Genomic DNA, 57,671 nt, shown 5'->3' on the forward strand with positions numbered 1-57,671 from the left:
TTTCATCTTCATGATGTTTATCTTTTTCCTCACTCACTGGGTAATTTTCTGTGAAATTCGAGATGATTGGTGGTCCAATTTCTATTTCTTCTACTGGTTCAGCGATTTCTTCTTGCACATCATGACGTTCACTACGCGTACGTCTTGTCGTTTTTTTCTTTTCCGTTTGTTCAGCAGTTCGTTTCGCTCTCCAATCCTTGTAATCCCCTTGTATCACTTGAAATTGACTTCTGAGTATTCGTCCAACTGGGGCTAGCACTTCCCCAATATGCTTGTTTGTAATACAAAGTATCCCAAGAATAACTAGAATAATTCCAATAATGTAGGCCCCTACCTCATCAAACAAAAAATAAAATGTTGCAAACATAAGTGCCCCAAACATACCTCCACCTAAATGAACCGTCTCTGTGCCTTTCTTCATCTCAAGAAAGAACATATCTTTTGTGCTCACAATTACAGACGTATTTTCTACCGCTCCGTCTTTTGTAAGAAGGTTAAATAATGTAATATGACTAAACATCAATATCGCTAACACAATTAAATACACACCGATTAATCGTTTATTCAAAAGGTTTGGCCAACCACGTCTTATAACAAACGCAATCGATAAAGCTATTACACCTAATACACCAATTATGTACCATTCGCCAAAGAAAAAGCGGAAAAATAACACAAATGATTTACCTACAATACCTAGTTGTAAGATTGTAATAATTGAAAGCGCAAAAAGAGTCAACCCGACGATTTCGTAATACAAAGTTGGCTTGATCGTACGTCTTGCTTTTGATTTCGTCCCTCTTTGCTTTTGTTTTACCATTTCTTCACCCCAAGTCCAAAAATTAAATAAAACTTTCATTCATTGAAAGCATTTTTCATGTCATTCATCACATTTTCAAATCTGTTTATGTGGCATTTTANNTAAAATGCCACATAAACAGAAGAAAGCAGCCTAATCGTGGCTGCTCAAACGTCTTGTTTTTTATATTATACCATAGCTTATAAACAAAATCCTGCTTTTTACTAAAAGGTTATTTTCTGCCCTGGCTCGTACTGTAAGTAGTGCGATGGATTGGTACTTAGCACACGAACGACAGAATAATATTGACTATTCTCTTCAGATACAACCATCTCTACCCCATTCATATTCACTATTTTTTGCCGTTCGTACTGTGAATCATCTGTTTGATAGACAAGTTGTTCTGGCATAATCGTATATAAAATCATTGTAGTAATTTTCCTTCCTGATTTCCCTCTGTTCGCATGTCTATTAATTCATTCAATTTTCGAATCGCATCTCCAATGCCACCGACATCATCTATAAGACCATACTTCACTGCATCTATTCCGATCACGTTTGTTCCAATATCACGCGTTAAATTCCCTTTTGCAAACATAAGCTCTTTAAAACGATCTTCCGTCACTTTTGAATGTTTCGTTACAAATCGAATTACACGTTCTTGCATTTTATCCAAATACTCAAATGTTTGCGGTACACCAATCACAAGACCAGTCAGACGAACGGGGTGAATCGTCATCGTTGCCGTTTCAGCAATAAATGAATAATCTGTCGATACTGCAATTGGTACACCTATTGAATGTCCTCCACCTAAAACTAAAGATACCGTTGGCTTCGACAATGAAGCCACCATTTCAGAGATTGCCAAACCAGCCTCAACATCTCCCCCCACCGTATTTAACAATAAAAGTAACCCTTCAATTTTCGGATTCTGCTCAATTGCCACAATTTGTGGAATCACATGCTCGTACTTCGTCGTTTTATTTTGTGGTGGAAGCTGCATATGCCCTTCTACTTGTCCAACAATCGTTAAACAATGAATACGTGATTCGTTCATTTGCGGAACATTCGTTTGACCAAGTTGCTGAATTTTTTCTATTACTGACGCCTCTTTTACATCCTCTTTCGGCTCGACTTCTTTTTCCTCATTTGTTAAGCCATCACGTTCTGTCATGTCGCATCCCCTTTCACTCTTATACAACTATTATTTCTTAAGTTGTAGATTTCATGCGATAGAGATGAAAAAGAAAAAACCACCCGTTAAGGTGGTTTTCTTATACTTCCATGATAATTGGTAAAATCATCGGTTTTCTCTTCGTTTCCTCGTATAGGAACTGTCCTAACAATTCACGGATATTTTGTTTTAACATGGACCATTCAATAGAATATTCTTTAATAGATTGTTCAACAATTGTACGTACAATATCTGTCGATCTTTCGATTAGCGCCTCAGATTCACGAACATACACAAAACCACGTGAAATAATTTCTGGTCCAGAGATGATTTTCTTCTCATCTTTCCCAAGCGTCACAACAACGACTAAAATTCCATCTTGTGATAACATCTTACGATCACGTAAGACAATATTTCCAACATCACCTACGCCTAATCCATCAATAAGAACATTACCCGCTTGTACCTTTCCAGCTGACTTCGCTTCTTCTCCTTCAAAAGCAATTACATCGCCTTTTTCCACAATAAAAATATTCTCTTTCAAGACACCAACATCTTCCGCCAAATACGCATGTGCCTTTTGCATACGAAATTCACCATGTACGGGTATAAAATATTTCGGTTTCATTAAATTCAACATCAATTTCAACTCTTCTTGACTACCATGACCAGAAACATGAACTTTTCTTTCCCCATAATAGACAACTTCTGCACCAGCTCTAAATAATAAATCAATGATTTTCGATACCGATATTTCATTACCAGGAATTGGAGATGCCGCAATAATAACTGTATCTCCTTTACGAATCGAAATTTGTTTATGAGCTTGCTTCGCCATTCTGGAAAGAGCTGCCATCGGTTCACCTTGGCTACCAGTTGTTAAAATTGCTACCTTCTTCTCTGGGAAGTTATCTACTTCTTGCAATGAAATAACCATGCCATCTGGAACATCTAAATATCCAAGACGCCTTGCGATATCCACCACTTTCACCATACTACGTCCTACAACAGCTACTTTACGGCCTGTTTCAGCAGCTGCATCAAATACTTGTTGTATACGATGTACATTAGAAGCAAAAGAAGCAACGATGATGCGACCTTCTGCACCATAAAACACCTTTGAAATTTCTATTCCAACTTCTTTTTCAGAACCTGTATAACCAGGACGCTCAGCGTTCGTACTATCTGATAATAGACAAAGGACACCTTCATTTCCAATTTGCGCCATCTTTCCAAGGTCTGCTCCGCTATTGCCAATTGGTGTTTGGTCAAATTTAAAATCTCCTGTATATACGATAGCACCTTTTGATGTATGGAAACACACCCCAACAGAATCTGGAATACTATGAGTTGTGCCGAAGAATGAAACCGTTGTCGTATTGAATTCTACTTCTGAATTAGAATCAATTGTTTTTAAATCTACACGACCAAGCATTCCTGCTTCACCAAGTTTTTCTTGTATTAAACCTACCGTTAACTTAGTTGCATATACTGGGATTGAAAGTTTACGTAGTACATAAACAATTCCACCAATGTGATCTTCATGACCATGTGTAATAAATAAGCCTTTTACTCGCTCTTGATTTTCTACTAAATATGTAATGTCAGGGATAACAATATCAATTCCAAACATCTCGTCTCCTGGGAACATCAATCCAGCATCTACAATAAAAATCTCGGAATCAATTTCCACACAATACATATTCTTCCCGATTTCACCTACTCCACCGAGAGCAAATACTTTTACAGAATCATTCTCTTTTCTCTTCATGTTGTTGCCTGGTTTAAAAATCTTACAAACACTGATTTCACTAAAATTGTAGAGACACCAGGGAAACTCTACAACCACCATATATTCACCGTCCAAGACGAATGTCCTTACCGTTATGCGATATCATGTTCTCGTTCGTTTTTTAAACCAGGTTTCACCTCTCTTTCATTATATAAATCAAATATCTTATGCAATATGATATGAAAATTCCATTTAATCATAATTTTTTCCAATTTTGCTAAGCATACCCGTACTAAGCTACTTAGCCATATTATAACTGATACAAGAAATAGAAAACAAGTTAAATCGTGAGAAAGACGATCGAAGTATATAAATTTCAGGGGGAATTACCTGTAAAAAATAAAATGACCTAGTTTTTACACTAGGCCATTTTTATTAACGAGGAATTGATTGCATTACATCTTGTAACGTTACTCGTTCTTCTTCTGTTAATGGAATAAGAGGTAAGCGTACAGGTCCTACATCTAATCCAGTCATTTGTAATGCCGTTTTTACTGGCGTTGGGCTTGGTGCCATAAATAGCGCATTTGTCACTCTTACAAGTAACTGATGCAATTTCTGTGCTTTTTTGAAATCTCCTGCTTGGAATGCCGCAATCATTTCTTGCATTTCATTTCCAATCACATGAGAAGCAACAGAGACAATGCCCTTCGCTCCAACAACCATCGCAGGTAACGTTAAACCGTCATCACCGCTGTATACAGCAAAGTCGTCCGCTGTTTTTTCAACGATCTCTGTCATTGTTAATACATCGCCGCCAGCATCTTTAATTGCAACAATGTTCGGTATTTCTGATAAACGAACAACAGTATCAACAGAGATTTGAACAATAGATCGCCCTGGAACGTTATATAGCATAATCGGAAGTTCTGTACTTTCAGCAATTGCTTTAAAATGCTGATACATTCCTTCTTGACTTGGTTTATTATAATACGGTGCTACTAACATAATTGCATCAACACCGACTTCTGTCGCTTTTTTCGTCAATTCAATAGAAGCATGTGTATTATTGCTACCTGTTCCAGCGATTACGGGCACCCTTTTATCGACAACAGATACAACATGGCGGTATAACGCTACTTTTTCTTCAGATGACAATGTAGGAGACTCTCCAGTTGTCCCTCCTACCACGATTGCTGTCGTACCGTTATCAATTAAATAATTTACCAATTTCGTTGTCTTTGCAAAATCGATGTTTCCGTTTTTATCAAACGGCGTTACCATCGCTGTTGCAATTGTCCCAAAATCTACCATGGTCTCACTCCTTATTGTTCCAGTTGCTTTTCTTTTGAAAGTTCAAATGCACTATGCAATGCATTGACAGCTTCCACTAAATCTACTTCTTTTACAAGTACCCAAATTGTCGTATGACTATCAGCTGATTGTAAAATTTGAACACCTTTTTCTGCTAAAGCTGTGACAATTTTCGCAGTCACCCCTGGAATACCTGCCATTCCAGCTCCAACAATCGATACCTTCGCACAATGCTCCGTCACAATTGGATCATATCCAAGCTTCTGAAGTATTTCAACAGCACGACTGGATACATGATCACTTACTGTATAAGCCACACCTGTAGGCGAAATGTTAATTAAATCAACACTGATTCCTTCATTTGCCATTTCTTTAAATACATGCTGCTGCAGGTCATATGATCCATCTTTTGCAAGCACTTTGATTTGCGTTACATTTGATACATGCGCAATACCTGTAACTGGACGTTCCTCAACATCACGGCCTTTTGTTGCACCATCATACGCTGCAATAAGTGTACCTTCACTATCAGAATACGTAGAACGTACACGAAGCGGTACCTTCGCATGCATTGCAATCTCAACCGCGCGTGGATGAACAACCTTCGCACCTTGATAGGCCATGTTACAAATTTCATTATACGTTACATTTTGCAAATGACGCGCATCCTTTACAATACGTGGATCAGCAGTCATTACACCTTCTACATCAGTAAAAATATCGATATATTCAGCCTGAAGCGCAACGCCTAACGCTGAAGCAGACGTATCACTACCTCCGCGTCCAAGTGTTGTTGTGTCACCTTCTTTTGTTTGACCTTGGAATCCAGTAACAACAACAACATCTACGTTTTGTAACTCTTCTTGTATACGACCGCAATTCATTTCAACAATCTTCGCATTCGTAAAATCATCGTTTGTTACAAAACCAGCTTGTGCACCGTTTAACGCTGCCGCCTTTACTCCATTTTCATTTAACATGTTTGAGAAGACGATTGCTGAGATTAATTCTCCACATGATAATAATAAATCTTGCTCTCGTTTTGAAATACTAGATTCCTGTTGATTTACAAGACTTAATAATGTATCCGTTGCATATGGTTCACCTTTGCGGCCCATAGCAGATACAACTGTAACTACTTTATAACCAGCACCTAATGATTTTTTTATATGATGAAGTGCATGCTTACGCCCATTTTCATCACGTACAGATGTACCACCAAATTTTTGAACAATAATTTTCATTTTTTTGCACCTTCTCTTAGCCGTTTACACTAATTGTAATTTTACTAATCGTTCTGCAATTTGAACAGAGTTCCATGCAGCACCTTTTAATAAGTTATCAGATACGACCCAAAGATGGAATCCTTTTTCATTATTTAAATCTTTACGAATACGTCCAACGAACACTTCGTTTTTGCCTACTGCGGTAGATGGCATTGGATATAATTGTTCTGCCGGATCATCTTGCAGTACAATTCCTTCTGCATCCGCAAGCAAGTTTTTTAGTTCTGCTACAGTTACACCTTCTTTTTCCACTTCAATGTAAACTGACTCAGAATGACCTGATACAACTGGCAAGCGTACACATGTCGCTGCTACTTCTAACTCAGGCATATGCATTATTTTTTTCGTTTCATTAATCATTTTCATTTCTTCAAATGTAAATCCATTATCTTCAAACTTATCAATTTGTGGGATAGCATTAAAAGCGATTTGGAAATGTTTTTTGTCACCTGATACAGGTAAAACATTTGCTTTTACTTCTTCCCCATTTAAGATCGCTTGTGATTGTTCATGAAGCTCTTCAATTGCAGCAGCACCTGCACCGGATACAGCTTGATATGTGGAAACGATTACTCGTTTTAAACCATACTGCTGACGAATCGGCTCAAGAGCAACTACCATTTGAATTGTAGAACAGTTCGGATTTGCGATGATACCGTTATGTTCTTTTAAATCATTTTCATTTACTTCAGGTACAACAAGTGGCACATTTTCTGTCATACGGAATGCACTTGTATTATCAACAACAATTGCACCGCGTTTTGCTGCTTCTGGCGCTAATTGTTTTGATACAGACCCACCTGCACTAAACAGAGCAATATCAACTCCTTCAAAACTTTCAGGAGTTGCTTCTTGAACTGTAAATTCTTCTCCTTTAAATACAAGCTTTTTACCTGCAGAACGTTTAGATGAAAGTAACGTTAACTTCCCAATTGGAAATTCTCGTTTCTCTAAAGTATTTAACATTTGTTCACCAACTGCGCCGGTTGCTCCAACTACAGCGACATGAAAAGTTTTTTGCTTTTCCATCACTATGCCCCTTTCTAGATACCAATCCTTCTATACTTAGAATTAGAAGGAGTATAAAATACCCCTTCTAATCTTAATAACGTTAATTTTATCATATTCTGCGATAAGAATGATGGTTTCATAAAAAATTGTCTTGTTTTTTTGTTTTTTAATTCATATATCTGAATTTTTCTACAACAACTGGTTGTAATTGCTTTCCTTCCATCGCTTCTATAATTGTATCTTCAAGAAGTTCCATACGAGCAACCATTGAGTTTGGTTTTTTCTCTGGTGCATCTTGCCCAAATGGCACAAAATAAATGTGTTTGGTTGCCATTAATCGCATGAGGTTGACGCCGTTCAAACCAAGAGCATCATTTGTGGAAACAGCTAATACAACTGGTTTTCCATTTCGAAGAGTCGCTTTCGCTGCCATTAATACGGGAGAATCTGTCATTGCATTTGCAAATTTACTCATTGAATTTCCTGTTAAAGGAGCAATAACCATGCAATCGAGTGGAATCTTTGGGCCAAGTGGTTCTGCTCCAACGATTGAATTAATTACTTTATGCCCTGTTGCTTCTTCAATCTTTTTAATCCACTCTGCCCCTTCACCAAATCTAGTATTTGTCGATTGTACAGTATACGAAACAACCGGTCTTACTTCTGCTCCTTCAGCAACTAACTTTTCTAAATGTGGCATAACTTCTTCATACGTACAATGTGAGCCTGTAAACCCAAATCCAATTCGTTTCCCTTTTAAACTCATTTTCCATTCTCCTCCTTCGCAATCATATCTGCTGTTAATAGCTGAGAAAGAACATTTGCTAAAATTTGTCCTGCTGTTTTTGGTGCAACAATTCCTGGAAGACCAGGGGCTAACAAAGCTTTAATTCCCCGCTTCTCTGCATAACGAAAATCGGTGCCACCAGGCTTAGAGGCTAAATCAATGATTAGCGTATGAGCTGGCATCCTTGAAATTGCTTTTGCCGTTACAACAAGATGAGGGATTGTATTAATAACAATATCAACATCACTTACTTCCTTCTCAATATCCTGCATATAAAAAGGAGAAAACGTCATTTCCGAAATACGAGCAATATGTTCTGAACGTCGCGCTCCTACTTTGACATGAGCCCCTAATGATTGAAAAGCTCTTGCTACACTCATTCCTGTTCTACCAAATCCTAAAACCATTACATTCGAACCATGAATTGTATAATCTGTATGTTGAATAACCATCATTAATGTTCCTTCTACCGTCGGGATGGAATTGTAGATTGCTACATCATCACGATCGAATAATTTCACAAGTTTTCGATTTGTGGTGGATACAAGACTTTCTAAATACGGTGTACCAATCCCTGAATATATAGTAAAGTTTGCTGGTGTTTTTTCAACCTGTTCTTTCGTAAGCGCAACTTTTTCATTTGAAAAAATAGTATCTACTTCTCCTTTTGCATTTGTTCCTGCTACGGGCAAAATAATTGCATCTAAAGAAGTGAAATCTAGATTTTGCATACTCTCTTTTGTCGCTCCTGTAAAACCATGATCCAGTTGATCAAATCCTACTAATGAAAGTTTTGCATCAAGTTCAACCAGCTTACGAATCACCTCTAGCTGCCTTGCGTCTCCTCCTATGACAGCAATGTGCATCTCAGTCAACATTCCCTACTTCACCTTCTTTTTCTTTCATTTATAAGAAAAGTGCCTACTTTTTCTTTTTCCTCCACATCATATGTACCGTACGAGTTAGAGGTGATTGAAAAACAAAAAGCATCCAATATTTCTAAATATGTGAACTTCTATAGAGTAAAATTCAGTTGTGCTTTTCTTTTCTTCTTCATTAATTATTCTCACTCCTCCATCTGGCTTTTACAGGCCACTCTCTTCCCTTCTATCACTTTTTGCTCTCTTACTCTTAAGGTAGAGTATTTCAATCCTAAATAATGCCCTAAAATAAAAAAAGACAACCAAAGTGGTTATCTTTTACAATGAACCTGAACGATTTGCAAGATCAAAAATAATCATATCATGCCCGACCTTTTTAATCCGACTCCATTCCACCCTCACCTCTTGCTGTTCTCTTTTAAAACCACCCCATTTCCCTACTGGTATAATGAGAGCTTGAATCTTTCCATCTTTTTCATCAATTTCTAAATCAGCGTGACCTAAAACGCCCATTTTTTCCGCACGTTCTAAATCCACAATTTCTTTCCCACTTAATTCACTTAAACGCATATACCTCTCCCCCTTACAAACCTCTTTCATACAATACTCTAACATTCCAGCCTATACTAAGTACGTATTCTACATGTCTGAAAAAAATGTCAAGAAAATGAACAACTCTTCCTATCATTCTAAAATGAAACTTTAATCTGTCCTCACCTATCCTCCTCATTTTTTGAATTTTAAAGCAGATCTCTTACTACCCGTTAATATGAAATAAAGACAGAGCAAATGAAAAAACCGCATCCCCTCTTCAGAGATACGGTTTTTTCATTATTTCATTCCTTTTGGAAGCTCTCCATTCGGACTAATTAGAGATGCTGAAAATTCGTTTGTAAATATATTGCGAATCAATGTATCTACATCTGTTTTCGTCACTTGATTCACACTCTCAATAATTTCATCAAGAGAACGATGCTTTCTAAGAAGTAATTCATTTTTACCATTACGACTCATACGACTATTCGTACTCTCTAAACTTAACATTAAATTCCCTTTAAGTTGCTCTTTACTATTCACAAGCTCTTTCTCTGTAATGCCTGTGTTTTTCAATGTTTCCAACGTTTCTTGCATTGTATCATACAAAGTATCTAATTGTTGGCTTCCTGTTCCACCATACAGCGTTAACATTCCAGTATCTTCATAAGAAGAATGATAAGAAAAGACCGAATATGCTAAACCACGTTGTTCACGAACTTCTTGGAACAAACGACTACTCATACTGCCACCTAATACATTATTTAGTACGATTAAGTTATAAATATCTTCATGTCCCATTTGCAATCCTTTGAAACCTAAACATAAATGCGCCTGCTCTGTTTCTTTCTTACGAGAAACTTTATTGAAATGGAAAATTGGGCTATGTACTTGCTCACGATTTGTTGTTCCCTCATAGTTACCAAAATATTGTTCCACTGTTTGGACAAACGCTTCATCAATATTTCCAGCAATCGATACAACAACATTTTCAGGTGTATAATGATCTTTAATATATTGTCGTAATGTATCACCTGTAAATGTTTCAAGTGTTTCCTCTGTTCCTAAAATCGGATAGCCTAGTGGATGTGTCTCATATGTTGCTTTCGTTAACATATCATGCACAATATCGTCTGGTGTATCTTCATACATTTTGATTTCTTCAAATACAACATTTTTTTCTTTCTTCAATTCTTCTTCATCAAATGTTGAATTAAAGAACATATCCGCTAAAACATCTAGTGCATATTTAGCATGTTCATCAAGCACCTTTGCATAGTAGCATGTGTACTCTTTCGAAGTAAATGCATTCACTTGTCCGCCAATGCTATCAAATGACTCAGCAATCTCTCTCGCACTACGTGTCTCTGTCCCCTTAAAGAACATGTGTTCCAAAAAGTGTGAAACTCCATTATTTTTTTCATTTTCATTTCTTGAACCTGCATGAATCCATATACCAATTGCAACAGAACGAACAGTTGGTATATTCTCCATAACGATTCTTACACCATTTTTACAAGTATATTTTTTAATCAAAAACTTTCCTCCTAATGCCAGTTTCTCTAAATAATTGCTATTATTTAATGATAACAAGTTTGAACATGAATGTCATGCAAATGTATTTAATCGATACGTTTTTCATCTAATAATTCCGTGATATTCCCTACTTTATACCCTTGTTTTTTCAACTGTGAAATCATCGTATCTAATGCCTCAGCTGTTGGGGATGTTGGATGCATTAATACAATTGCACCCGGATGTACTTTCCGCATTACACGCTGAAGAATCATTTCAGGCTCTGGACGTTTCCAGTCAATTGTATCAACAGTCCACATAATAGTACCCATTTTTAAACCATCCGCTACTTCAACAACTTCATCACGAAAACTTCCACTTGGCGGTGCAAACCATCGTACTTTTTGATTTGTAGCTGCTTCAATCATTTGATTTGTCTTTTGTAATTGTTCATATATCTGATTTTTAGATAGCGTTTTCATATCAGGATGTGTATAAGAATGATTACCTACTTCCTGTTTTGCATCTACAATCATTTTAGCAGCACTTAAATTTTCTTTTACCCAGCGCCCTTCTAAAAAGAATGTTGCTTTTACATCATGTTTTCTCAATGTTTCTAATATACGCGGGAGATACTCATTTCCCCATGCCACATTTATTGTTAAACCTACCATTTTTTTGTGTGGATGCCCACGATAAATGGGAGCAGGTGATAAATCTTCTAAATGCGTCTTTGGTGAAACTTCACGATATACCAATTGCTTCTCATCAAACTCTCCGGTTTTCTTCATGTTATAATATGACGCTTCCACATCAACTTCTTTACCATTATAACCCGGCATCGCTTTCCATATTTTATCAATTATCGCATTTTGCGGTTCAATTGAATATCGCTTCGCTTGTTTCTGAATTTCTTCATAAAGATCATCATTCGCTAGCGCTGAATATGAGCCTATACCCATGCAAAAAAAGAATATAGACATGAATACAAATATACGAGTTCTCATATAAACCCTCCCATTAACTATACAAATAAGAAAAATCCCATTCTCTTCTTATCCTTGTTAATTTAAGCGTTATTATGAAAACTATACCTCTCTATCGATAAAAATCTATGCATCAAACATAATTTTATTTAACAAAAAAAGCCAGGAATCCCGGCTTTTTCACTTATTTCTGTTCTTGTATATTTTCTTGTTTTGAAGCTTCTTCTTTCGCAGCTTCTTTTTCTTGCTCTTCTTTTAGCAATACTTTTCTAGATAAGTTTACACGACCTTGTTTGTCGATTTCGATAACTTTTACTGAAATCTCGTCGCCAATTTTCACAACGTCTTCTACTTTACCTACGCGCTCAAGTGCAAGCTCAGAAATATGAACAAGTCCATCTTTACCACTGAACAATCCAACGAAAGCACCGAACTTCTCGATACGTTTTACTTTTCCTAAGTAAATCTCGCCTACTTGTACTTCGCGAACGATATCTTCGATAATTTTCTTCGCCTTTTCATTCATTTCTTGATCAACAGATGAAATAAAGACTGTACCATCTTGTTCAATATCAATTTTTACGCCAGTTTCTTCAATAATTTTGTTAATTTGTTTACCACTTGGCCCAATAACATCACGGATTTTATCCGGATTGATTGTCATTGTAATGATTTTCGGAGCATATGCAGATAGCTCTTTGCGAGGCTCAGCGATAGCAGTTAACATGTGATCTAGAATATGCATACGACCAATCTTAGCTTGTTGTAATGCTTCTTCTAAAATCTCACGAGATAACCCATCGATTTTAATATCCATTTGCAATGCAGTTACACCATTCGCAGTACCTGCCACTTTGAAGTCCATATCACCTAAGTGATCTTCCATACCTTGGATATCCGTTAAAATCGTGTAGTGCTCACCAGATTTAACTAGTCCCATAGCAATACCAGCAACCGGTGCTTTTAATGGTACACCAGCATCCATCATAGCTAAAGTGCTACCACAAATACTTGCTTGTGAAGTAGAACCATTTGATTCTAAAACTTCAGATACAAGACGAACTGTATATGGGAAATCTTGCTCAGATGGGATAACAGGTTCAAGAGCACGTTCACCTAACGCACCATGGCCGATTTCACGACGACCTGGTCCACGCATCGGTCTTGTTTCACCAACACTAAAGGATGGGAAATTGTAATGGTGCATAAAACGTTTTGATTCCTCTACACCAAGACCATCTAAAATTTGCACATCACCTAATGCACCTAATGTACAAATACTTAATGCTTGCGTTTGTCCACGAGTGAATAAACCAGAACCGTGCGTACGAGATAAAATACCTACCTCTGATGCTAAAGGACGAACTTCGTCGCTTTTACGTCCATCTGGACGGATTTTTTCAACTGTAATAAGACGACGTACTTCTTCTTTTACAATTTTATATAAAATCTCATTTACTTGTCCTAATACTTCAGCTTCAACTTCTTGCTCTTCATAATGTGCAATGACACGTTGCTTTACTTCATTAATTGCTTCTTCACGTGCATGCTTTTCATGTACTTGAATTGCTGCATGCATATCTTTCTCAGCCATTTTACGAACAGCTTGTTCAAGATCAGCATCCACTTCATAAAGCTTTACTTCTGTCTTTTCTTTTCCAACAGCTTGTACAATCTCTTCTTGGAAAGCAACTAGACGTTTAATTTCGTCATGACCGAACATAATTGCCTCTAACATTGTTTCTTCAGGTACTTGATCAGCTCCCGCTTCTACCATGTTAATTGCATCTTTTGTTCCAGCTACAACAAGGTGAATATCACTCTTCTCTTGTTGTTCTACTGTTGGATTAATAACGAATTCGCCGTCAATACGACCAACTGTTGCGCCCGCAATTGGACCTTCAAATGGAACATCTGAAATCGATAACGCTAATGAAGAACCAAGCATAGCTGCCATTTCAGAAGAACAATCTTGATCAACACTCATTACGATGCTGACAACTTGAACTTCGTTACGGAAACCATCTGCGAAAAGTGGACGAATTGGTCGGTCAATTAAGCGACTTGCTAAAATTGCTTTTTCACTTGGACGGCCTTCACGTTTAATAAAACCGCCTGGGATTTTTCCGACTGCATATAAACGCTCTTCATAGTTTACTGTTAGCGGGAAGAAATCTACATTTTTTGGCTCTTTTGATGCAGTTGCTGTTGATAGAACTGCTGTATCGCCATACCTTACTAATACTGCGCCGTTTGCTTGTTTTGCAAGCTGTCCTGTTTCAATTGTTAGCTGGCGACCAGCTAAATCTATCGAGAAGACTTGCTTTTCTTGACTCATTTAAGTACCCCTCTCAATTTAAAATATTCAATTCTTCTATGTAAATGGATCATATATTACAATATTCTTCCTCTAGTATTACCGAAATTTAAGTAGGCTATTAAGAGTAGAAGATATATTTTTACCTAACAAAAAAGCGGGAATATTCCCGCTTCTTTGACTATCGACGTAAGCCAAGCTTTGTGATTAATTCACGGTAGCGTGTGATATCGCTATTACGAAGGTAAGTAAGTAAGTTACGACGTTTACCAACCATCTTTAATAGACCACGACGTGAATGATGATCTTTCTTGTGAGTACGTAAGTGCTCATTTAGAGTGTTAATTTGCTCTGTTAGGACAGCAATTTGAACCTCTGGAGAACCAGTATCAGTCTCATGAGTTCTAAATTGTGCAATGATTTCATTTTTACGCTCTTGTGTTAAAGCCATCCTATTTCACCTCCTAATAATTAAACCCCCAATTACCTAGCAAGCGTCGGTGAGTCGCAATGCCAAGCAATGGTTGTCATAAAGTACATAACATAGAATACTACTTTTCATTCGAAAAAGCAAGTATATTCTTTGCTGTACTAAAATATTCTTGTGCTGTTTGTTTATCTTTCGCAATTTGAGCAACTAACTCATCGATACCATTAAACTTTTTCTCTTCTCGAATACGCATATGCCACTCAACAGTAACAACTTGATCATATATGTCCTCATTAAAGTGGAATAGATGTACTTCAATAGACAGCTTACGCTCATCTTCTTTAAAAGTCGGCTTATAACCGATATTACATACACCATCATGCCACTCATCATGAACTTTTAACCTTACTGCATACACACCAACAGGTGGCAGAAGGTATTCCTCGCGTAAAGCTACATTAGCTGTCGGAAAACCGATTTGACGTCCGCGTTTATCCCCATGAACAACTGTTCCTTCTACTGTATAAGCTCTACCTAAAATAGATGGGATTTGCTCCATCTCGCCATTTCGAATCAGTTTTCGTAATGCCGTTGAACTTACTTTTTCTTCTTGGAATTCAACCTTTTCAATCACGGTCTGTGTAAACTCCCCTCTTGCATGAAATGGTAAAGTCTCCATCTTCCCTTTTCCTAAGCGTCCGTATGAATAGTCAAAGCCTGCTACTACATGCTTTACATTTAGCCCAATAATATATTCATCTACAAATTGTTGTGGCAATAATCCAGCGAATGATTCATCGAATTTCACCACATATAACACATCAATTCCCAAATCTGCAATTACTTTTTCTTTCATGCTTAATGGCGTAATATACTCCACATGAGCTTCCTTTTTCCCTAACACAACAGATGGATGGGGATGAAACGTTATAACAGCACTCTTATATCCTCTTTCATCCGCTATTTTTTTTGCTGTTCGAATCACACGTTGATGCCCTAAATGAATGCCATCAAAAAAACCTAATGCCATTACAGTAGGTGGTAATTCTATTTTATTTTGTTTATGTGGATGAGTTAAATGAATAAGTTTCACGCTTGAATTCACCTTTTTCTGTAATAATCCTTCTAATAATTCATTATAGCTTTAGTTCCTGATTATTCACAAGTACTTTCATTGGCTTTAACATGCCAGGATGTTTTGGATGATGTTCATAAATTGCTAAGCAATGTTCATTTTTATCAAACACTGTAATAAATGGCGCTGTCACTTGTAATTCATTCTTTAAAAACATGCCATTTTTTATTTTTTCTGCTTGTTTTTCATCTACAACCATTTTTGGGAACTTACTTAACGCTTCATCAATTGAGATGAAAATAGACTCTACTGTTCCATTTTGCATGTTTTCTTCAATTTCTTCAAATGATATGCAATCTTCTAGTAAAAATTCTCCTGAAGCTGTGCGCACAAGATGTGACATATGTGCCGGAAATCCTAATTTTTCACCGATCATAACCGCTAATGTTCTCACATATGTTCCTTTGCTACATGTAACACGGAAGCGGAATGAAATGTTTTCCCCTTCAAATACTTCACGATCATCAAGTAACACAAATTCATGAACTGTTATCGTACGAACTGGACGTTCCACTTCTTGTCCGGCTCTTGCATATTCATACAGTTTCTTTCCATTTACTTTGACAGCTGAATACATAGGAGGTACTTGCTCGATTGTACCTGTTAATTCTGCTAGTACAGCTTCCACTTCCGAACGTGTAATGGTGCGATTTACATCTTGTTTTTCCACTACCTCACCAGAAGCATCTTCAGTCGTTGTCGAAAATCCTAGTGTAACTTCACCTTCATATGTTTTCGTTTCACTCGTTAAAAACTGCGCAATTTTTGTTGCACGTCCTATACAAATTGGTAATACACCTGTCACATCTGGATCTAATGTTCCTGTATGACCAATTCTCTTTTCACGTAATATCTTTCTTAGCTTAAATACACAATCGTGCGATGTCATCCCTTTTGGTTTATGTAATAATACTACACCTTCCATATGTTCACCTCATTGTTATACTTTTGTAGAAAATGTTCAAAAAGTCCGGTAAAGATAGCTATTGCATTTCTTCATCACTCTTCTTAAACACTCACTTGTATGCATTACTTTCCATTGAAAAAATGGATAGACAAATGTCTATCCATTATTCTTCACGTTTACCGTCTTTATTAATTTCATGTAAAAGAGTGTCGATTCGATGCCCATAAGCAATTGACTCATCGAATTCAAAGGTAATTTCAGGTGTTTTACGAAGACGAATACGTTGCCCAATTTCAGCACGAATAAATCCTTTTGCCTTCGCTAAGCCTTTTAATGTATTTTCTTTCTGCTCTTCGTCTCCTAAAACAGAAATATACACTTTGGCAATTTGTAAATCCCCACTTACCTGCACATCTGTTACTGTAACAAATCCAATACGCGGGTCTTTAATTTTACGACTAATGATGTCGCCTAATTCTTTTTTCATTTGCTCGCCCACACGGTTCGCACGTAATTTCATAACTATTCACCTCATTCAATACCATTCCAATTGTGTTATCGTACGTTCAATCTCAGGAAATGAATCGATATACGCAAGTACACGATTCATTTCTTTTTCACAGACAACACGATTTGAGGATACGGAAACAATCGCAATTTCTGTACGTTGCCATACATCTTGGTGTCCTATTTCGGAAACAGCTACGTTATAACGTTGTTTCACACGAGTTAGCACACGCTGTAAAATTGCTCGTTTCTCTTTTAAAGAATGTACATCATAAATCATACACTCGAATGAGAGTGAAGCGATAATCATCGCTTCACTTCTTCCATAATGTACGCCTCAATGATGTCTCCTTCTTTAAGATCGTTGTATCTTTCAACTGTAATACCACACTCATAGTTTTGTGCAACTTCTTTTACGTCGTCTTTGAAACGTTTTAACGTATCAAGTTGTCCTTCGTAAATTACTACACCATCACGGATAATACGAACACCGCTATCACGTGTGATTTTACCATCTGTTACATAACAACCTGCGATTGTTCCAACTTTTGTTACTTTAAATGTTTGACGAACTTCCGCTTGACCAATTACTTTTTCTTCGAATTCTGGATCAAGCATACCTTGCATCGCTGCTTCAATCTCTTCGATTACTTTGTAAATAATACGGTGCAAACGAATATCAACATTTTCTAACTCAGCTGTACGTTTCGCATTCACATCAGGACGTACGTTAAATCCGATTACAATTGCATTAGATGCAGAAGCTAAAATAATATCAGACTCTGTAATCGCACCTACGCCTGTGTGGATGATTTTTACTTTTACGCCTTCAACATCAATTTTACGAAGTGATGCTGCCATTGCTTCCACAGAACCTTGTACGTCTGCTTTCACAATTAAGTTAATTTCTTTCATTTCGCCTTCTTGGATTTGTTGGAATAAATCTTCAAGGCTTAATTTAGATTTCTCACCGCGCTGTGCAAGCAATGCTTGTTGTGCACGTGATTCACCAATTTGACGCGCTTTCTTCTCATCAGCAAATGCCATGAAACGATCGCCCGCTTGTGGTACTTCATTTAAACCTGTAATTTCGACAGGAGTAGATGGTCCAGCAACTTTTACTCGACGTCCGATGTCACTCACCATCGCACGAACACGTCCAAATGATGTTCCAACAACGATTGGATCTCCCACTCGAAGTGTACCATTTTGTACAAGTAATGTTGCAATTGTTCCTTTACCTTTATCAAGCTGTGCCTCAATTACAGTACCAGTTGCATAACGGTTTGGATTTGCTTTGTATTCTTCTACTTCACTTACAAGTAGAATCATTTCTAGCAAGTTGTCAATTCCTTCGCCTTGAATTGCAGAAATTGGTACAAAAATTGTATCTCCGCCCCAAGCTTCTGGAACTAATTCGTATTCTGTTAATTCTTGCATTACACGGTCTGGATTTGCAGCTGGTTTATCCATTTTATTCACAGCTACAATAATTGGTACTCCAGCTGCTTTCGCATGGTTAATTGCTTCAACTGTTTGTGGCATAACACCGTCATCCGCCGCAACAACAAGGATTGTAATATCTGTTACTTGTGCACCACGCGCACGCATCGTTGTAAACGCCGCGTGACCTGGTGTATCTAAGAACGTAATTTTCTTGTCATTTACTTCAACTTGGTACGCACCAATATGTTGCGTAATTCCACCAGCTTCGCCAGCAGTTACTTTTGAATTACGGATAGAATCAAGTAATGTTGTTTTACCATGGTCAACGTGTCCCATAATTGTAACAACAGCTGGACGCTCTTTTAAGTTTTCTTCATCATCTTGCTCATCAATGAATGTTTCAAACTCAGTTTCACTTACAATTACTTCTTCTTCTACTTCGATACCGTAATCAGCAGCGATTAACTCAATTGTATCTTTATCTAAATCTTGGTTAATTGTCGCCATAATACCTAGCATAAAGAGCTTTTTAATAAGTTCAGATGGCTCTTTTCCTAGTTTTTTTGCAAGATCACCTACTGTAAGTGTACCAGAGAAAGTAATTTTATCTGGTGTTTCTACAACTTGTGTTTGTTGTCTTCCAGCAAAGTTTTCTTGACGTTTGTCTTCATTTCCTTTGCCTTTTTTCTTCTTCTTATTGCTGTTCTTTTTGCTACGAACAACCTTTTCTTCTACTTCAAACTCATCTGCAACAGAAGGTTTTTCTGCTCCAGTATTGTATTGATTATCTAATTTGTTTACTACTTCATCGTCTAACATTGTCATATGATTCGAAACCTCGATATTCATTTCTTTTAGTTTTGTAATAATATCTTTACTTGAGATATTGTGTTTCTTTGCATATTCGTGTACTCGAATTTTACTCATACCTTCACCCCCGATAAGTTGTATCGAGCATGCTACGCAGCTTTTTCGCAAAGCCCTCATCTAACACAGCTACAACGACTCGCTCGTCTCTCCCAATCGCATGCCCTAATTGTTGTCGATTTTCGACTTTTCTCATTGGTATGTTGTAGTACGTGGTTTTATCAGTGATACGTTTTGTAGTGTTCGCTGACGCATCTTCAGAAAGCAATACAAGTTTTGCCTTGCCACTTCGTACTTCTTTTAAAACAAGTTCTTCACCCGAAATGAGTTTCCGAGCGCGGTTTGCTAGTCCTAAAAATGATTTCCAATCGGACACTTATTTCGACTCCTTTTCAACAAGCTCAAGAAGCTCTTCGTAAAGGGAACTGTCGATTTTCGCTTTTAGATGATGTTCCAAAATGTTTTTCTTTTGCGCTTGGATAATGCATTCCTTGTCTTTTGACAAATATGCACCGCGTCCTGATTTTTTTCCAGTTACATCAATAGACACTTCGCCCTCTTTGGAACGAACAATGCGAACGAGCTCGCGTTTTGATTTCATTTCTTGCGTTGCAATACATTTTCGTAACGGAACTTTTCGATTGCTCACAACCATCACCTCTATTCGATTTCGTCTTCGACTGAATCGAATGCGATCATGTTGTCTTCTTCTGTTACAATACCAAGTTGTTTCGCATCAGATTCACTTTTAATATCAATTTTCCAACCAGTTAACTTCGCTGCAAGACGTGCATTTTGCCCGCGTTTACCAATCGCTAATGAAAGCTGGTGGTCTGGAACAACAACAGTTGTTGCTTTTTCATCCTCATCCACAAGTACTTTTACAACTTGTGATGGGCTTAAAGCATTAGCCACATATTCAACTGGATCATTTGACCAGCGAACAATATCAATTTTTTCACCTTTTAATTCATCTACGATACGTTGTACACGTTGTCCTTTTGGTCCTACACAAGAACCTACTGGATCAACATCAGTATTCTCTGCATATACAGAAATCTTAGAACGGTCGCCTGCTTCACGTGCTACAGAACGAATTTCTACAGTTCCATCATAAATTTCTGGCACTTCAATTTCGAATAAACGTTTTAAAAGACCAGGATGTGTACGTGATACGTAAATTTGTGGTCCTTTTGTTGTTTTTTCTACTTTTGTAATAAATACGCGAATACGATCATGTGGTTTATATTGTTCATTCGGCATTTGCTCACTTACAGGTAGTAAAGCTTCTACTTTCCCTAAGCTTACATAAATGAAACGAGCATCTTGACGTTGGACAATACCAACCATGATGTCTTCTTCACGATCACTAAATTCTGAATAAATCACACCACGTTCCGCTTCACGCACACGCTGTGTTACAACTTGTTTTGCAGTTTGTGCTGCAATACGTCCGAAATCTTTTGGCGTTACTTCAATTTCTAGTACATCGCCATCTTGATAGTTCGGGTTCATTTGTCTTGCTTCTTCTACAGAAATTTCAAGACGTGGATCAAACACATTACTTACAACGTCTTTACGTGCTAAAACTTGAATTGTTCCCACTTCTGGATTAAAGCTAACACGTACGTTTTGTGCTTGGTTAAAATTGCGTTTATACGCAGAGATTAAAGCTGCTTCAATTGCATCAATAATAATATCTTTGCTAATACCTTTTTCTGATTCTAATACGAGCAAAGCATCTAACAACTCAGTGCTCATGAAGATCCCCCTTCTTACTAAAACGTAACAGCAAGTCGCGCATTTGCAACTTTATCCATTGGAATTTGGATTTCTTTTTTACGTGTTTTAATAGTTAATAGTAATGTAATTGTTGTACCATCGTAGGAAAGTAGCTTTCCTTCAAACATCTTTTCACCATCAATTGGCTCATATGTTTTAATTGCCACTTGCTTTCCTACCGCTTGCTGGAAGTCTTTCTCTTTCTTTAATGGGCGTTCCGCTCCAGGAGATGATACATCCAAAAAGTAAAGATGAGGAATTGGATCCTCTTTATCTAAAGCTTCGCTTAAACGTTCACTTACCGCACCGCATTCTTCAATGTCGACCCCTTTTTCAGAATCGATGAATACGCGTAGGAACCAGTCTTTTCCTTCTTTCACATATTCTACATCTACAAGTTCAAGATTTAACTCTTCAACAATCGGCTGCGCAAATGCTTCTACAACTTCTGTGACTTTCTTATCCATAAACAGCCTCCTTCCTGCCGCCATGTACCATTTGAAAGAAAAGAATTCCGCCCATAAAAACGGTCTTTCTTATTCTTTCTCGTTAGCTAACAAAAGCCCCTGCCGTTTAGCAGGGAATATCTGTCTTAGTATTACCAAATTTAAGAAGTAAAACTTGTAACAAAATATGTATATACGACAGAAATACCTCACCTACCTACGTAGAAAAAACATAGATAGTAACAAGAAAGAGTGGGTTTCCCCACTCTCTTTTTTGCAAAATATACATGACATGGTTATCTCGGTTAATAGTATACCATAGCAAATGCTGATTTGCAAAGACTTTTCCTGCCTGCTAGAACAGTGACAATTGGTTTTTGTCTGGCAAATCTCCTAAACAACCTTGGCTATCTAAATATTCGATAATTGTTTTGGAAACCTTACTACGTTGTTGCAAATCTTCTTTTGATAAGAATTCACCATTTTCACGCGCTTCAACGATACTTACGGCAGCGTTAGTACCCAGACCAGGTACTGCATTAAACGGAGGAATTAACGTGTCTCCATCAATAATAAAGTCAGTCGCGTGTGAACGATATAAATCAACCTTTTGGAATGAATAACCACGTTCACACATTTCAAGTGTCATTTCTAATACAGTTAGTAAACTTTTTTCTTTCGGTGCTGCATCTAACCCTTTTTGTGCAATCTCATCAATCCGCGCCCTGATTGATGCCGAACCTTTTGCCATCGCCTCTACATCAAAGTCATCTGCACGTACTGTAAAGTATGCTGCATAAAATAAGAGTGCGAAATGTACTTTAAAGTATGCAATACGCACAGCCATAAGTACATACGCAGCTGCATGGGCTTTAGGGAACATGTACTTAATCTTCTTACAAGATTCAATGTACCATCCAGGCACATTGTTATTGCGCATTTCTTCTTCCCATTCTTCTGGAACACCTTTACCTTTACGTACCGACTCCATAATTTTAAACGCTAGTGATGGATCTAAGCCTTGATAGATTAAATATACCATGATGTCATCACGACAACCGATAACTTCACTTAGCGTACATGTACCGTTATAAATTAACTCATTCGCATTGCCAAGCCATACATCTGTACCATGAGACAGTCCAGATATTTGGACAAGTTCTGAGAATGTTGTCGGTTTTGTTTCTTCTAACATCTGCCTTACGAATTTTGTACCGAACTCCGGTATACCAAGTGTACCTGTTTTACAATTAATTTGTTCTTCTGTTACACCTAAAGATTCCGGACCAGAGAAGATTTTCATAACTTCCGGATCATCTGTTGGTATTGTTTTCGGATCTACACCACTCAAATCTTGCAACATACGAATAACAGTCGGATCATCGTGTCCCAGTATATCAAGTTTCAATAAATTATCATGAATTGAATGGAAGTCAAAGTGCGTCGTTCTCCATTCTGCCCCTATTGAATCGGCAGGAAACTGAATTGGTGAAAAGTCAAAAATATCCATGTAATCTGGCACAACGATAATACCACCTGGATGCTGCCCTGTTGTACGTTTTACCCCTGTGCATCCCGAAACAAGACGATCAATCTCTGCATTTCGAATTGTTAAGTTATGATCATTGGCATAACCTTTCACATACCCGTAAGCCGTTTTTTCAGCAACGGTACCAATTGTTCCAGCACGATACACGTAATCTTCCCCAAACAATACTTTCGTATAGTTATGGGCACGTGGTTGGTATTCTCCAGAGAAATTCAAATCAATGTCGGGAACCTTATCTCCTTTAAAACCAAGGAACGTTTCGAACGGAATATCATGTCCATCTTTTACATATGGAATATTACATGTTGGACATTCTTTATCTGGTAGGTCAAAACCAGAACCTACAGAACCGTCATTAAAGAATTCTGACTGCTTACACTTCGGACATACATAATGCGGTGGTAATGGGTTTACTTCAGTAATTTCCATCATTGTCGCAACAAATGATGATCCTACCGACCCACGTGAACCTACAAGATAACCGTCTACAAGTGATTTTTTCACAAGCTTATGTGAAATTAAATAAATAACGGCAAATCCATGTCCAATAATACTTTTTAATTCTTTTTCTAAGCGCGCTTCTACGATTTCTGGTAGCTCTTCACCATAGATGCTACGTGCCATTTCATAGCTCATATCACGCGTTTCATCGTCTGCACCTTCAATTTTCGGTGTATATAAGTCATCTTTTACTGGATGAACGTCACCAATTAACGATGCAACCTTTTGTGTATTGGTCACAACAATCTCTTTTGCCTTTTCTTCTCCTAAGAATGAAAAGCAGTCTAACATTTCATCTGTTGTGCGGAAATGTACAGGCGGTAATGAATGACGATTTAGTGGGTTTGCCCCGCCTTGCGAACTTATTAAGATTTTGCGATACATCGCATCTTCAGGATCTAAGTAATGCACATTTCCTGTCGCAACAACAGGCTTATCTAACGTTTCACCTAATTTTACTAAATTAGAAATAATTGTTTTTAACTGCCCTTCATCTCGAACGAGTTCACGTTCTACTAAATGACGTAATACCTCTGGAGGCATAACCTCAATATAATCATAGAACTGCGCAATCTCCTCTACTTCTTCAGGAGCTTTTTGCATCATCGCTTCAAATACTTCTCCTTTATCACAAGCAGTACCTACTATTAAGCCTTCACGATATTTTTTTAATAGTGAACGTGGCACACGTGGTACACGGTAAAAATAATTCAAATGAGAATACGAAACAAGTTTATATAAATTTTTCAATCCAACATCAGATGTTGCAAGTAAAGTTACATGGCTCGGTCTCCCGCGTTTATATGCATCTCCCTGCCCCATACTATCATTTAATTGATCATGATATTCAAAACCTTTTTCTATTACATCCTTTAACATCTTAACTAGTAAATATCCCGTTGCTTCCGTATCATAAATTGCACGGTGATGCTGTGTTAATTCAATGTCTAGTTTTTTACACATCGTATTTAAGCGGTGATTCTTCATCTCTGGGAATAAAAATCTAGCTAATTCCAATGTATCAATAACTGGGTTCTTCGGCTTATCTAAGCCGCATTTCTTAAATCCAACATTTAAGAAACCCATATCAAAGCTTGCGTTATGAGCAACAAGTGTATGATCACCCATCCACGCTTCAAATTTTTTAAATACTTCTCCCACTTCTGGAGCATCAGTTAACATATCGTCTGTAATACCAGTTAATTCAATAATTGTAGCTGATAGCGGTTGATGCGGATTGGCAAAAGATTCAAAGCGATCAATAATTTCTCCGCCCTTTACTTTTACAGCAGCTAGCTCAATAACCGTATCATATACAGCAGATAATCCTGTCGTCTCAACGTCAAAAACAACATATGTTTCATCTTCCAGTAATCGATGTGACTCATTATAAGCAATCGGAACACCGTCATTTACTAAGTTGGCTTCCACACCATAAATCACTTTTATACCTGCTTTTTTACCAGCAGAATATGCTTCTGGGAAAGACTGTGCAACAGCGTGATCTGTAACCGCAATCGCTTCATGTCCCCATTTCCCCGCTTGCGCAACAAGCTTAGATACTCCGGTAACAGCATCCATTTGACTCATTGGTGTATGCAAATGTAGCTCTACTCGTTTTTCTCCTTCAGGTGCTTTATCTTTACGAGAAGGCCCTGTTATTTCGTTAATATCATTCGCAATCATGACTAAATCACGGACAAACGTATCATTTTGAACCGATCCCCGTGCTTTTACCCACATTCCTTTTTTCAATGATTGCAGAAGCGGAAGATCCTCTTTATCGCGCGAGAACATCTTAATCATAATGGAATCCGTATAGTCAGTTATTTTTAAAGTTAATAACGTACGTCCACTACGAAGTTCTTTCGTTTCCACATGGAAAACATAACCTTGGACTGTTTTTCGTCTTTCTTCATCTTGGATTTCACGCATCGGTGTGATTTCTTCATCAGGCTTAATAAGATATCCAAGTACAACTGGCCCTTCATGTACAATATCGCTTTCTTCAGCTTGTTTCTTAGCCATCTCTTCCATAGCTTGTATAACACGCTGACGGTCCTCTTGCTGTGTTTGTTCACGAAACTTTTGAACCTCTTCATCATTTTGTTTTATATTTGTATCGAGCTGAAAACGTGGGAATCCAAAGACCTCATATTGATCTCCTACCGGCTTCACAAGGTTTTTCTTTAACGCAGTAGATTCTAGCTCATTATTCACATCTAGTACCAACTTCACTCCATTTACATGTGGAAGCTGCGTTTTTAAATAAGCAAACATAGGAGAGAATGTGATTCGATCTGTACAAAGAGGCCAATATGCCCTAACCTCTTCCTCTGTAAATTGTTTGTTTTCTGTTTCTAGTGCAAATGACGTTTTTGCAATATGTGAAAATGACTGCTTTATCTTCGTTTCTAACAATTCGTATAATTCTGTTGGCAAAATACGTGGCACTTGCAAATCAAAATGCCAACTTTTATTTGCTTTATCGACAACTAGCTTTTGTATGCCACCACCTTGTAAATATTGATTGATAAGGTCTTCCGGCATTTGCAACTGCTGAAGCAAAATTTGAAAACGCTCTTGTTGTTCGTTTGTTAACGACATACGCACCCTCCTTCCATCTGCTATTATAAATTGAAACGTTCAGCAAAGAAAGATTTCTCCCTTCTTCACTTACAAAGATTACTCTACAAAGAAAGAGAAGGTACCTCACAAGGAGGTACCTCTTCTTATTTTAAAATATTAGCGATATATGTGTGAAGCTCTTCAACTTTCACTTCTGCAGATTCATTTGTAGCACGTACTTTCACTTCTACAATACCTTCATCAGCTTTTTTACCAACTGTAACTCGAACTGGTAGACCGAATAAGTCTGCATCAGCAAATTTAACACCTGCACGCTCCGTGCGATCATCTAACAGTACTTCATACCCTTGTTCTTGTAATGAACTGTAGATTGTTTCACCGACTTCTCGCTGTGCATCAGACTTCATATTTACTGGAATCACATGTACATGGAATGGAGCTACAGCTTTCGGCCAAACTAAACCATTTTCATCATTAAATTGCTCAGCGATTGCTGCTACTGTACGGGATACCCCAATACCGTAACAACCCATGATAAGCGGCTTCATTTTTCCATTCTCATCTAAGAATGTAGCATTCATTGCTTCACTATAACGTGTACCTAATTTAAATACATGTCCAACTTCAATTCCACGTGCAAAACGAATTGTCCCATTTCCATCTGGAGATTGATCTCCTTCTTGAATGAAGCGTAAATCTGTATATTGACTTACTTTGAAGTCACGCTCTGGATTTACATTTACATAATGGAATCCTTCCTCGTTTGCACCACAACAACCATTGACAATTGCTGCTACAGCATGATCAGCAATTACTTCTATATCACCCGTTACACCAATCGGTCCTAAAGAACCAACTTCACAATTCAACAGTTCTCTCACCTCTTCATGTGAAGCAAGTTCAACAACTGACGCTCCGTATACGTTCTTCACTTTCACATCATTTACTTCATGGTCTCCACGAACAAGTACAACAACGAATTTCTCGTCTACTTTAAAGACCATAGATTTAACACAATTAGAAGCTTCAATATTTAAGAAAGCAGACACTTCTTCAATTGCTTTTTGATCTGGCGTTGCTACTTTTTCAAGTGCTTTTTCTGCCTCATTGCTTTTTGTATAAGAAGCAACAACAGGCGCCATTTCAATATTTGCTGCATAATCAGATGTATCAGAATACGCAATTGTATCTTCTCCTACATCAGATAATGCCATAAATTCGTGTGTATCTTTCCCACCCATTGCTCCAGAATCAGCAATAACGGCACGGAAATTCAAGCCACAACGAGAAAAGATGTTCGAATACGCTTGATATAAACGGCTATAAACTTCATCTAAACTTTCTTGTGTTGCATGGAAAGAGTATGCATCTTTCATTAAGAACTCTCTTCCGCGTAATAAACCAAAACGTGGTCGTTGCTCATCACGGAATTTCGTTTGAATTTGGTATAATGTTAAAGGTAATTTTTTATAAGATTTAATCTCATCACGTACAAGATCTGTAATAACTTCTTCATGTGTTGCTCCTAGTGCAAACTCACGATCATTACGATCTTTCATACGCATTAATTCAGAACCGTAAGAATACCAACGACCTGATTCTTGCCATAATTCAGCAGCTTGTAATGCTGGCATTAATAATTCGACAGCTCCTGCTCGCTCCATTTCTTCTCGAACAATACGCTCCACTTTATGCAATACTTTTAACCCAAGTGGTAAAAAGCTATAAATACCTGAAGCATTTTGACGCATAAATCCTGCACGAAGTAGCAATTGATGACTTTTAATCTCAGCATCTGCTGGCACTTCACGTAATGTAGGACTAAATACCATACTTTGTTTCATCTATTCGCACCTCTTTATTTTACTCTCATACGCAGTAAAACCCCCCACCTCAAATTAGGTGAGGGATTACGACTTTTAGAGCTCTATTCATTTCATTCAATATCCCAAAAACATTGGGATATTTACACTTACTACAAGTTTCACTTTATTTTACAAGAAAAACTTCCGGATGTCATTCCACGTTACAACTAACATAAGTAACATCAATAACGCAAAGCCAATAAAATGAACCATTCCTTCTTTTTGACGATCAATTGGTTTCCCGCGTAATGCTTCAATTAAGAAGAAGAACAAGCGTCCTCCATCAAGAGCTGGAACCGGTAATAAATTAAATAAACCAAGGTTTATACTTAAAACAGCTGCCAAATTAAGAACACGAATGACACCATAATCTACTACTTGGTCTGTTAAATTATAAATCCCTACCGGACCTGATAAATCATTAATAGAAAACTGACCCGTTACTAATTTTACTAGGGAATCAAAGATTAATTTTGTCCATGTATACGTCTGCTCAAAAGCTGATTTAATAGAACCAAAAATAGATTTCTCTACAGGAGAGTATACACCGATTCTACCAACCTTTTCTTTCCCTTCAGTATCAACTGATGGCGTTACTTTCACATTAAATTGTTCGCTATCACGCTTTACGTGAAGCGTAATTTCTCTATTGGGGTTTTCACGTACAATCGTTACAACATCTTTCCATGTATTCGTGTCTTTCCCATCAATTGCTTGAATCGTATCATCTTGTTTCAAGCCTGCTTGTTCTGCCACACTATCCTTCATTACTTTCCCAATCATTGGTTTATCCACAGGAATACCTTGGACCAATCCAATGATTATAAAAATAACAAATGCAAGAATGAAGTTCATAGCAGGACCTGCAAAGATTGTTAACGCTCGCTGTCCTAATGTTTTAGAACCAAATTGTCTGTTAAACGGAGCAATTTGTATTTCTTCTCCCGCTGAAATAATACGAGCTGTTTCGTTTACACGGAATGTTTGTAATTCTTCCTCGTATTCTTCGTAACCAGAAATCGTGAGATTATGTTCTAAATCAGCTTGTTCTACTTCAATCACGCGAACATTTGGATACTTTTCACGTCCATCTAAAACTAATTTTATAACCTCTTCTTTTTCATTTAAAACAAGTCCAACTTTTTTACCAGGTTTTAATTCAACCGTTTCGGCATCCTCGCCAGCCATTCTAACATAGCCTCCAAGGGGCAATAGCCTGACTGTATAGACCGTTTCATTCTTTTCAAATGAAAATATTTTTGGTCCAAAACCAATTGCAAATTCGCGACATAAAATACCTGCTCTTTTTGCGAAATATAGATGCCCTAGCTCATGGAAAAATACGAGTGCACCAAAAATTAATATAAAGGCAATCGCTGTATTCAATTCCATAACCACCTTTGCTAAATTTGTTCCATCACAAACCGTCTTGTGGCTGCATCAATTTCCTGAATTTCCTCTAAGCTCGGACGCGCAATGACATTGTGATGGTGCATTGCTTTTTCAATGAGATCTTCTACTGTTAAGAAACCAATTTTCTTTTGTAAAAAGGCTTCTACAGCTACTTCATTCGCCGCGTTCATTACAGCTGGCATACTTCCACCCATTTTTCCAGCTTCATACGCAAACCGTAAACAACGAAAACGTTCCTGATCCATTTTTTCAAAATGCAGTGTTCCGATTTCCCACAAATTTAACTGCTTTGTATCTAAAAGTGGTAATCTATCGGGATATGTAAGTGCATATTGAATTGGGACACGCATATCTGGTGAGCCGAGCTGAGCCATTACACTACGATCTTCAAATTCAACCATAGAGTGAATAATGCTTTCTTTATGTAAAACAACATCGATTTGCTCATAAGGTATGCCGAAAAGCCAATGTGCTTCAATCACTTCCAGCCCCTTATTCATCATTGTAGCAGAATCAATGGTAATTTTCGAACCCATTGACCAGTTTGGATGGCGAAGCGCATCCTCAACAGTCACATGATGCAATTCATCTCTCGTTTTATCACGAAAACTTCCGCCCGAAGCAGTGATAACTAAGCGAGAGATGCGTCTTTCATTTTCTCCATTCAAACATTGAAAAATAGCCGAATGCTCACTATCCACTGGAAGTAACGACACATTATGTTTGCGCGCAGCTTCCATAATAATATGTCCTGCAGTTACTAATGTTTCTTTATTTGCAATTCCAATTGTCTTTTTCGCCTCAATTGCACGAAGTGTAGGTAACAATCCTACGCTCCCTACAACAGCAGTGATCACAACTTCTGCATCTGGGTGAAGAGCTACCTCTAATAGTCCAGCTTCACCATATACAACTTTTGTATTTCCAGAAACGGATTGTAATCTTACAACATCCTCTTCTCTTTGTACAGAGACAAGCTGAGGAGAAAATTCTTGAATAACTTTTACTGCATAGTCAATATTTTTACCTACAGAAAAAGCAACGAGACGGAATTGGTCTGGGTGCAAGCGCAGTACATCTAAAGTTTGTGTTCCAATTGACCCGCTTGCCCCTAATAAACTAATGTTTTTCATAACTCCAACCCCTCGTTTTATTATGAAATGAAATGTAAGAAATGTAAAATCGGTAATACAAACAACCAACTATCTGTTCGGTCTAATATCCCGCCATGCCCAGGTAAGATTGTACCTGAATCTTTCACACCATAATGGCGTTTAAATGCAGATTGTACCAAATCACCAATTTGTCCAAAAATGGAGATCGCAATTGTAACAATAATTAACATTCCAACATTCCCATGGACTGTGAAGAACATATTGTATACAAAAGCAACGACAATCCCACAAACAATACCACCTAATGAACCTTCTATCGTTTTATTCGGACTAATTTCTGGCCATAATTTTCTTTTTCCAATTGCTTTTCCTATGAAATATGCGCCTGAATCAGTTGCCCAAATGACAAATAATGCATAAAACACATAATGGATTCCTGCTATTCTCGTTTCATTTAAATATAAGAAACCCATTGCAACATATGTTGTTGCCATAAGTAAAAATGAAGCATTGTCAAAAGTAAATGTATTCTTTGAAAGGACTGTATATGATAAAAGTAATAAAACAATCAAAAATGTGATTTCTAATTTATCTAATCCAATCCAATCAAAAATCCCTAGCGCATTACTTGGAACCAAAATAATCCACAATAATAATGCAGCTAAAAACGTTGGTACCGAAATAAGTGTAAGCTTGTTCATACGAATTAACTCATATAATCCAATTGAAGCAAGTGCATACACTAAAACTGTAAAAGGCACGCCACCGTAAAATACGATGGGGATGAATAGCGCGGCAGCAATCACTCCAGTAATAATTCTCTGTTTCACTACCAAACCCTCTCTTTCTACACGCCTCCGAATCTGCGCCCTCTATGTTGAAAGTCTGTAATCGCATTTAGCAAATGTTCCTCTGTAAAATCTGGCCAATACACATCTGTAAACCAAAGCTCTGAATACGCAATTTGCCATAACATGAAATTACTAATACGCAATTCCCCACTTGTACGAATAAGCAAGTCTGGGTCAGGTAAAGAACTTGTCATTAAGTATGAAGAAATCATTTCTTCATTTATATCTTCTGAACGAACTTTCCCTTCTTCGCTGTCTCTCATCATATGCTGCACAGCAGAAACGATTTCATCGCGACTTCCATAGTTTAACGCAAAATTGAGAATTAATCCCGTGTTCTCTTTTGTATCTTCCATGGCCTTCTCCATCGCTCTGCGCGTATGCGTAGGAAGACGATCTTTTTGTCCGATTACTCGAACTTGTACATTTTCTTCAATCAAATCTGGTAAAAATGTACCTAAAAATTCTTCTGGAAGCTTCATTAAATAATCAACTTCCTTTTTTGGTCTTTTCCAGTTCTCAGTAGAAAAAGCATAAAGAGTCAGCACTTTCACATCAAGTTTACTAGCAAATTTCGTAATTTTTTTTACTACTTGCATTCCTTCATGATGTCCGGCGATACGAGGCATTGCTCTTCTCTTTGCCCATCTTCCATTACCATCCATAATGATCGCAATGTGCTCTGGTATATATCCTTTTTTCACTTCTTCAATGAGATGATCAAACGATGCGACCTTTTTACCTTTAAAAAAAGGAAACTTTTTAAACATCATTCATACCCTCCAACAAGCAGACGTATGCCTAAAAGTGTAAAAAGACCCCCTTAAGAAGAGGGTCATATTTGCGAAGGTATCGCTATTACACTTCCATGATTTCTTTTTCTTTGTTTTTTGCGATTTCGTCAACTTTTGCAATATATTTATCTGTTTCTTTTTGGATATCTTCAGCATATCCTCTTAAGTCATCTTCTGTAATCTCGCTAGCTTTTTCAAGCTTTTTAAGATCGTCGTTAGCATCACGGCGTACGTTACGAACCGCAACTTTTGCTTCTTCAGCATATTTTTTAACTGTTTTTACTAAATCTTTACGACGTTCTTCTGTTAATGCAGGGAATGCAATACGAATTACTGATCCGTCGTTAGAAGGATTTAGACCTAAATCTGCTTTTAAAATTGCTTTTTCAATATCACCGATAGACGTTTTATCATAAGGTTGAATAACAAGTAAACGTGCTTCAGGAACTGTAATGTTCGCTAATTGCACAACAGGTGTTGGTGCACCATAATAATCAACTTGTACCTTATCTAAAGCAGACGCACTTGCACGGCCAGCACGAACTGAAGCTAATTCACGAGAATAAGCAGCAACTGCTTTTTCCATTTTTTCATTTGCGGATTTTAAAACTTGTTGTCCCATATTTATTTCCCCCTTACAATTGTTCCAATATTTTCGCCTAAAACGGCACGCTTAATATTACCTTTTTCCATAACTGAGAAGACAATTAATGGAATATCATTGTCCATACATAAAGAAGAAGCAGTAGAATCCATTACACCTAAACCTTCTTTTAATACGTCTAAGTATGTAAGTGATTCATATTTCGTAGCTGTTTCATCAATAGATGGATCTGCACTATACACACCATCTACATTGTTTTTCGCCATTAAAATAACGTCAGCTTCGATTTCGGCTGCACGTAATGCTGCAGTTGTATCTGTAGAGAAGTAAGGGTTACCTGTACCTGCTGCGAAAATCACAACACGTTTCTTCTCTAAGTGACGAATTGCTTTACGACGAATGTAAGGTTCTGCCACTTGACGCATTTCAATAGAAGTTTGAACACGCGTTTGAATCCCAATGTTCTCCAAGCTATCTTGAAGAGCCAATGAGTTCATAACTGTCGCTAACATGCCCATGTAATCTGCGCCCGCACGGTCCATGCCCATTTCGCTTCCGATTTTTCCGCGCCAAATGTTACCGCCACCTACAACAACAGCAACCTCTACATCAAGTTCTGCAATTTCTTTCACTTGTTCTGCAACTGATTTAATAACAGATGGATTAATTCCAAATCCTTTTTCACCAGCTAAAGCTTCGCCGCTTAGCTTTAGCACAACACGATTATATTTCGGTTTACTCATAATGAACCTCCAATTGCTTACATCTTTATTTTAAAAAAGGGAACACAATGTGTTCCCTAATCTGTATTAGTTACTACCTTTTACTTGGTTCATTACTTCTTCAGCAAAGTTGTCTTCACGTTTTTCGATTCCTTCACCAACAGCGTAGCGAACGAATCCTTTTAATGTTCCGCCTTTAGACTCAACGAACTGACGAACTTTCATATCAGGGTTTTTAACGAATGCTTGGTCAAGTAAGCAAATCTCTTCGAAGAATTTGCCTAGACGGCCTTCAACCATTTTTGCAACGATTTTTTCAGGCTTGCCTTCGTTTAAAGCTTGTTGTGTTAATACTTGACGCTCATGCTCAACTTCTTCAGCTGTTACAGCATCACGGTCGATGTATTTAGGGTTAACTGCTGCAATGTGCATTGCTACATCTTTAGCAGCTGCTTCATCAGTAGAACCTTCAAGAACTGTTAGTACACCAATGCGTCCACCCATGTGTAGGTAAGCACCGAATGCATCTGCATCAGTTTTTGATACGATTTCGAAACGACGAAGTGTAAGTTTTTCACCAATTTTAGCGATTGCTTCGTTGATGTGCTCTTCTACTTTTTTGCCATTTTCCATTGTTTGAGCCATAGCTTCTTCAACGTTAGCTGGTTTGTTAGCTAATAAGTGAGCAGCTAATTCTTTAATTAATGTTTGGAAACCTTCATTTTTTGCAACGAAATCAGTTTCAGAGTTTAATTCTAAGATTAAACCTTCGTTACCGTTTGTTTCGATGAAAGTTAAACCTTCAGCAGCGATGCGGTCTGCTTTTTTAGCAGCTTTCGCAATACCTTTTTCACGTAAGAAGTCAATTGCCTTCTCCATGTCACCGTTAGTTTCTGTTAAAGCTTTTTTGCAGTCCATCATACCTGCGCCAGTTTTTTCACGAAGTTCTTTTACCATTTGTGCAGTGATTGCCATACTTTTCATCCTCCTAAAATATGTATTTATACCTTAAAAAAGGTGATAAAAGGCCGAACCCCTTATCACCTTTCCAAATTTGTTACGCAGTAACAGTTTCTTCACCTTGTTTTGCTTCAAGGATCGCGTCTGCCATTTTAGATGTAAGAAGTTTTACAGCACGAATCGCATCATCGTTTGCTGGAATTACGTGATCGATTTCGTCTGGATCACAGTTCGTATCAACGATACCGATGATTGGAATGTGTAATTTACGTGCTTCAGCAACTGCAATACGCTCTTTACGAGGGTCTACTACGAATAATGCACTTGGAAGACCTTTCATATCTTTAATACCGCCTAAGAATTTCTCAAGACGCTCTAACTCTTTTTTAAGTTGAACAACTTCTTTCTTAGGAAGTACATCGAATGTACCATCTTCTTGCATTCTTTCGATGTCTTTAAGACGCTTGATACGCTTTTGGATTGTTTGGAAGTTTGTTAACGTTCCACCTAACCAACGTTGGTTAACGAAGTACATACCTGCACGAGTTGCTTCTTCTTTGATAGCTTCTTGTGCTTGTTTTTTAGTACCTACGAATAAGATGTCTCCACCTTCAGCAGCGATATCACGCATTACGTTGAAAGCTTCCTCAACTTTTTTCACAGTTTTTTGTAAGTCGATGATGTAGATACCGTTACGCTCTGTGAAAATGTAACGTTTCATTTTTGGGTTCCAACGACGTGTTTGATGTCCGAAATGAACACCTGCTTCAAGCAATTGTTTCATAGAAATTACTGCCATGATTTTGTTCCTCCTAAATGGTTTCTGATATCCTCCGTTTACTTCATCTCTAAGCGAAACTACAAACGTAGCACCAACACTTAAATCAGTAAACGTGTGTACTTTGTACTGACACCACTGCTTACTATACCATAATGAAATATTACAAGCAAGTCGAAAATGCGAACAATGTAAAACTTTCTTTTTAATTATGATTTTACTACCCTTCTCTCAAGTCCATTTCCAATATGATTGTCCTTACTCTACCTTAAGCATCACTGATAGTAAAACCTTACCACCAAGCTTTTACGGAGCGTCTGGCTTCCACTACTAAAATGCAACATTTAAAAAATAAAAAAGCCCTCCTCATGATGAAGAGAGCTTTTTGTAAAATTAGTTTGTTTTTAATTTAGCAAGTTCATGTAAAAACTTGTCGTTTAATACTTTAATATACGTTCCTTTCATACCTAAAGAACGAGATTCGATAACGCCTGCACTTTCTAATTTACGAAGTGCATTTACGATTACAGAACGAGTAATTCCAACGCGATCAGCAATTTTACTTGCAACAAGTAGACCTTCTGTTCCGTTTAATTCTTCGAAAATGTGCTCAATTGCTTCTAACTCACTGTATGATAACGAGCTAATTGCCATTTGAACGACTGCTTTACTACGCGCTTCTTCTTCAATTTCTTCCGCTTTTTCGCGTAAGATTTCCATACCTACTACAGTTGAGCTATACTCAGCAAGAATTAAATCGTCATCTAAGAATTCTTGACCAAGACGAGCTAACACTAATGTACCTAGACGCTCGCCACCACCAACGATTGGTACAATTGTAGTCAAACCTTGACCGAATAACTCTTTGTTTTCCACAGGGAATGCTGTAAATTGACTATTTACATCTAAGTTTGAAGATGTTTCTGTAACATTGAATAAGCTTTGTGTATATTCTTCTGGGAATTGACGCTCTGCAAGCATTTGTTTCATACGCTCATTTTCAATTTGTTGGTGAATTGCATATCCTAATAATTTACCACGACGACTTACAACGAATACGTTCGCTTCAATTACTTCACACATTGTATCTGACATTTCTCTAAAGTTTACTGGTTTTCCTGCTGCGCTCTGTAATAACGCATTTAATTTTCTCGTTTTTGCTAATAATTCCATTTCTAAACTTCCTCCTACATGTTACTCACATATTTTTTCATCACTTGGAAACTAGGGCGAGTCACCTGATGACACTATTACAAAATAAACTGGCTCACATCTTTATTTTTAGCAATTGTCGCTAATTTTTCCTCTACATATTGAGGTGTTATCGTTATTTTTTCTAACGTAATTTCAGATGCTTCAAACGATAAATCTTCAAGAAGTTTCTCCATAATAGTATGAAGCCTTCTCGCTCCAATATTATCCGTATCCTGATTAACTTGATAAGCAATCTCAGCAATCTTACGAATAGCATCGTCAGAAAATTCAATTTCTATACCTTCAGTTGCTAATAATGCTATATATTGTTTCACTAAAGCATTATCAGGTTCCACAAGAATCTTAACAAAATCATCTACCGATAGCTTTGTTAATTCCACACGAATTGGGAATCTTCCTTGTAGTTCTGGAATCAAATCAGACGGTTTGGACATATGGAAGGCACCAGCTGCGACAAATAAAATATAATCTGTTTTCACTGATCCATATTTCGTTGCAACGTTCGATCCTTCAACGATTGGCAAGATGTCACGCTGCACACCTTCCCGTGATACATCCACGCTATTCGACTGCTTACCAGCAATTTTGTCAATTTCATCAATAAAAATAATCCCGAGCTGTTCAGCACGATAAACAGCCTCTTGTGTAACTTCATCCATATCAATTAAGCGCTGTGCTTCCTCATTTGTCAAGACTTTTCTTGCTTCTTTTACAGAAAGTTTTCGTTTTTTGGTCTTTTTCGGCATAAAACTTCCTAATGCATCTTGGAAATTCATCCCCATTTGTTCCATACCAGTCCCTTGTAACATATCAAACATAGAAGACTGTTGTTCCGCCACTTCAATCGATACGACTTCATCTTCAAGTAATCCAGACGCTAATTTCTTCTCAACTTCTTGGCGCTTCTTTTCAATTTCTGTATCATCATGTGTTTCAGATGTCTGATTTGCATTTTGACTTCCGCCAAACAACATTTCTAATGGATTTTTAAACCCAGATTGTTTTTGCGGACTGGGCACTAGAATTTCAACAAGTCGTTGATTTGCTTGTTCCTCAGCTTTATCTTGAACTTTCACAACCATTTCTTCTTTGACAATGCGAACTGAAGTTTCTACAAGGTCTCGTACCATAGATTCTACATCTCGGCCCACATATCCAACCTCTGTGAATTTCGTTGCTTCAACCTTAATAAAAGGTGCTCCAACGAGCTTCGCCATTCGTCGTGCTACCTCTGTCTTTCCGACTCCTGTCGGTCCAATCATCAAAATGTTCTTCGGAGCAATCTCATCGCGTAAATTTTCTGCTAATTTACTGCGGCGATATCGATTCCTAAGCGCTACTGCAACCGCTTTTTTTGCATCTTTTTGTCCAATAATATATTGATCCAATTTTTCTACAATTTGACGCGGAGTAAAATGTAAATGCATATAAAATGCCTCCCTTACGATTCTACAATTCTTCCACAATAATATTGTGGTTTGTATATACACAAATGTCACCAGCAATTTCTAAACTGGCTTTCGCAATTGCTTTCGCTGTTAAATGGTCACTTGCATGTTGTTTTAAAGCTCGACCAGCTGCAAGCGCATAATGTCCACCTGAACCGATTGCTAAAATACCATCATCCGGTTCAATTACTTCTCCTGTTCCCGAAACAAGGAGTAATGTTGTTTGATCCATCACGATTAGCATCGCTTCCAATTGACGTAGCATTTTATCCCCACGCCATTGTTTCGCCATTTCAACTGCAGCACGTTGTAGGTTTCCATTATACTCCTCTAATTTCCCTTCAAACATTTCAAAAAGAGTAAATGCATCTGCAACGGAACCTGCAAATCCAGCTAATACCTTCCCTTGAAATAACTTTCGAACTTTGCGAGCTGTATGTTTCATCACAACAGCATTACCAAATGTCACCTGTCCATCGCCAGCCATAGCGCAATTTCCGTTATGGTGAATGGCAAATATCGTTGTAGCATGGAAATTTCCCATAGAAAAAACTCCTTTATATGTTTTTATAGCTTTAAAAGCAATTTATGCTCGTGGATGATGCTTCATGTAAACAGAACGTAATCTTTCTTTTGATACATGTGTATAAATTTGTGTCGTTGATAAATTTTCATGACCCAATAACTCCTGCACAGTCCGTAAATCTGCCCCTTCATCTAACATATGCGTAGCAAATGTATGCCTTAACATATGCGGACTTATTTTCATTGTAAGAGACGCTTTCTTAATGAGATCATTTAAAATATAACGCACACCTCGATCTGTTAATGGCGCACCTTTCGCATTTAAAAACACCATTTGAGAGTGTTCCTCTGTTTTTTTAGCTAACTGTTTTCTCCCGTTTTCTATATAAGTAGTTAAAGCATCTTGTGCATAACTTCCAAACGGGATATACCTTTGTTTTTTCCCCTTCCCCGTCACTAGAATCGTCCCTACCGAAAAATCAATATCAGTAAATTGTAAGCTTACACATTCACTTACACGAATCCCTGTTGCATACATAAGCTCTAATAAAGCTTGATTCCTTTGACCGAGTGGTGTTTTTACATCAGAAACTTCAAACAATTTCTCCAATTCTTCAACGTACAAAAACTTTGGGATTGACCATTCTTTTTTGGGGAGTGACGCAAGTGCAAATGGATTATCTTCTCGATATCCTTCACGCATCAGAAAACGATACAGGCTTCGTAAGCTTGATACTTTCCTTGCGACAGATTTACGGGCTAGCTTTTCATCGTGTAACGTCGTTAAATACAAACGAACATCTACATATGTAACATCTAAAAAAGAGGATATACCTTCTCGTTCCATAAATTGTACGAAATGTTCTAAATCATTTTGATAACTTGCAATTGTATATTTTGAATAATTTCTTTCAATTTGTAAATATCCAACGAATAATTGTAACAATTTCTTCACATTCACATAATTCACCTCAATAAAGGCTACTAAATCGTATCACAACTCAGTAGCCTTTGCAAGAAATTTAACTAAATATTTACAAAATTTTGAATTGTTTCTAAAGCTCGTGTTGCGTACGCTTCATTTCGCTCTTGTTTCTTCTTAATTTTTGTTTCTAATGGTACAAATAAACCAAAGTTTGCATTCATCGGTTGGAAGTTCTTCGCATTTGTTGCAGTAATATAATTTGCCATACTTCCCATTGCAGTTACAGGAGGTAATACAACAGGCTCTTCTCCTTTTACAAGACGAGCTGCATTAATACCTGCTAATAATCCTGAAGCTGCAGATTCTACATACCCTTCAACACCCGTCATTTGTCCCGCAAAGAATAGATCATCGCGATGTTTATATTGGTATGTCGGGCGAAGTAGTTTCGGTGAATTAATAAATGTATTACGATGCATTACGCCGTAGCGTACAATTTCTGCATTTTCAAGACCTGGAATTAATTGTAACACTTCTTTTTGAGGCCCCCACTTTAAATGTGTTTGGAAGCCAACAATATTATATAGCGTTCCTGCCGCGTCATCTTGACGTAATTGAACAACAGCGTATGGTGTTTTACCTGTTTTCGGATCTTCTAACCCCACTGGTTTCATCGGTCCAAATAGCAATGTCTGTCTACCACGGCTCGCCATTACTTCTACAGGCATACACCCTTCAAAGAACACTTCTTTCTCAAATTCTTTCAAAGGTACTGTCTCTGCAGCAATTAGAGCGTCATAGAAGCGGTCAAACTCTTCTTCTGTCATTGGACAGTTTAAATAAGCTGCTTCCCCTTTATCATAGCGAGATTTTAAATACACTTTGTTCATATCGATACTTTCTTTTTCTACAATCGGTGCAGCTGCATCATAGAAATAAAAATAATCTTCACCCGTTAACTCTTTTAGCTGTACAGAAAGTTCTGGAGATGTGAGTGGACCTGTCGCAATAACAGTTGGTCCTTCTGGAATTTCTGTCATTTCTTCGTTCATCACAGTTACGTTTGGATGATTTTTCACATACTCTGTTACTTTTGCTGCGAATTCATGACGATCTACAGCCAATGCTCCTCCTGCTGGTACAGAACATTCATCTGCGGCACGAATAATTACAGAATCCATTTTTCGCATTTCTTCTTTAATGACACCAACTGCATTCGTTAATGTATTTGCACGAAGTGAGTTACTACATACTAACTCAGCAAATTTATCGGTGTGATGAGCCGGCGTTTGTCTTACTGGTCTCATTTCATATAATTTTACTTGGACACCACGTTTTGCAATTTGATAAGCTGCTTCACTTCCTGCAAGACCTGCGCCAATGACGTTTACTACTTGTGTTGTCATATGTTTATCACCTATCCTTTTCTATCCCGAAAAAAATGTGAGCAGTTACGCTCACATTTGTTGTTCTTCTTCATAATCACAAGAAATACACTGTACTTGAACACCTTTTTTCAATTTCTTCTCTACGAGCATACCTTCGCATTTCGGACATTTTCGACCAATCGGTTTATCCCAAGATACAAAGTCGCATTCTGGATATGTACCACATCCATAGAAAAGACGTTTCTTTTTATTACTTCGGCGTTCAATAATTTGCCCTTTATCACATTTCGGACAAGTTACACCAATCTCTTTCACAATCGGTTTTGTATTGCGACAATCAGGAAAATTAGAACAAGCCATAAACTTCCCGTATTTCCCCATTTTAAAGACCATTGGATGACCGCACAATTCACAATCTTCTCCGGCAGGTTCATCTTTAATTTCGACTTCACGCATCTCCTTTTCCGCTTTTTCTAAGCGAGGTTCAAAGCCTACGTAGAAATCGTCAACAATTTTCACCCAGTTTGCTTTTCCAGCTTCTACTTCATCAAGATTTTGCTCCATATTGGCTGTAAATTCAATGTTAATAATTTCTGGGAAAAACTCTAAAATGAGTTCAATTACAATTTCTCCAAGTTCAGTCGGAACAAATCGCTTATTGTCTAGTGCAACATATCCCCGCTTTTGAATCGTTTCAAGTGTTGGTACGTAAGTAGACGGTCTCCCAATTCCAAGCTCTTCAAGCGTTCGAACTAAACGAGCCTCTGTATAGCGTGGTGGCGGCTGCGTAAAATGCTGCTTTGGTTCCATATCTTTTGAGAATACGGTTTCGCCTATTTCTAAAGGAGGTAACATTTTATCTTTTTCTTCCGCACCATCATCTTTTGATTCTACATACACTTTCATAAACCCTGGGAATTTCACTACTGATCCACTTGCACGGAATTGAACATTATTATTAATAAGTTTAGCTGTAACAGTATCCATTATAGCAGATGCCATTTGACTTGCAACAAATCGCTCCCAAATCAATTTGTACAAACGATGTTGATCACGACTTAAGAAACTTTTCAGTTCTTCTGGCTTCCTCATTACAGAAGTCGGACGAATCGCTTCATGCGCATCTTGTGCATTCGCTTTTTTCGTTTCCTTCTTCTTCTCTGTTCCTATGTATTCCGAGCCAAATGCTTCAGTAATGTAAGAACGCGCCTCTTCTTGAGCTGTTTCTGAAATACGAGTTGAGTCTGTTCTCATATACGTAATAAGACCTACAGTTCCCTGTTTACCAATATCTATTCCTTCGTATAATTGCTGTGCAAGCATCATTGTTTTCTTCGCTCGCATATTTAATTTACGTGCAGCTTCTTGCTGCAGGGAAGACGTTGTAAATGGTAATGCAGGGTTTCGTTTCCGCTCTTTTTTCGCTACATTTTCAACTGAAAACGAATTATCTTTCATTGTTTCAAGTATGTCTTTCACTTGAGCTTCATTTGTTAATTGAACTTTCTCTCCGTTTACACCGTAAAAAGATGCTTCAAATGTGTCTTTTCCTTTTACAAATTCTGTTTTAATTGTCCAGAACTCTTCCGGAATAAAACTTTGAATTTCTTTTTCACGATCAATAATTAAACGAACCGCTACAGATTGTACGCGCCCTGCACTTAATCCCTTTTTGACTTTCTTCCATAATAAAGGACTAATATTATAACCAACAAGACGATCCAGTATCCGTCTTGCTTGCTGCGCATCTACTAAATCCATATTAATTGCACGAGGATGCTTAAATGACTCTTTAATCGCATCTTTTGTAATTTCATTAAATACAACTCGGCAATCTGATTCAATATCTACATTTAGCGTATTCGCTAAATGCCAAGCAATTGCTTCTCCTTCGCGGTCTGGATCGGCCGCGAGATAGACTTTTTTTGCTTTTTTTGCTGCAGATTTTAAATCTTTTAAGACGGGACCTTTACCACGAATGGTAATATACTTCGGGGTGAAGTTATTTTTTACTTCTATCCCCATTTGACTTTTAGGTAAATCGCGAACATGTCCCATAGACGCGACGACTTTGTATTTTTTCCCTAAATATTTCTCAATGGTTTTCGCCTTAGAAGGCGACTCCACGATTACGAGGTAATCTGACATGCTAGTGCCTCCTTAAGAGGTGGATTCAAGTCTTCATTAATCTTAGTGATTTCTCTTGTTTTTGTCAATCAAGAATGAGTATAACATACAGTGCCTTTCTACCATTTGTCAATAATTGTTTAATAAAAACATAAAAATATACGGTTAATTTAAAAATTCTTCGAGAATATCTTCTGCTTTTTGAACAAGTTTCGCTCCTTGCTTTATGAGATGATTTGTTCCTGCTGCACTTTCTATAAAAATAGGGCCTGGCAAAGCAAATACCTCCCTATTTTGTTCTAGGGCAAGATCTGCAGTAATGAGCGAGCCACTCTTTGATTTCGCTTCCACTACTAGAACCCCTTTACAGAGGCCACTGATAATTCGATTTCGCTTTGGAAAGTACCATTTTCTAGGCGGATAATGCGGCGGATATTCTGTTAATAACAGTACATCATTCTTCCATATTTCATAAAAACGGCAATTCTCTTTTGGGTACATATACTGCAATCCATGCCCTAAGACAGCAATAGTAGGGCTACGTTGCCCCACTGCGATTTGGTGAGCAATTGTATCAATTCCATTTGCAAAACCACTTACAATTAGCCACTCTTTATCTATTAGCGGTTGTAAAATAGATTGTATGCTTTCCTGCCCGTATAAAGAAGGTTTTCTTGTTCCGACTACTGCAAATTTATTTATTTCTCCTAATAAACTTCTCTTTCCCTTTCCATATAACACGAAAGGCGGATCTGATATTTCACGTAATAATTCTGGATAGTCATCATCCCATATTGTGACATAAAAAATACCCTTTTCTTCTAAATGACGCGTACATTGTGCGGGGATAGATGTTTGTAAGAAGCTAACTAATTCAGAAGATTTTTTCGAAGTCAGTCCAGCATATTTTTCAAATTCTACTGAACTAAAATTGTATAGTTTTTTTATCTTTGGATCTATATGCACTAAGCGAGTCAACGCTTTCCAATAATCTGCTAACATGTAATGAAGATGGAGCAATCGTTCCCTTCTCATAACCATTCTCCTTACCCATAATTTTTATTATGTAAACAGAAAAAAGCGTAAAAAGACACCCTCTAGCACGAAGGTGTCTTTCGAAAAGATTAATAGTTTTTACAAGTTTCAAATAATCCCTTTTCTTTTAAAACAGAGATTAAAGTTTCGCCCATAACAGCTGGTGTTTCAGCAACTTTAATACCACAAGCTTCCATTGTTTTAATTTTTTCAGCAGCTGTACCTTTACCGCCAGAAATAATCGCACCAGCATGGCCCATACGTTTTCCTGCAGGCGCTGTTTGACCACCGATAAACCCAACAACAGGTTTTGTCATATTTGCTTTTACCCACTCAGCAGCTTCTTCTTCTGCTGTTCCGCCAATTTCACCAATCATAATGACAGCATGTGTTTCTTCGTCTTCATTAAAAGCTTTTAACGCATCAATAAAGTCTGTACCATTAACAGGGTCGCCACCGATACCTACCGCAGTAGATTGACCAATACCTTCTTGTGTTAATTGATGTACAGCTTCGTACGTTAATGTACCAGATCGAGATACAATACCTACATGACCTTTTTTATGAATATATCCTGGCATAATACCAATCTTACATTCATCTGGTGTAATAACACCTGGGCAGTTTGGTCCAAGTAAACGTGTCTGTTTACCTGTCATATACTTCTTAACTTTAACCATATCTAATACAGGGATTCCTTCTGTAATACATACTACTAAGTCAATCTCTGCATCAACTGCTTCCATAATTGCATCAGCCGCAAAAGCGGGTGGAACGTACACAACTGAAGCATTTGCACCTGTTGCTTTTACAGCATCTTCTACCGTATTAAAGACAGGTACACCTTCAATTTCAGTGCCGCCTTTACCAGGTGTTACACCACCGACAATTTTCGTACCGTATTCAATCATTTGTTTTGTATGGAATAATCCTTGTGAACCAGTAATACCTTGTACAATAACTTTTGTATCTTTATTAACTAATACGCTCATTTTTCTCCCCCGCTTTCTATTAGCCCACTAGTGAAACAATTTTTTGTGCACCGTCTGCCATAGATTCTGCTGCAACGATATTTAAACCAGACTCATTTAAAATTTTCTTACCTAACTCAACGTTTGTACCTTCAAGACGAACAACAAGTGGTAACTCAAGGCCTACTTGTTTTGTCGCTTCAATAACACCTTCTGCAATAACATCACATTTCATAATGCCACCAAAAATGTTAACAAAAATACCTTTTACATTTTTGTCAGAAAGAATAATTTTAAATGCTTCTGTAACTTTTTCAGCTGTAGCACCGCCACCAACATCTAGGAAGTTAGCTGGATCACCATGGTAATGTTTAATGATATCCATTGTTGCCATTGCTAATCCTGCACCATTTACCATACAACCAATATTTCCATCTAAAGGAATATAGTTTAAGTCATATTTAGAAGCTTCAATTTCTTTCGGATCTTCTTCTTCAAGATCACGAAGTTCTAAAATATCTTTATGACGATATAATGCATTTGAATCAAAGTTTAATTTTGCGTCTAATGCCATAACTTTCCCGTCACCAGTTGTAACAAGTGGATTAATTTCTGCAATAGAGCAATCTTTTTCGATATAAGCACGGTATAAGCCCATCATAAACTTTACAGCTTGTCCTACAAGCTCGTTTGGAATATTGATGTTAAATGCAATGCGGCGTGCTTGGAAACCTTGCAGACCTACTGCTGGATCAATATATTCTTTAAAGATTTTTTCTGGTGTTTTTTCTGCTACTTCTTCAATTTCTGTTCCGCCTTCTTCAGAAGCCATTAAAACAACTTGAGAAGTTGCACGATCTAAAACTAGACCAACATAATATTCTTTTTTAATATCGCAACCTTCTTCGATAAGTAAGCGTTTTACTTCCTTACCTTCAGGACCTGTTTGATGCGTAACAAGCGTAGTACCTAAAATACTTTCCGCATATGTACGAACTTCTTCTAAATTTTTCGCAACTTTTACACCGCCAGCTTTGCCGCGTCCACCAGCGTGAATTTGCGCTTTTACTACACATACATCCGTTCCTAATTCTTTCGCTGCTTCTACAGCCTCTTCTACTGTAAATGCAACCTTCCCGTTCGGAACGCTAACCCCATAGCTTCTAAGGACTGCCTTACCTTGGTACTCATGGATATTCATGGTCCCATCCTCCCCTATCTTCCTGTTTTACTCAAAAAGTTTTTTAATGTTTAAAAAACACTACATTGCCATTGTATAAAATGATTGGCACGCTGTCTACAATAAAGTGTCAGAAAACTGAAATCGCTTTATTCTTTTTTAAAAATAGTAATGTTAATATACGAAAATAAAAAAAAGGCTGTGGATTCACAGCCTTTTTTAAATCATATCTTTAATTGGTGCAAATGTTTTTCGGTGCTCCTCTAACACACCATATGTCTCAATTGCTTGCAAATGTTGTTTTGTCCCATAACCCATATGCTGTTCAAAACCATATTCTGGATGTTCTTTACCTAGTTCCTTCATCATGCGATCACGCGTAACTTTCGCAATAATAGAGGCAGCTGAGATGGAAATACTTTTTGTATCTCCTTTAACAATAGATGTCTGCGGAATTGGAGAAGGGAGTTTCATTGCATCAATCAATAAATGTTCTGGTGTACATGATAGATTCGCAATTGCATCTAACATCGCTCGTTTCGTCGCTTGATAAATATTTATTTCATCAATAACTTGTGGTGAAATAATTCCAACACCAATCGCAATCGCTTTCGCATTAATTTCATCATAGAAACGCTCGCGTTTCGCTTCACTTAGTTTTTTCGAGTCATTTAACCCTGGAATATAAAAATCTTCTGGAAGGACCACAGCAGCCGTTACAACAGGTCCTGCTAAAGGTCCTCTCCCCACTTCATCGATACCAGCAATGTATGCCAGCCCTTTTTCACGTAACGCTTTTTCATACTTTGACATCTCTAAAAATTTTTCTTTTTCCTTTTGTGCTAACTCTTTTTGTTTATACCACTTCAAAATTAATTTTTGAACACCTTTTCGCTCATCTTTCGTCAACATTTGAAAACGTTCATCTTCTTCATTCGTAATTTCTTGTAGTAAACATTCCGCTTCTTGTATCGTAACTTTTTGCATCAGTGTACACTCCTTTTAAACATTACCAAAAAGAAAAGACGCACAAACGCACGTCTTATACTTCTTCTACAAATTCTTCTGGTGTTTCAAATGTCATTTTTCCAAGTTTGCCACCTCGAAGTTCTCGAAGAACAAGTTCTGATGTTTTATCATAATCAATCATTCCGCCGCCCATTAAGCAGCCTCTGTTCCTTCCAATCGCATCAAAAAATTCTACGATATCTTCTGGGATTACCTCTAATTTATAACGCTCTTGCAAACGTTCTGGATAATGTTTCTCCATAAAACGAAGTGCATAAACTGCTACATCCTGTAAATTTAAAATAGAATCTTTAATTGCACCGGTCGTTGCAAGGCGAAGTCCTACTAATTCATCTTCAAATTTCGGCCATAAAATACCCGGTGTATCTAACAACTCCATTTCCTTACCTACTTTAATCCATTGTTGAGCTGTTGTAACACCTGGTCGATCACCCGTTTTTGCAATGTTTTTCTTTGCTAACTTATTAATTAATGTAGATTTCCCAACGTTCGGAATTCCAACAATTAATGCACGAATCGCTCTCGGTCTAATCCCTTTTGCAATCATTTTATCAAATTTTTCTTTTACAAGTACTTTACATGCAGCTGTAATTTCCTTCATACCTTGTCCAGCTTGTGCATTGATCGAAATCGCTTTATGACCCTTCTCTTCAAAATAAGCGATCCATTGCTTCGTTAAGCGATCATCTGCCATATCAGCTTTATTTAAAACAACCAATCTCGGTTTATGTGTAATAATCTCATCGATCATCGGATTTCGGGATGATAAAGGTAAACGAGCGTCTACAAGCTCAATTACAACATCGATTAATTTTAACTTTTCTGTTACTTGGCGCCTCGCTTTTGCCATATGCCCTGGGAACCATTGAATTACCATGTTGCCACCTTCTTTTTTTCATTTATTTCACAATACGTGCATCTTTTAATGGCCAATATAACATATTTGCTTTTCCAATTACTCTGTCCATTGGAATCGTTCCAATAACACGACTGTCTTTACTCTGAGGACGGTTGTCACCTAATACAAACAACTCACCTTCTGGAACAGTTGTTTTACCTGTACTACTTTCAAACTTAAAATCATAAGTAAGCAATCCATCAGTAAGTTGCTTTTTCTGTTTGTCTAAATACGGCTCCTCGTAAGGCTTTCCGTTAATATAGAGTGTATCATTCCGATATTCCACTTCATCGCCTGGCAGGCCGATAACACGCTTAATATAATCTTTTTCTTCTGTTGCTCGGAATACGATTATATCAAAACGTTTCGGCTCTCCAATGTGATAACCAATTTTATTGACGATCATTCGATCACGGTCATGTAGTGTAGGTGCCATTGATACACCATCTACAAGAATGGGTGCAAAGAAAAACTGTCTAATGACACCCGCCAATACAACAGCAATCAAAATTGCTTTGATCCATTCCCAAAGCGAACTCTTCTCTTTTTCCATGCATTTCCCCTCCACAATTATGTAAGCTGTCCGTATTATATCAAAATTTCATATAGATTGGAAAAAGGGAGCTTGTGCAATTACAAGCTCCCATACATGTCTTATCGAATTTCTTTAATACGTGCTTTTTTACCGCGAAGGTTACGTAAGTAGTATAACTTAGCACGACGTACTTTACCACGGCGAAGTACTTCGATTTTCGCGATTCTTGGTGTGTGAACTGGGAATGTACGCTCAACACCTACACCGTAAGAAATCTTACGAACTGTGAATGTTTCACTAATTCCGCCACCACGACGTTTAATTACAACACCTTCAAAAAGCTGAATTCTCTCACGAGTACCCTCAACTACTTTTACGTGTACGCGTAAAGTGTCACCAGGACGGAATGAAGGTAGGTCAGTTTTTAATTGGCCTTTTGTAATTTCTGCGATTAATTGTTGCATATTCAATTCTCTCCTTTAAACAGATGCTCTTATAAAGTCATTAATAAATTACAGCGGAACATCGTTAATACGGCTACTGCTTTCAGTAGCACAAATGTTATAATAGCATATTGCTAGGCCTGTTGCAATAGAAAATATATGAAGTTGTTATTGTTCTTCTTTAATCTGCTCAAGCCATTTTGTTTCTTGCTTGGATAACTCGCGTTCTTCAAGTAAATCTGGTCTACGCGTATATGTGCGGCGCAACGATTCCTTATGCCGCCACTCTTCGATATGCTTATGATTGCCTGACATTAGTACATCCGGTACTTTCATACCACGAAAATCAGCAGGACGCGTGTAGTGTGGATGCTCTAATAGCCCTGTGCTAAAAGAATCTTCCACTTGTGAATTTTGATTTCCAAGTACTCCTGGTAACAGACGCACTACACTATCCGTTACGACCATTGAAGCTAATTCTCCACCTGTTAACACGTAGTCACCAATTGAAATCTCATCTGTGACAAGATGCTTACGAATTCGTTCGTCATACCCTTCGTAATGACCACACACAAAGATGATATGTTCTTCCTGTGCTAACTCCTCCGCTTTTTTCTGCGTAAATCTTTCACCTTGTGGACACATTAATACAACTCTTGGTTTCCGTTCGGTTTCTTTCGTTAAATCTTCCACCGCATCAAAGATAGGTTGCGGCGTCAACACCATACCAGCCCCACCGCCGTATGGGTAATCATCTACACTGTTATGCTTACTTGTTGTATAATCACGAAAATTTACAACTCTAAGGTTTACTGCCTCTTTTTCTTGCGCTTTTTTTAAAATCGAAGATCCAAACACACCAGTGAACATCTCTGGAAATAATGTTAAAATATCAATTTTCATTATAGCAATCCTTCCATTACATGAATGGTTACTAATTTATTTTCGACGTTAACTTGTAGCACAACGTCATCAATGTATGGAATTAAAAGATCTTGCCCTTTTGGACGCTTAATTACCCATACATCATTTGCGCCAGGAGATAGAATCTCTTTTATCGTACCTAACGCCTCTCCATCCTCTGTTACAACGTTACAACCAATAATTTCATGGTAATAATACTCACCTTCAGCAAGTTCACCCAATTGTTCTTCTGGCACTTTTAATAAAGAGCCCTTAAACTTCTCTACTTCATCTACATTCCCATATCCTTCGAATGTCAATAAATCGAATGTTTTATGTTGACGATGAGAAGTGATTTTTACTGGAAGCGGTTCTGTCCCTTTATCACTCCATATGTATAGTGTATTTCCTACCTTATATCGCTCTTCTGGAAAATCAGTACGAGAAATGACACGAATTTCTCCTCTTACACCATGAGTATTTACAATTTTTCCTACGTTAAACCATTTTGTCATAAACAGCATGTCACCCCTGTTTTCTATATATTTTAAGCATCTCCATTCCATATATGGAACATGCAACTTCTCTTAAAATGTTAAAAAAGGGAGAGGAACAGATCCTCGCCCTTTTAACATTTATTGAATTTCCAGTGTAACTTTTTCATGATTATGATGTCCCACTGAATACAAGAGCATCCGAATCGCTTTTGCAACCCGCCCCTGCTTTCCAATGACTTTTCCAACATCCTCAGGATGTACAGTTAATCGATATTTTATCTCTCCGTTGCAAAGTTCCTGTGTAACTTTTACATCTTCAGGATGATCCACAAGTGGCTTGACAATCGTTTCGATTAACTCTTTCATAGCCATTGTCTCAATTACTTACCTTGTTTAGATAAGTGGAATTTCTCCATGATACCTTGAGTAGAGAAAAGGTTACGAACTGTATCAGATGGTTTTGCACCGTTTCCTAACCATTTTAATGCTGCTTCTTCGTTGATTTTCACTTCAGCTGGTTGAGCAACCGGATTGTAAGTACCGATTTCCTCAATGAAACGTCCGTCACGAGGAGAACGAGAATCTGCAACAACTACACGATAGAAAGGAGTTTTTTTAGCTCCCATACGTTTTAAACGAATTTTAACTGCCATTTTATAAAGCACCTCCGAATTTATTTCACACAGATAATTATATTAGCAAAAAGACTATTGCTTTGTAAAGTATTTTTTCTTAACAGAGCCATCTTTTTTCCTTACATAAATGGAAACTTCAATCCACCTAGTCCTTTTTTCTTACCTTTTTGCATGCCTGTCATCGTCTTCATCATTTTTTTCATATCTTCAAACTGTTTCAGGAGACGATTGATTTCTTGTACGGTTGTACCGCTACCTTTAGCAATGCGTTTTTTACGACTAGCATTGATTATTTCCGGTTGTTCTCGCTCTATTTTTGTCATAGAACGAATAATTGCCTCAATATGCCCAATTTGTTTTTCATCAACTTGTGCATTTTTCAGCCCTTTAATTTTATTTGCACCAGGAAGCATTCCTAGCAATTCATCAAGCGGTCCAAGTTGGCGCACTTGTCCAAGTTGCTCTAGGAAATCATCAAGCGTAAACGAAAGCGTACGCATTTTTTGCTCAAGTTCTTTTGCTTTTTCTTCATCAACTGTAGCTTGCGCTTTTTCAATTAATGTGAGAACGTCACCCATCCCTAAAATACGAGATGCCATGCGTTCAGGATGGAATGCTTCAATCGCATCTAACTTCTCACCCATACCAGCAAATTTAATTGGCGTGTTTGTTACTGCTTTAATAGATAGTGCTGCACCACCGCGCGTATCACCATCTAATTTCGTTAAAACAACACCAGTTAATCCTAACTGTTCATGGAAGCTTTGTGCAACATTGACCGCATCTTGCCCTGTCATCGCATCGACAACTAGGAAAATTTCATCCGGTTTCGCAACTTCTTTCACTTTCGCTAGCTCATCCATTAGTTCTTCATCGATATGCAGACGACCTGCTGTATCAATTAAAACATAATCATGATGATCTTCTTTTGCTTTGGCAATCGCTTGTTTCGCAATTTCAACTGGACTTACTTGATCCCCTAATGAGAAAACAGGCATGTCCAATTGCTTCCCTAATGTTTCAAGCTGTTTAATTGCTGCAGGACGATAAATATCAGCCGCAACAAGCATCGGTTTACGATTATGCTTTTTACGAAGCAAATTCGCAAGTTTACCTGTTGTTGTTGTTTTACCAGCCCCTTGAAGTCCAACCATCATAATAACAGTTGGCGGCTTATTTGCGACAGCAATTTTACTCTGCTCTCCGCCCATAAGCTCTGTCAGTTCTTCCTGTACAACCTTAATTACTTGTTGCCCAGGTGTCAAACTCTTCATTACATCTTGTCCGACAGCACGCTCAGACACACGCTTTACAAAATCTTTTACTACTTTAAAGTTAACATCCGCTTCTAAAAGAGCAAGACGAACTTCTCTCATCATTTCTTTTACATCGGCTTCAGAAACTTTTCCTTTGCCGCGGATTTTTTGCATCGTCTGTTGAAGTCGGTCGGCTAATCCTTCAAATGCCATATTGCCGCCCTCCTAATCTAATTTTTCGATAGCTTCAACAACTTGTTTCATTTCTTTATTTACATGCTCTTCTTCGCTGATTAGCTGTTTTAGCTTTGCAACAAGTCGCTGTCGCTCTTGAAACTTTTGAAGTAATACTAATTTTTCTTCATATTCTTCAAGCATCGCTTCAGTCCGTTTAATGTTATCATACACGGCTTGGCGACTTACATCAAATTCTTCCGCAATTTCACCAAGAGATAAATCATCTAAATAATAAAGCGACATATAACTTCTTTGTTTTTGCGTTAACAACGATTGATAAAAATCAAATAAATAATTCATTCTCGTTGTTTTTTCGAGCATGTTGGATCATCCTTTGTTAAGTGATTTCCCTTTACATGAATTAGTTTACATGGAGTCTAAAAGAGTGTCAAGTTTTTTTCTTAACATCCTATATTTTTTATAAAAAAGAAGCGGAAATACCGCTTCTTTCACTTTATGCCTCTTCTGTTTCTACTAAATTTGCAAATAAACCATATACATATTGTTCCGGATCAAATTGCTGCAGGTCGTCCATTTGCTCCCCTAGTCCAACAAATTTCACTGGTACGTCCATTTCATTACGAATCGCTAGTACAATACCACCTTTAGCAGTTCCATCTAATTTTGTTAATACAATACCTGAAACGTTCGTTGCTTCGCGGAATGTCTTCGCTTGACTTAAACCATTTTGTCCCGTCGTTGCATCAATAACAAGTAAAACTTCATGAGGAGCACCAGGAACTTCGCGTTCAATAACACGTTTTACCTTTTCTAACTCTTTCATTAAATTTACTTTATTTTGCAGACGCCCTGCTGTATCACATAATAGCACATCTACTTTACGAGCTTTTGCAGCTTGTACAGCGTCATACATAACCGCTGCTGGGTCAGAACCCGATCCTTGCTTAATCACTTCCACACCAACACGATCGCCCCATACTTCTAACTGTTCAATCGCTCCAGCACGGAATGTATCCCCTGCTGCTAATAAGACAGACTTACCTTCTGATTTAAACTTATGAGCCATTTTACCGATTGTTGTTGTTTTCCCAACACCATTCACCCCAACAAATAAAATAACTGTTAATTGATCTTGTTGCATATTAATTTCATTACTAAACTTTTCGTCACCTTTGTAAATTCCTACTAATTTCTCTGAAATAACAGCTTGTACTTCTTTCGGATCTTGAATGTTACGACGCTGCACTTCTTCTTTCAACTGATCGATAAGCTCCATTACTGTTGCAACACCAACGTCTGCACCAATCAAAATTTCTTCTAATTCTTCAAAGAAATCTTCATCGACTTTACGATAACGAAACACGAGATCATTTACTTTATCGGCAAATGAATTTCTCGTTTTTTCTAATCCTTGCTTAAACTTTTCAGTTACAGTATCTGTTTGTTTTGAAATTTTTTCTTTTAATTTTTTAAAGAAACTCATTCTTCTCATCCTTCCTATTCACTTGTAACAAGCTCTTCTTCCACGTCACCTAAACGAACGGAAACAAGCCTAGAGACACCTGATTCTTGCATTGTTACCCCATATAACACATCAGACTCTTCCATTGTACCTTTTCGGTGTGTGATCACAATAAACTGCGTTTCATCACTAAACTTCTTTAAATACTGCGCGAAACGAGCTACATTCGCTTCATCAAGAGCAGCCTCTACCTCATCGAGTACACAGAATGGAACAGGTCGTACTTTTAAAATACCAAATAGCAATGCAATTGCAGTTAAAGCACGTTCTCCACCTGAAAGTAAACCTAAATTTTGCAGTTTCTTACCAGGTGGCTGCGCTACGATATCAATACCCGTATTTAATAAATCTTGCGGATTCGTCATTACTAAATCTGCTCTTCCGCCTCCAAATAATTCACAGAATACGAATCGGAACTCTTCTCGAATCGCTTCGAATGTAGTAGAAAAACGTTTTTTCATTTCTTCATCCATTTCCGTTATAACTTGATGTAATGTCGCCTTCGCTTCTTCCAAGTCATCCCGTTGCTCTAGTAAGAATGTATGTCGCTCTGCTACACGCTCATACTCCTCAATCGCTCCTAAGTTTACTGTTCCGAGTTCTTCAATAGATAGTTTGATTAGCTTCACTTTTTTACGAGCATCCTCTGCAGGCATTGTCATTGTGTATTTCAGTTTTGCTGCTTCAAATGAAATCGTATACGTTTCGCGTAAATGTTTCAATCTATTTTCTAATTCAACATCGAGACGATTAATTTTCACCTCTTGATCTTTTAAAACTTCCAGAACATATTTATGTCGCCCTTTTGTATCTTTTACTTCACGCTCTATATGTTCTACCCGTTCTTGTAGAGTTAAACGTTGCTCACGGCGAGAGCTAATTAATTTTGATGTTTGATTTCGGTCATGTGCTTTCTTTTCAATCATACTCGTAATTTGCTCTTCACCACTTGAATTTGACGTCATTTCCTGTTTTAAGAACGCTAAGTCTTCCGTTGTTTTCACAAGATTTCGCTGTGTTTCCTCTTGTTCTTTCGTTAAGCGATCTACTTTTTCTTTTTGGTTTGACAGACGTTGCTGCTTTTCTGCCGCTTGTACTTTCAGTTCTGTTATCTCCGTTTGAACTTTTTCTTTCGAAGAATGTTGCTCGCTTTTCTGTTTTGTTAGGGCAACAATTTTTTCATCCATCTTTATAATATCTGTTTGAAGATTCGCTAAAACCCTTGCTAACTCTTCTTTACGCTCTTGCATCTTGACTTGATCTTGTAAAAACCCTTCTATTTCTAAGTCATAAATAGATAAACGATCGTTAATACGATGTTCTTCTAAAGCTAATTGATTAATCTCTTCTTTTAATTTTTGTTCATCTACACGCTCTTGTTCCGCATTGTAACGTAATTCTTTTATCTTAACTTCTTTTTCTTGAATTTCTTGCTTTAAAGCTTTAACAAAGTTTTCTAACTTAGAAGTTTTTTCTTCCATTTCAACAAGCTTCTTACTCCACTCTTCTAATTCTCTTTGACGTCCTAATAAAGAGGATTTCGCCTGTTTCACAGCTCCACCAGTCATAGAACCCCCTGGATTTACAACATCACCTTCAATTGTTACAATTCGGTAGCGATATTGCAATTGCTTCGCAAGCTCATTTGCACCTCTTAAATCTTTTGCAACAACGACCGTTCCTAATAAATTTGAAACTATGTTTTCATATTTATTGTTGTAATGCACAAGTTCCGTTGCAACGCCTACAAATGACGGATGTTGTTTTACCATTCTAAGCTGGTCAAAAGATAATGATCTACCCTTAATAACCGCCTGTGGTAAAAACGTTGCACGGCCATGACGATTTTGTTTCAAAAAGGCAATTGCCGCGCGAGCATGCTCTTCTGTTTGTACAACAACATGTTGCATCGCTGCACCAAGTGCAATCTCCATCGCAACTTCATATTCTTTCGGTACAGTAAGCAATTCAGCTACCGCACCTTCAATACCATGTAGTTTACTTTCACGGGCTTTTAATACTTCACGTACACCTTGATAAAATCCAGAATAATCTTCTTGCATCTCTTCTAACATTTCTTTTCGAGAACGCGCTTGTTGCACAAATTGATACGCTTGATACAATTTTGTTTCATTTTCACTATATTGCACCTTACATTTTCCAAGGGCTGCTTCTGTTTTTTGTATATTTGTAATCAAACTTGTAACGTTCTCTTTTACTTGTTCATAGCCTTCTACAAGTTTTCCCTTTTTAGATGTAATTTGCATGCGCATTTGTACATATTTTTCATTTTCTTCATCAAGGCGTTGATTTTTAGAGTTTTGTTGTTTAAATTGCTCCTCAAGCATAGATAATTCGTTACGATGACTTGCTTGTTGATTTAAAAGTTCAATGTAATCCCCTTTTAAATGTTCAATTTGCTCTTCTAGGTTTTCTGCATATGTAGAAAGAAGTTTTTCGTTTGCGTATAGCTTCTGCTCTAACTCTTTTACCTGATCCGCAAATTTCATGAGTTCTTCTGTACCTGTTTCAATCTCTCCGTCGTAAACCTTAGCTTTCTCTGTTAACTCAATAATTAACTGCTCAAGCTGTGCACAATGCGTTGTTGCATTTTGCTTTCTTTCCTTTAGCAATTCACGCTGTCCCTCTAACTTTTCTAACTCTTTACTAGAAAGGAGGAGAACTTCTTGCAAAGAATCTACAGATTCATCGATTGCTTGCAATTGTCCACGCAATTCTTCAAGATCTGCTTCACTTTGGTGTAAATGCGTTGACATTTTTACTTCTTCATCTTTATTATTTGCAAACTGTTTTCTAAGTTCTTCCCATTTTTCATGTAATTCTTCAATTTCATATACAATGAGGGCCGCTTCTACTTTTTCTAGTTCTTCTTTTTTCTCGAGATAATCTTTCGCAATAGAAGCTTGTCTCTCTAGCGGTTCTACTTGACTACTTAATTCATGAATGATATCTTGCACACGATTTAAATTTTCTTGTGTTTCTGCTAATTTCCCTTCAGCTTTCTTTTTGCGAAGTTTATATTTTAATACGCCAGCCGCTTCTTCAAATACACCTCGGCGCTCCTCAGATTTACTACTTAAAATTTCTTCTACTTTCCCTTGACTAATGATAGAGAAAGCTTCTCGCCCCATACCAGAATCCATAAATAAATCAACAATATCTTTTAACCGACATGACTGTTTATTAATAAAAAAGTCACTATCTCCCGAACGAGAAACACGGCGCGTTACACATACTTCATTATATTCAATTGGCAGACGCTGATCTTCATTGTTTAAAGTTAACGTTACTTCTGCAACATTAACTGCTTTTCGCGTATCACTTCC

54 protein-coding genes (2 of these 54 cut by a window edge) are annotated in these 57,671 nt (G+C 37.5%); all 54 read right to left on the reverse strand.

Annotation, left to right across the window (positions count from 1 at the left end; all coding sequences use genetic code 11):
* A protein-coding gene (locus tag CN373_RS03745; protein WP_098358857.1) for a DNA translocase FtsK crosses the window boundary here: on the reverse strand, nucleotides 1-817 show its 5' end (the start). 1,577 nt of this gene lie to the left of the window's left edge; 817 of the gene's 2,394 nt are visible here — the first part of the coding sequence; the start codon lies at nucleotides 815-817; the stop codon falls past the left edge of the window.
* Between the two features lie 203 nt (nucleotides 818-1,020).
* Complete coding sequence (locus CN373_RS03750) at nucleotides 1,021-1,224, reverse strand: YlzJ-like family protein (protein WP_098358858.1); 204 nt, start codon at nucleotides 1,222-1,224, stop codon at nucleotides 1,021-1,023.
* Nucleotides 1,221-1,970 carry a ClpP family protease gene (locus CN373_RS03755; RefSeq protein WP_098358859.1) on the reverse strand — a complete coding sequence of 250 codons (750 nt, stop codon included), beginning with the start codon at nucleotides 1,968-1,970 and terminating at the stop codon, nucleotides 1,221-1,223. Before CN373_RS03755 ends, CN373_RS03750 begins: the two co-directional genes overlap by 4 nt.
* A gap of 100 nt (nucleotides 1,971-2,070) precedes the next feature.
* A complete protein-coding gene (locus tag CN373_RS03760; protein WP_002057374.1) occupies nucleotides 2,071-3,741 on the reverse strand; it encodes a ribonuclease J in 1,671 nt (556 codons plus the stop codon).
* A gap of 396 nt (nucleotides 3,742-4,137) precedes the next feature.
* Nucleotides 4,138-5,016 (reverse strand): 4-hydroxy-tetrahydrodipicolinate synthase, encoded by an 879-nt coding sequence (dapA, locus tag CN373_RS03765; protein ID WP_000227409.1) that lies wholly within the window; start codon nucleotides 5,014-5,016, stop codon nucleotides 4,138-4,140.
* Between the two features lie 11 nt (nucleotides 5,017-5,027).
* Complete coding sequence (gene dapG / locus CN373_RS03770; protein WP_000692481.1) at nucleotides 5,028-6,260, reverse strand: aspartate kinase; 1,233 nt, start codon at nucleotides 6,258-6,260, stop codon at nucleotides 5,028-5,030.
* Nucleotides 6,261-6,284: 24 nt separating this feature from the next.
* A complete protein-coding gene (asd, locus tag CN373_RS03775) occupies nucleotides 6,285-7,331 on the reverse strand; it encodes an aspartate-semialdehyde dehydrogenase (protein ID WP_098358860.1) in 1,047 nt (348 codons plus the stop codon).
* Nucleotides 7,332-7,479: 148 nt separating this feature from the next.
* Nucleotides 7,480-8,079, reverse strand: a complete 600-nt coding sequence (dpaB, locus tag CN373_RS03780) for a dipicolinate synthase subunit B (RefSeq protein WP_098358861.1) — start codon at nucleotides 8,077-8,079, stop codon at nucleotides 7,480-7,482.
* Nucleotides 8,076-8,978: a dipicolinic acid synthetase subunit A gene (dpaA, locus tag CN373_RS03785; RefSeq protein WP_000954747.1), complete on the reverse strand. Its 903-nt coding sequence runs from the start codon at nucleotides 8,976-8,978 to the stop codon at nucleotides 8,076-8,078. Before dpaA ends, dpaB begins: the two co-directional genes overlap by 4 nt.
* A gap of 321 nt (nucleotides 8,979-9,299) precedes the next feature.
* Complete coding sequence (locus tag CN373_RS03790) at nucleotides 9,300-9,551, reverse strand: YlmC/YmxH family sporulation protein (RefSeq protein WP_001239741.1); 252 nt, start codon at nucleotides 9,549-9,551, stop codon at nucleotides 9,300-9,302.
* Between the two features lie 261 nt (nucleotides 9,552-9,812).
* Entirely contained in the window at nucleotides 9,813-11,051 is a 1,239-nt protein-coding gene (locus CN373_RS03795; RefSeq protein WP_000593009.1) for a M16 family metallopeptidase, read from the reverse strand.
* 86 nt (nucleotides 11,052-11,137) lie between these two features.
* Entirely contained in the window at nucleotides 11,138-12,037 is a 900-nt protein-coding gene (locus CN373_RS03800; protein ID WP_098358862.1) for a polysaccharide deacetylase family protein, read from the reverse strand.
* 163 nt (nucleotides 12,038-12,200) lie between these two features.
* Nucleotides 12,201-14,354: a polyribonucleotide nucleotidyltransferase gene (gene pnp, locus CN373_RS03805; protein ID WP_000076731.1), complete on the reverse strand. Its 2,154-nt coding sequence runs from the start codon at nucleotides 14,352-14,354 to the stop codon at nucleotides 12,201-12,203.
* Nucleotides 14,355-14,514: 160 nt separating this feature from the next.
* Nucleotides 14,515-14,784, reverse strand: coding sequence for a 30S ribosomal protein S15 (rpsO, locus tag CN373_RS03810; RefSeq protein ID WP_001229392.1), 270 nt, complete (start codon nucleotides 14,782-14,784; stop codon nucleotides 14,515-14,517).
* A 100-nt stretch (nucleotides 14,785-14,884) separates the two neighbouring features.
* Entirely contained in the window at nucleotides 14,885-15,856 is a 972-nt protein-coding gene (ribF, locus tag CN373_RS03815) for a bifunctional riboflavin kinase/FAD synthetase (protein WP_000766728.1), read from the reverse strand.
* 43 nt (nucleotides 15,857-15,899) lie between these two features.
* Nucleotides 15,900-16,823 (reverse strand): tRNA pseudouridine(55) synthase TruB, encoded by a 924-nt coding sequence (gene truB, locus CN373_RS03820; protein WP_098358863.1) that lies wholly within the window; start codon nucleotides 16,821-16,823, stop codon nucleotides 15,900-15,902.
* Between the two features lie 145 nt (nucleotides 16,824-16,968).
* The gene (gene rbfA, locus CN373_RS03825; protein WP_000776436.1) at nucleotides 16,969-17,325 is read right to left on the reverse strand and encodes a 30S ribosome-binding factor RbfA; all 357 of its coding nucleotides are present in this window, start codon (nucleotides 17,323-17,325) and stop codon (nucleotides 16,969-16,971) included.
* Nucleotides 17,326-17,340: 15 nt separating this feature from the next.
* Nucleotides 17,341-17,622 (reverse strand): DUF503 domain-containing protein, encoded by a 282-nt coding sequence (locus CN373_RS03830; RefSeq protein WP_000582362.1) that lies wholly within the window; start codon nucleotides 17,620-17,622, stop codon nucleotides 17,341-17,343.
* Nucleotides 17,619-19,685, reverse strand: a complete 2,067-nt coding sequence (gene infB / locus CN373_RS03835; RefSeq protein ID WP_000036337.1) for a translation initiation factor IF-2 — start codon at nucleotides 19,683-19,685, stop codon at nucleotides 17,619-17,621. The genes CN373_RS03830 and infB overlap by 4 nt, the downstream gene beginning before the upstream one ends.
* A gap of 4 nt (nucleotides 19,686-19,689) precedes the next feature.
* Entirely contained in the window at nucleotides 19,690-20,001 is a 312-nt protein-coding gene (locus tag CN373_RS03840) for a YlxQ family RNA-binding protein (protein ID WP_001286526.1), read from the reverse strand.
* Nucleotides 20,002-20,274 carry an RNase P modulator RnpM gene (gene rnpM / locus CN373_RS03845; RefSeq protein ID WP_000071126.1) on the reverse strand — a complete coding sequence of 91 codons (273 nt, stop codon included), beginning with the start codon at nucleotides 20,272-20,274 and terminating at the stop codon, nucleotides 20,002-20,004.
* A gap of 11 nt (nucleotides 20,275-20,285) precedes the next feature.
* Nucleotides 20,286-21,386, reverse strand: coding sequence for a transcription termination factor NusA (gene nusA, locus CN373_RS03850; RefSeq protein ID WP_000102605.1), 1,101 nt, complete (start codon nucleotides 21,384-21,386; stop codon nucleotides 20,286-20,288).
* 17 nt (nucleotides 21,387-21,403) lie between these two features.
* On the reverse strand, nucleotides 21,404-21,874 hold the full coding sequence (gene rimP / locus CN373_RS03855) for a ribosome maturation factor RimP (protein WP_000359094.1): 471 nt from the start codon (nucleotides 21,872-21,874) through the stop codon (nucleotides 21,404-21,406).
* Nucleotides 21,875-22,208: 334 nt separating this feature from the next.
* Nucleotides 22,209-26,510: a PolC-type DNA polymerase III gene (locus tag CN373_RS03860; protein ID WP_000060021.1), complete on the reverse strand. Its 4,302-nt coding sequence runs from the start codon at nucleotides 26,508-26,510 to the stop codon at nucleotides 22,209-22,211.
* A 125-nt stretch (nucleotides 26,511-26,635) separates the two neighbouring features.
* Complete coding sequence (locus tag CN373_RS03870) at nucleotides 26,636-28,336, reverse strand: proline--tRNA ligase (RefSeq protein WP_000814335.1); 1,701 nt, start codon at nucleotides 28,334-28,336, stop codon at nucleotides 26,636-26,638.
* Between the two features lie 150 nt (nucleotides 28,337-28,486).
* On the reverse strand, nucleotides 28,487-29,743 hold the full coding sequence (gene rseP, locus CN373_RS03875) for an RIP metalloprotease RseP (protein WP_111901831.1): 1,257 nt from the start codon (nucleotides 29,741-29,743) through the stop codon (nucleotides 28,487-28,489).
* A 17-nt stretch (nucleotides 29,744-29,760) separates the two neighbouring features.
* Nucleotides 29,761-30,903, reverse strand: a complete 1,143-nt coding sequence (dxr, locus tag CN373_RS03880; RefSeq protein WP_000790351.1) for a 1-deoxy-D-xylulose-5-phosphate reductoisomerase — start codon at nucleotides 30,901-30,903, stop codon at nucleotides 29,761-29,763.
* A gap of 20 nt (nucleotides 30,904-30,923) precedes the next feature.
* Nucleotides 30,924-31,715: a phosphatidate cytidylyltransferase gene (locus CN373_RS03885; protein ID WP_000813575.1), complete on the reverse strand. Its 792-nt coding sequence runs from the start codon at nucleotides 31,713-31,715 to the stop codon at nucleotides 30,924-30,926.
* 17 nt (nucleotides 31,716-31,732) lie between these two features.
* Complete coding sequence (locus CN373_RS03890; protein ID WP_000971292.1) at nucleotides 31,733-32,509, reverse strand: isoprenyl transferase; 777 nt, start codon at nucleotides 32,507-32,509, stop codon at nucleotides 31,733-31,735.
* 85 nt (nucleotides 32,510-32,594) lie between these two features.
* Entirely contained in the window at nucleotides 32,595-33,152 is a 558-nt protein-coding gene (frr, locus tag CN373_RS03895; RefSeq protein WP_000531499.1) for a ribosome recycling factor, read from the reverse strand.
* Nucleotides 33,153-33,154: 2 nt separating this feature from the next.
* Nucleotides 33,155-33,877: a UMP kinase gene (gene pyrH / locus CN373_RS03900; RefSeq protein ID WP_000042661.1), complete on the reverse strand. Its 723-nt coding sequence runs from the start codon at nucleotides 33,875-33,877 to the stop codon at nucleotides 33,155-33,157.
* Between the two features lie 66 nt (nucleotides 33,878-33,943).
* A complete protein-coding gene (gene tsf / locus CN373_RS03905) occupies nucleotides 33,944-34,831 on the reverse strand; it encodes a translation elongation factor Ts (protein ID WP_001018586.1) in 888 nt (295 codons plus the stop codon).
* Nucleotides 34,832-34,913: 82 nt separating this feature from the next.
* Entirely contained in the window at nucleotides 34,914-35,615 is a 702-nt protein-coding gene (gene rpsB, locus CN373_RS03910; protein ID WP_000268487.1) for a 30S ribosomal protein S2, read from the reverse strand.
* 372 nt (nucleotides 35,616-35,987) lie between these two features.
* Nucleotides 35,988-36,767 carry a GTP-sensing pleiotropic transcriptional regulator CodY gene (codY, locus tag CN373_RS03915; protein WP_000421292.1) on the reverse strand — a complete coding sequence of 260 codons (780 nt, stop codon included), beginning with the start codon at nucleotides 36,765-36,767 and terminating at the stop codon, nucleotides 35,988-35,990.
* Nucleotides 36,768-36,844: 77 nt separating this feature from the next.
* Entirely contained in the window at nucleotides 36,845-38,236 is a 1,392-nt protein-coding gene (gene hslU, locus CN373_RS03920; RefSeq protein ID WP_000550090.1) for an ATP-dependent protease ATPase subunit HslU, read from the reverse strand.
* 22 nt (nucleotides 38,237-38,258) lie between these two features.
* Nucleotides 38,259-38,801, reverse strand: coding sequence for an ATP-dependent protease proteolytic subunit HslV (gene hslV / locus CN373_RS03925; RefSeq protein WP_000526268.1), 543 nt, complete (start codon nucleotides 38,799-38,801; stop codon nucleotides 38,259-38,261).
* A 42-nt stretch (nucleotides 38,802-38,843) separates the two neighbouring features.
* Complete coding sequence (xerC, locus tag CN373_RS03930; protein ID WP_001101250.1) at nucleotides 38,844-39,743, reverse strand: tyrosine recombinase XerC; 900 nt, start codon at nucleotides 39,741-39,743, stop codon at nucleotides 38,844-38,846.
* A gap of 65 nt (nucleotides 39,744-39,808) precedes the next feature.
* Nucleotides 39,809-41,113 carry an FADH(2)-oxidizing methylenetetrahydrofolate--tRNA-(uracil(54)-C(5))-methyltransferase TrmFO gene (gene trmFO, locus CN373_RS03935; RefSeq protein ID WP_000211995.1) on the reverse strand — a complete coding sequence of 435 codons (1,305 nt, stop codon included), beginning with the start codon at nucleotides 41,111-41,113 and terminating at the stop codon, nucleotides 39,809-39,811.
* A 51-nt stretch (nucleotides 41,114-41,164) separates the two neighbouring features.
* The gene (gene topA / locus CN373_RS03940; protein WP_001286951.1) at nucleotides 41,165-43,243 is read right to left on the reverse strand and encodes a type I DNA topoisomerase; all 2,079 of its coding nucleotides are present in this window, start codon (nucleotides 43,241-43,243) and stop codon (nucleotides 41,165-41,167) included.
* 144 nt (nucleotides 43,244-43,387) lie between these two features.
* Complete coding sequence (gene dprA, locus CN373_RS03945) at nucleotides 43,388-44,257, reverse strand: DNA-processing protein DprA (RefSeq protein ID WP_001250751.1); 870 nt, start codon at nucleotides 44,255-44,257, stop codon at nucleotides 43,388-43,390.
* An 89-nt stretch (nucleotides 44,258-44,346) separates the two neighbouring features.
* Complete coding sequence (gene sucD, locus CN373_RS03950; RefSeq protein ID WP_000115187.1) at nucleotides 44,347-45,249, reverse strand: succinate--CoA ligase subunit alpha; 903 nt, start codon at nucleotides 45,247-45,249, stop codon at nucleotides 44,347-44,349.
* 19 nt (nucleotides 45,250-45,268) lie between these two features.
* On the reverse strand, nucleotides 45,269-46,429 hold the full coding sequence (sucC, locus tag CN373_RS03955) for an ADP-forming succinate--CoA ligase subunit beta (protein ID WP_001020795.1): 1,161 nt from the start codon (nucleotides 46,427-46,429) through the stop codon (nucleotides 45,269-45,271).
* A gap of 198 nt (nucleotides 46,430-46,627) precedes the next feature.
* Nucleotides 46,628-47,395, reverse strand: coding sequence for a ribonuclease HII (locus tag CN373_RS03960; RefSeq protein ID WP_098358865.1), 768 nt, complete (start codon nucleotides 47,393-47,395; stop codon nucleotides 46,628-46,630).
* 55 nt (nucleotides 47,396-47,450) lie between these two features.
* The gene (ylqF, locus tag CN373_RS03965) at nucleotides 47,451-48,314 is read right to left on the reverse strand and encodes a ribosome biogenesis GTPase YlqF (protein ID WP_000236691.1); all 864 of its coding nucleotides are present in this window, start codon (nucleotides 48,312-48,314) and stop codon (nucleotides 47,451-47,453) included.
* Nucleotides 48,315-48,336: 22 nt separating this feature from the next.
* Complete coding sequence (gene lepB / locus CN373_RS03970; RefSeq protein ID WP_000410022.1) at nucleotides 48,337-48,888, reverse strand: signal peptidase I; 552 nt, start codon at nucleotides 48,886-48,888, stop codon at nucleotides 48,337-48,339.
* 101 nt (nucleotides 48,889-48,989) lie between these two features.
* On the reverse strand, nucleotides 48,990-49,334 hold the full coding sequence (gene rplS, locus CN373_RS03975; protein WP_001186516.1) for a 50S ribosomal protein L19: 345 nt from the start codon (nucleotides 49,332-49,334) through the stop codon (nucleotides 48,990-48,992).
* A 147-nt stretch (nucleotides 49,335-49,481) separates the two neighbouring features.
* A complete protein-coding gene (gene trmD / locus CN373_RS03980; protein WP_000686941.1) occupies nucleotides 49,482-50,216 on the reverse strand; it encodes a tRNA (guanosine(37)-N1)-methyltransferase TrmD in 735 nt (244 codons plus the stop codon).
* Nucleotides 50,216-50,731, reverse strand: a complete 516-nt coding sequence (rimM, locus tag CN373_RS03985; protein ID WP_000170283.1) for a ribosome maturation factor RimM — start codon at nucleotides 50,729-50,731, stop codon at nucleotides 50,216-50,218. Before rimM ends, trmD begins: the two co-directional genes overlap by 1 nt.
* Nucleotides 50,732-50,851: 120 nt before the next feature.
* Nucleotides 50,852-51,079 (reverse strand): KH domain-containing protein, encoded by a 228-nt coding sequence (locus tag CN373_RS03990; protein WP_033664774.1) that lies wholly within the window; start codon nucleotides 51,077-51,079, stop codon nucleotides 50,852-50,854.
* Nucleotides 51,080-51,093: 14 nt separating this feature from the next.
* Nucleotides 51,094-51,366 (reverse strand): 30S ribosomal protein S16, encoded by a 273-nt coding sequence (gene rpsP / locus CN373_RS03995; protein WP_000268751.1) that lies wholly within the window; start codon nucleotides 51,364-51,366, stop codon nucleotides 51,094-51,096.
* A 101-nt stretch (nucleotides 51,367-51,467) separates the two neighbouring features.
* Nucleotides 51,468-52,817: a signal recognition particle protein gene (gene ffh / locus CN373_RS04000; protein ID WP_000863459.1), complete on the reverse strand. Its 1,350-nt coding sequence runs from the start codon at nucleotides 52,815-52,817 to the stop codon at nucleotides 51,468-51,470.
* Nucleotides 52,818-52,829: 12 nt separating this feature from the next.
* Complete coding sequence (locus CN373_RS04005; protein WP_000891064.1) at nucleotides 52,830-53,162, reverse strand: putative DNA-binding protein; 333 nt, start codon at nucleotides 53,160-53,162, stop codon at nucleotides 52,830-52,832.
* A gap of 133 nt (nucleotides 53,163-53,295) precedes the next feature.
* Nucleotides 53,296-54,285: a signal recognition particle-docking protein FtsY gene (gene ftsY, locus CN373_RS04010; protein WP_000007645.1), complete on the reverse strand. Its 990-nt coding sequence runs from the start codon at nucleotides 54,283-54,285 to the stop codon at nucleotides 53,296-53,298.
* 14 nt (nucleotides 54,286-54,299) lie between these two features.
* Nucleotides 54,300-57,671: the 3' portion of a chromosome segregation protein SMC gene (gene smc, locus CN373_RS04015; protein ID WP_098358866.1), read on the reverse strand. It continues 201 nt past the right edge of the window; 3,372 of the gene's 3,573 nt are visible here — the last part of the coding sequence; its start codon lies off the right edge, out of view; the stop codon is at nucleotides 54,300-54,302.

The organism is Bacillus cereus (genome assembly GCF_002561295.1).
GTDB classification, from domain to species: Bacteria; Bacillota; Bacilli; order Bacillales; family Bacillaceae_G; genus Bacillus_A; species Bacillus_A cereus_S.

Coding starts and splice junctions, on each gene's coding strand:
- pyrH (WP_000042661.1), bottom strand. CDS start 33,877: ATGAGTAAACCGAAATATAATCGTGTTGTGCTAAAGCTAAGCGGCGAA.
- dapA (WP_000227409.1), bottom strand. CDS start 5,016: ATGGTAGATTTTGGGACAATTGCAACAGCGATGGTAACGCCGTTTGAT.
- dxr (WP_000790351.1), bottom strand. CDS start 30,903: ATGAAAAACATTAGTTTATTAGGGGCAAGCGGGTCAATTGGAACACAA.
- codY (WP_000421292.1), bottom strand. CDS start 36,767: ATGGAATTATTAGCAAAAACGAGAAAATTAAATGCGTTATTACAGAGC.
- topA (WP_001286951.1), bottom strand. CDS start 43,243: ATGTCAGATTACCTCGTAATCGTGGAGTCGCCTTCTAAGGCGAAAACC.
- CN373_RS03750 (WP_098358858.1), bottom strand. CDS start 1,224: ATGATTTTATATACGATTATGCCAGAACAACTTGTCTATCAAACAGAT.
- CN373_RS03790 (WP_001239741.1), bottom strand. CDS start 9,551: ATGCGTTTAAGTGAATTAAGTGGGAAAGAAATTGTGGATTTAGAACGT.
- dprA (WP_001250751.1), bottom strand. CDS start 44,257: ATGAGAAGGGAACGATTGCTCCATCTTCATTACATGTTAGCAGATTAT.
- CN373_RS03800 (WP_098358862.1), bottom strand. CDS start 12,037: ATGAGAACTCGTATATTTGTATTCATGTCTATATTCTTTTTTTGCATG.
- infB (WP_000036337.1), bottom strand. CDS start 19,685: ATGAGTAAAATTCGAGTACACGAATATGCAAAGAAACACAATATCTCA.
- CN373_RS03870 (WP_000814335.1), bottom strand. CDS start 28,336: ATGAAACAAAGTATGGTATTTAGTCCTACATTACGTGAAGTGCCAGCA.
- rimM (WP_000170283.1), bottom strand. CDS start 50,731: ATGACAAAATGGTTTAACGTAGGAAAAATTGTAAATACTCATGGTGTA.
- ffh (WP_000863459.1), bottom strand. CDS start 52,817: ATGGCATTTGAAGGATTAGCCGACCGACTTCAACAGACGATGCAAAAA.
- pnp (WP_000076731.1), bottom strand. CDS start 14,354: ATGAGTCAAGAAAAGCAAGTCTTCTCGATAGATTTAGCTGGTCGCCAG.
- rimP (WP_000359094.1), bottom strand. CDS start 21,874: ATGGATAAGAAAGTCACAGAAGTTGTAGAAGCATTTGCGCAGCCGATT.
- hslU (WP_000550090.1), bottom strand. CDS start 38,236: ATGCATTTACATTTTACTCCGCGTCAAATTGTAGAAAAATTGGATCAA.
- CN373_RS03860 (WP_000060021.1), bottom strand. CDS start 26,510: ATGTCGTTAACAAACGAACAACAAGAGCGTTTTCAAATTTTGCTTCAG.
- hslV (WP_000526268.1), bottom strand. CDS start 38,801: ATGGGAAATTTCCATGCTACAACGATATTTGCCATTCACCATAACGGA.
- lepB (WP_000410022.1), bottom strand. CDS start 48,888: ATGGAAAAAGAGAAGAGTTCGCTTTGGGAATGGATCAAAGCAATTTTG.
- sucC (WP_001020795.1), bottom strand. CDS start 46,429: ATGAATATCCATGAGTACCAAGGTAAGGCAGTCCTTAGAAGCTATGGG.
- ylqF (WP_000236691.1), bottom strand. CDS start 48,314: ATGGTAATTCAATGGTTCCCAGGGCATATGGCAAAAGCGAGGCGCCAA.
- tsf (WP_001018586.1), bottom strand. CDS start 34,831: ATGGCAATCACTGCACAAATGGTAAAAGAACTTCGTGAAAAAACTGGC.
- ftsY (WP_000007645.1), bottom strand. CDS start 54,285: ATGAGTTTCTTTAAAAAATTAAAAGAAAAAATTTCAAAACAAACAGAT.
- sucD (WP_000115187.1), bottom strand. CDS start 45,249: ATGAGCGTATTAGTTAATAAAGATACAAAAGTTATTGTACAAGGTATT.
- rplS (WP_001186516.1), bottom strand. CDS start 49,334: ATGCAACAATTAATCGCAGAAATTACAAAAGGCCAATTAAAAACTGAC.
- dpaB (WP_098358861.1), bottom strand. CDS start 8,079: ATGAGTTTAAAAGGGAAACGAATTGGATTTGGGTTTACAGGCTCACAT.
- CN373_RS03990 (WP_033664774.1), bottom strand. CDS start 51,079: ATGAAAGAGTTAATCGAAACGATTGTCAAGCCACTTGTGGATCATCCT.
- asd (WP_098358860.1), bottom strand. CDS start 7,331: ATGGAAAAGCAAAAAACTTTTCATGTCGCTGTAGTTGGAGCAACCGGC.
- nusA (WP_000102605.1), bottom strand. CDS start 21,386: ATGAGCACTGAGTTGTTAGATGCTTTGCTCGTATTAGAATCAGAAAAA.
- trmD (WP_000686941.1), bottom strand. CDS start 50,216: ATGAAAATTGATATTTTAACATTATTTCCAGAGATGTTCACTGGTGTG.
- CN373_RS03960 (WP_098358865.1), bottom strand. CDS start 47,395: ATGCAAAAAGTTACGATACAAGAAGCGGAATGTTTACTACAAGAAATT.
- rpsO (WP_001229392.1), bottom strand. CDS start 14,784: ATGGCTTTAACACAAGAGCGTAAAAATGAAATCATTGCACAATTTAGA.
- dpaA (WP_000954747.1), bottom strand. CDS start 8,978: ATGTTGACTGAGATGCACATTGCTGTCATAGGAGGAGACGCAAGGCAG.
- CN373_RS03830 (WP_000582362.1), bottom strand. CDS start 17,622: ATGATTATCGCTTCACTCTCATTCGAGTGTATGATTTATGATGTACAT.
- CN373_RS04005 (WP_000891064.1), bottom strand. CDS start 53,162: ATGCTCGAAAAAACAACGAGAATGAATTATTTATTTGATTTTTATCAA.
- frr (WP_000531499.1), bottom strand. CDS start 33,152: ATGGGACAACAAGTTTTAAAATCCGCAAATGAAAAAATGGAAAAAGCA.
- dapG (WP_000692481.1), bottom strand. CDS start 6,260: ATGAAAATTATTGTTCAAAAATTTGGTGGTACATCTGTACGTGATGAA.
- CN373_RS03755 (WP_098358859.1), bottom strand. CDS start 1,970: ATGACAGAACGTGATGGCTTAACAAATGAGGAAAAAGAAGTCGAGCCG.
- trmFO (WP_000211995.1), bottom strand. CDS start 41,113: ATGACAACACAAGTAGTAAACGTCATTGGCGCAGGTCTTGCAGGAAGT.
- rpsP (WP_000268751.1), bottom strand. CDS start 51,366: ATGGCAGTTAAAATTCGTTTAAAACGTATGGGAGCTAAAAAAACTCCT.
- CN373_RS03760 (WP_002057374.1), bottom strand. CDS start 3,741: ATGAAGAGAAAAGAGAATGATTCTGTAAAAGTATTTGCTCTCGGTGGA.
- rpsB (WP_000268487.1), bottom strand. CDS start 35,615: ATGGCAGTAATTTCTATGAAACAATTGCTTGAAGCAGGTGTTCATTTC.
- truB (WP_098358863.1), bottom strand. CDS start 16,823: ATGGAAGGTGTAGTATTATTACATAAACCAAAAGGGATGACATCGCAC.
- CN373_RS03890 (WP_000971292.1), bottom strand. CDS start 32,509: ATGATGTTTAAAAAGTTTCCTTTTTTTAAAGGTAAAAAGGTCGCATCG.
- rbfA (WP_000776436.1), bottom strand. CDS start 17,325: ATGAAATTACGTGCGAACCGTGTGGGCGAGCAAATGAAAAAAGAATTA.